Genomic DNA, 57,671 nt, shown 5'->3' on the forward strand with positions numbered 1-57,671 from the left:
GACGCGCTCAATTTGGAGCATATTACTCAAAGGGATTGGCAGAACCACCAGACCCAGATTATCCTTTTGTGCTAACTAATGGGCGACTTTACGGACATTGGCACACCCAGACACGCACCGGTCGCATTGAAAAAATTTGCAAAATGCACCCCGAACCGTTTATCGAAATTCATCCCCGTGATGCGGCAAAGTTAGGTATTGTAGATAATCAATCTGTACAAGTGCGATCGCGTCGGGGTAAAGCTCAGTTTCCTGCGAAAGTGACAAAAGCGATCGCACCAGGTACAGTTTTTGTCCCTATGCACTGGGGTTCACTGTGGGCTGATAATGCCGAAGCTAACGCCCTTACCCATCCCGAATCTTGCCCAGATTCGCTGCAACCAGAATTAAAAGCCTGTGCTGTGCAGCTGATACCAATTTTTGTAGAAGTTACGGTCAAAGATTATCAATTCCAGTCATCACAATGGTAAGCTGCAAAGTGTATTTATAAAGAGGTAATTAACAATCAATCACTAATAGGTAATTTAGTCAATAATAAATAACTAATAGTGATTATAAATTTTTATGGCTCTCTACTCTTGACTCATAGCAACTACTATATATAAAGAGGCTAGATTTCTAGTAAGCAGAGGTTTTACTAGCATCGAGTTAAGCTATGGGAAAGAATAAAAATCAGATAGTAAACTTAAAAATCATCTTTTTTTTAATCCTCTAGATTTATCTATAGGATTTTATTTTATTTAAAAATCGGGTGCAGCAAATGAAAAAGTTAATGAGGCAAATTCTCGGAGCTACCAAAGATGAGAACTTCATGCACATCATTGAAAACATCGAGGTGCTAGTTTCTAAAGTTCTATCTATTTTTATGGTAGTTGTAATTTTGGTTGCGATCGGAGACTTAGCACTTTTTATTTTCAAAGAGTTATTGTCAGCTCCTTACGCTAAGTTTAACACAACATTATATAAGATTTTTGGGCTATTTTTAAATATTTTAATCGCTTTAGAAATCTTAGAAAATATCACAGCTTATTTGCGAAAGCACGTCTTTCAGGTTGAATTAGTTATTGTAACTTCTTTAATTGCTGTTGCCAGAAAAATTATCATTCTTGATTTAGAAAAAGTTTCAGGTATTGATATAATTGGTTTAGGAATTGCTATTCTTGCCCTCTCAATTAGTTACTTGATAATTCGTCTCAGTAATGACAGAAATACTCGTTAACAATAGAGCTTAATTAAGATGTTTTCGGGTATAATATTTAGTGGAGATATAGTTTAATCTGAATCTACCCAAAAATAATAGAGTATACAGGATAATTAAGAACAACCGAATACTCAATTTTAGATAAATTATTAGTGTGCGATCACTACTTAAGTCTTATTTTTAATTACCAATTTGTGTAACTGAATTTAAAAAACTATTTATCGTATAAAATCGTTAATTTTAAATAATCGAAGTTTGAATACTTGACTATGACAAATTTTTTTCAATTTGAAGCAGACTTTGTTGATTCCCTGCGTTGTATCCCCATGCAGGTACGCTGCAATTTAGATACTTGTGGCATTAAGCTAAAATTATCTGATTGGAATCAAATGACTACAGCCGAGCGTCAAGCTTTAGTCGATTTACCTTGCACAACAGAAACGGAAATTCAGTCTTACCGCGAACATATCCAACAACTAATTTTACAACGCACGGGTATACCAGCTACAGAATTACCCATCGAGCTACATCCTGCATGGCTAGACTCTAGCACTGTACCACCTAGCCTCCAGGAAAAAGCTCAAGAAATAGGTGTAACCCTGACACCGCAACATTGGGCAGCTTTAACGCCCTTACAGCGTTTTGCCTTAATTAAACTCAGTCGCCCAGGACATGAAAGCAAAAACTTTCCCATAGCGATCGCAGAATTTAATCTGCTTTAATTACAGAATAAAAGTGTTCAGTGCATTACACTTTGTTAACTTGCCATCATGAAATGATACATTATCGCAGAGTTAGTTGTGTAATGTGTCAAAAATTTGTGCGTCTGCTCACGCCTAATAGACTCAACTCTAAATTAATATTTATTTTATAAACACCTGATAAATATTGATTCTAGACTATTGACTATTAACTAATAGGTGGGAGTAGAAAATATGGCTGCAAAGAAACTTTTGATGCTGGTTGGAGACTATGTAGAAGACTATGAAGTGATGGTTCCTTTCCAGGCATTACAAATGGTGGGGCATACCGTCCATGCAGCTTGCCCAGACAAAAAAGCTGGTGACAAGGTGCGGACAGCAGTTCATGACTTTGAAGGGGATCAAACTTATAGTGAAAAACCCGGTCACAATTTCACATTAAATGCTACTTTCGCGGAAGTAGACGCTGCAACCTATGATGGCTTAATCATTCCCGGAGGACGGGCACCAGAATATATCCGCCTGAATCAGCAGGTGCTAGAAATCACCCGTCACTTTGCCCAAACGAAAAAACCGATTGCTGCCATCTGCCACGGTTTACAGTTATTAGCAACTGCTGATGTACTGCAAGGGAAGAGATGCACTGGTTATCCTGCTTGTAGTCCAGATGTCAAAAGTGCTGGAGGGATTTATGTTGATATCCCTGTTGATGAGGCAATAGTTGATGGTAATTTGGTAACGGCACCAGCTTGGCCTGCTCACCCCCGTTGGCTGGCAGAATTCCTGATAGTACTTGGAACTAAGATTGAACACCCAGAAATGGCTACAGTTATTTGAGCCAATACACCGAAAATTTTTTGGGGCGATATTCAGGGCAGTTTCTTTATCTATTCCCTGCTTCCAATAGACTGTGGCAAAAACAGCTGACCTTTAAGGTGAGACTCCTACGGACGCTCGATTACTCGCTACCGCCAGTTACTCATGGGAAAACTCTCTTCTTTACAAGACGCTTTGCGTTCGCGGAGCGTTCCGTAAATTCTGCGGCATAGCTCCGCTTAGGGCGCAGCCTCTCGTAGAGAAGGAAAAGCGCTAGCCCTGTCCCTTTGGAAGAAGACCATACTAGCTCGCAACAGACCACCAGAAATTATATATTTTCTAAATGAAACTAAATGCAGTAAAAACTACTGTTTTTTGATAAATTGCTTTGGATGAAATTTACCGCTAGGATGTCAAAAGCAGACAAGCCATATAGTCTGATTCATCCGCATGACAAGCCCATTTAGGACAAACTCTCAGTACATGGAATACTTATTAACATTAGATGAAACAATTTGAAATTTCCCTTCTAGAATTTTAAATTTCTTAGCAGTAAGTGAAGCTATAGTGGATTTAGCAATGCTGCTGTTAATGTGGCTAAGGTTAGTCCTGCTGCCAAATTATATGAAGAAGAATTAGTTTAGAAACGCACACTAACTCGATGACAGGCAAAAACGCAAGACATAATGCATTTCTGCGGCTAGTGTCTGGTAATGGGGCAGCTTCTGGATCAGAATCTCGCTACTCGCTGCCCCCCAGCAAAGAGATGGTAATTGGACGCGACCCCAGCTGCCAAGTTGTCTTGGATGCCATGATGTACCGGATGGTATCTCGTCGTCATGCAGTGGTTCGTCCCCTCTCTTTATCGCCAGATAGCAAATTCAGCTGGGTGCTTTGTGATTTAAATAGTGCTAATGGTACTTATTTGAATGGACAACGCTTGTATGAATGTCAGGAATTGCACCCAGGCGATCGCATTTCTCTAGGTGCTGATGGCCCGCAATACGTTTTTGAGTACGAATTTACTTACCAAGCTCCGGCCACAACAGTTAACCAAGTTACACCATTACCTTCGGCAACAAATTACCACGGCCACACGCAATTAAAGCAGCCAGATTCTGTTAGCTTCACTCAGCTTTTCCCCATTATTTCTACTGGTAAAGATTTAACTCGGAAAGCTTACCTCGTACCGGGAATACTGACCGTAATCTTTGTAGTGTTAATGTTTGCTACAGTCGGTCAGCCCCAAGCTAATCAAATTATCGTTGCAACTTATATCGCCTTCGCTGCCTACTATTTTGTTTACCAACTTTGCGGTAAACAAAAGCCTTGGTGGGTGCTAATGGCTGCGGCATTGAGTACAACGTTGATTTTACTCAGTCCACTGTTGGATCTATTTATTTTCGTGTTTCGCGGTATTCTTCCGGGAAACTTGCCCTCACCCCAAGAATCTACCACCTTCACAGAGTTACTGGTACGGATGTTTTTTGGTGCTGGGTTGATGGAGGAATTACTTAAAGCATTACCTGTGTTAGGGGCATTTGCCATTGGTAGAATGTTATCTTCGCCTTGGCGGGAAAGGATCGGCGTTTGGGAACCCCTAGATGGTATTCTCCTGGGAACGGCTTCTGCTGTGGGTTTCACTCTATTGGAAACTCTTGGACAATATGTGCCCGATATCGCACAACAGGTAGGTATAGGTGCTGCTGGTCAACTAGCGGGTTTACAACTTCTAATTCCGAGAATTTTAGGCTCTGTAGCGGGACACATGGCTTATAGTGGCTACCTGGGCTATTTTATCGGGTTGGCTGTTCTCAAGCCCAGTAGAAGTTGGCAAATTCTTTCTATTGGTTATCTTAGTGCTGCTGCGCTCCATGCTCTGTGGAATGCTACAGGATCTATTAATGCTTTGCTGTTGGTAGTTGTTGGGGTGTTATCTTACGCCTTTTTGATGGCGGCAATTCTGAAGGCACGGGCGCTATCACCTACGCGATCGCAAAATTTCGCTACCCGATTTCTAGGCCCAAAATAAGAGATGAAAAAACTGGAATCAGGGAGCAGAGGAGCAAGGGAATAATTTGAATATTTATATCTTTGGATAGATGGCCTAGTTAGAAAATAAGCGTACTGTAAATTTACCCTGGGGTAACTATGCCTAAAAAATAAAAATCATTTAACTTCTTGCAAAAGTCTTGATTTTTGACTCTTTTTTTGCGCCTCTGCATAATGTAAATCAACATCTTTGCAAGAGATGACGCTGAACGTATAGCGATTACAAAACGTGGGCTATGCGAACACAGCGCATGATGAAAATTTTGGCTTTCTCTACTTTTTCTATTGCCCGTTACCGATCAACTGTCACTGATTCCCGATTTTATAGCTCAGACTGAGACTGGTTGAGTTGAGTAAAAGCATAAGAAGCGATCGCTAAAGTGACCTTTGCTTTCTCTACTTCTGATAAAGCTGTCCACTCGCTATTGTTGAGATTACTTATGGCAGATGCCGAGTTTTTCGATTCGCTACTTCGCATAGCGTAAGCAAAAGGACGAGCTAAAACTAAAAGATCCTCAGTTCCCCAAGTTGGTAACACTGTCTGAACGCACTCAACTAGTTGTTCACCTATTGATTGCTGGGCAGCAAAAATCTCAGCAGCTTTCTGGGCAATGGTATTGAGCAATGTTTGGGGGACACAGGCGGCAAAAGTACTACGTAGTGTTTCTTGAAGATTCACCACTAGTGCCTGTTGGGGATTGTCATTATAGCTTGACGTAAGGGAGATATTAGACCAAAGTGTATCCAGATTGCTATAAAAATCTTGCGATCGCGTTGTCAGTTCTTCCTCAAGTAAATCTTGCATTCCGAACTGTTGTTCTAATTCCTGAAAATAAGCTTCTGATTCTTCATCAGCTGGATTCCAGGGATAGGTAGCATCTTCTGGTTCTAGTAGCGCTTCTAATAAATCTAAATCTACTTGAGATGGCAAAGAAGAGAAGGTGTCTGAGCCATTAATTTTTTTAGCCATTTTTTATTTTCTCCCGATTATTTGGTGGTATTGACAACTACAATTCCTTACAAGAGATTTCCGCAAAAACAGTTGATTTTTTCTCTGGAAAAAATAGATTTTAAAAGCTGATGTTAAACATGAAACTCTATTTCTGCAATAGCTATACTAGGAGTCTTCAATAATAAACTCCCAGGTTTCGCCTCTAGCACTTCCAAACTTTAACTGCATTCCCGATTTCAGGGGTACTTCCTCTCGGAGGATTTGTTGCCATCCATTAGGGCCTAAAAACCAGGTTGTACCGTATGTGGAAAAATCTTGCAAATAATAAGTTCGCACCAATGTAGCATCAGTAAGAGTATTACGGCAGAAGATTTCGGCGTGGCGTTTGGATACAGATGGTTCGGCAATGACAATATCATTATCTTTCGTGCGGCCAATGCGGGTGACTCCATAACGCAACAACCAGGTTTTACCTTTTGGAGTGAGCGATCGCAACGAAGCAGTCGGAAGCGGTGAACCGATATCAGGAATGGCTGTGTCTGGTAGTTCGGTAATACCTTCATCTAGATTCTTAATGAGTTCACCATTAAAATCTGGATGCAGGTAGAGAACAGGCAAAGTCCAAGCTGGTTGATTAAATTTATACAGTGTTAATAACTCTTGCCTAGCCAGTGATACGGCTTCATCTATGGGTTTGTGTGATCGCAAAGCTTCGGTAAACGCTTGAATAAAACTGTGGCTTTCGTGATCGGCGATTTCATCGCGCATCCCCAAAACAGCAGGCACTCCATGACGAATTAGTACTTCGGCTAAACTACTGGCAGGTATGGCTTGATGATTAATAGCAGCTGGTTGTGCGCCCCAACAGGCGTTGAAAAGTGCTAGTTTCACACCTGTACGGGTCAATACTTGCGCCAATTCTATCCCATTCAAGGGCATATCTGGTCGCAAAAACAGTAATCCTCCATCTGCTCCTGGCAAACCATGTCCAGCGTAAAAGAAAACGTTGTATGCTTTGGTTTCTAATTCTTGAATCAACTCTTGTGGAGTTGGTTGTATAAGTTTATTTACTATACAAGGTGCATATCTTTGAGAATTACCACCCACAGGTGTATCTACAAGACTTTGCTGTAAAATTGCTGCTTCTTGTTCTAGTTGCAGCTTTTCATCATGACCTAAAACCAGCAAAATACTTAAAGCCTGGTCAGTTCGCAAATACGGTAATGGGTCAACTTCACTACTGGTACGACTAAATAGCAAATCTTGGGAGAGAGACATTGCCGATTGACCAGGCTCACGCTGCATAATTTCCCAAGGGAGAGCGATGAGATCCGGGTCACGAATTTCTAGCCGAAAGCGCAAACGTGTATGCTGACCCATAGCAATCCCGCGACTGCGTTCTAGACTACCGAGAATTTGCCCGTCAAATACCCAGCGCCATAAATTCATTCCCAAGTATTGCATCAGACGACTGGTGTAAGGCCCAGTGGTTTGACCAGAAGGGGGCGAAATCCAATCGATGGAGAATTGGTTCGACTTTTGAGATGTTGAGTTTGGGGAAATATCTAGCCGACTATGGCCAGCAAACATCTGCTGCCATTCTTGCCAGACTTGATTGAGTTCAACAGGCCATACACAGTCACGTAAAACGTAGCCACTGGGATAGGGAGCCTTGACCACCCAAATGGCGAAGTTGTCAGTGCCAGTGTTTAAGAGACGGGCGATCGCCAAATTCAGGGATGGCATGGATTCATAAAACTCAAAGCTAAAAACAATGGAAGGAGGCAGGAGGTAGGATAGCGCCGGCGGCAAGCGAGTCCACGAACATCAGGTAGTTTTTCTCCAAGAAGAACTGCCCTCTGCGGCTCGACTGAGCGATCGCCGAACGTCCTCCTGCCTTTCTTGATAATTTAAAATAACAATTCTTCAAGGTGAAAACTTTCTATTTTTTGACCTTGTAAGTTTTTTACTTTGATTGTTACTTGTTATTATTCCAGGTTTTTACCAGTTTATCGAGTATTTGATTAAGTTGGACTGGTGTCAGCTGATGGAGTAGCTGGCGGTTGCGTAACTGTTGGACAGGGATTTGGTACATCTGATTGTAAAACAGATACACCAAAGCTTTTTAGTTGGGATAAGTCCAGCAATACTGTTTCAGCTAAAGGTTTCAAATTGGGTGGAATTGAGGAAGTTACTGCTGGTTTATTAGTATTAGCTGGTGTTGGCGTGTTTTTGCTTGGGCAGACTCGCATAGAAACCGAAAGATTTCCAGAAGCAGGTTTGGGATTTGGATTTGTGTTGATAACTTGTAAAAAAGCTCCAGGGGGAAGCGATGGTTTATTTCTCAAGGGGATTTCCTTGTTGGTTTGAATTACCCAGCCAGGAGAAAGGTTATCAAGCGATCGCTCTGCGGGTGTTGCTTGGGTGGTAGGCTTTTGAGTTGGTGTGGGATTGGGAAGAAATGGTAATAAGCCTGATGGCGATCGCAATTCCTTCACGAACAATCCTAAAGAGCCTGCTATTAGCACAAATATTAAAGGAACAATCCACTGTAGCGGTAATTGGCGATTTTTAGCAGGCTCAGTGTCGGGAATCACCTGAGTTTTGTGGTTTGGGCTACCTAAAAGGGTTGCATCTGTTGCCCTGGATGCAAAATCAACAGTTTTGGCAGAATAACTCTCTGGAATGAAGGCTTTGATGGTAATTTCTGGTTCCCAATATTGGACTTGATAATGCACTAAAGCGATGGTGACATTATCGTGTCCGTTTTTAGTATTAGCGATTTCGATTAATCTATCGGCAACATTAGCGATATTTGCTTCCCCAACTAGAATCGGCAAAATTTCTGTTTCCCAGTATTCCTCCACCCGATCAAAATCACTCAAACCATCGGATGTGAGCAGAAAAATCGCATCTTCGTCGAGCATAAACCGTGCCGAGGTGGGATGCAATGAAGTGCTGGGCCCCATACCCAAAGCCTGGACGAGAGAACCGGCAGAACTTTGTTGTACAGCGTCGCGGTAAATGGCATAGCCTAGCCGCACCTCGCGGGAAGCGACATCATCATCAAGAGTGACTTGATAACAACCCTGACGGGTAATCCAGTAAGCACGACTATCACCTACATGGGTAATGTACATTTCGTGTGCAACAGGCAATGCCATGACTAAAGTCGTGCCCATGCGCTGCCGCCCTTGGCGATTTTCACTGTCATTGCGCTGACTAATTTTGTCATTGGCAATTGCCACTGCTTTTTCTAGGTCATTCAGCAGTAGTGAGGGGTCTATGTGGTCGTAGGGAACTTTTGTTAATTGCTGTACCTGCTGCTGGATCGTTTCAATGGCTAAATTTGAGGCGACATTGCCACCTTCGTGACCACCGATGCCATCACAGACGATTGCTAAAGCTGTTGGCTGGGGTGGTTTGCTGATCAGAGTTCCACTGGGAGGGCTACAGGCATCTTCGTTGCGTTGGCGACTTGGGCCAGTGTCAGTTTTGGTGATAATTTTGATCGTGGGCGTTTGCGATCGCCCTAATTGTGCGAGTCCCTGATCTAAAACTGTAATCAATTGGTCAGTTGAGTTAATCTCTCCCTGAATTAAAGAAAGGCTAACCTGCTCAACAAATTCAGTTATGGCTGGTTTGGCTTCATGTACCAACTGCTGCCAAAATTCACCTAACTGCGGCAATTCTGGTGATATTTCGCTGTCGAAACGCAAATCCAACAACCGGACTAACGATCCTTCTACCCGTAATACAGATGAGTCAAGCAAGCTAGAAGCGACACCTTCACTTGCCAGAGGTTGCCACAGATGAGCTATTTGCCATAACCAATTGAGTTGGCGCATCGATGTTGCATCACGCCAAGCGGTGGTTAACTCGCTGCCCAAATCCACTTGGATTGTGTCATCTACTAATAGTGGCGGTTTAAATAGTGGCGGTTTTTCTAAGAGTAATATTTCTCTTTCGTGGGAAGATCCGTCAGCTATAAAAATCACTCCATATACCTGTGGTACGTGTAAGCGATAGGGAATGAGTCTCAGGTAAGCTCTTAGAGGCTGTAAATTCTCTAACTCAGGTGTTAGCGCTAAGAAACCAGGTTTCGTGTCTAAAAGAATAAATTTATCAACGACTAAATAGCGATCGGCTAATATTTCTCCAGGGCTACCCACACTTGGGCCATCTACCACAGCCCAGAGATAATTTTTGGGTAAGGGCGTGGAACATCGCTGGCAAAACTTGTGAGTCAGGGGGTTGGCAGCCTGACAATTTTCATTTGGACAGTAGAGCGTTGCCGCGTCATTTTCCATAGTTTTCGCACCGATCAGCGATTGGCAATTTCTTTAACAGCATTATTAGGGACAATCTAGACCGCTCATCTTTCTTAAAATTGACATACCCAGACTTTAGATGATGATTTTAGCTGGCGATATCAGCAGGTGCTAATACTTAACTTATCTAAAAAACACGCTTCTAAGTCAACCCTCCAGCCTCATCATAGCTTCTATTGCTCTGTGACTCTCAATCGCCAAAGCAACTAGCTCCAACCCTGTTAACAAAGCATAACCCAAGCATAACTGCGCCCCAAGCTTTTGCTGAATTATCGCATCATCAAGAGGCAGTGAATGTTGGCATTTATTTAGTTTATAAGTAGGATAGCAACAATTAACTTTAATTAAGAATTAAGAATAGCAAATATAATTTTGGCAAAAGTACCAGATGAATTTCCCCTTCCTACGTCGGGAAGGGGTATTTTGCTGATGAGTTGCTTGAATTGTCAGAAGGGTTCAGCCAGACTCCTAGCAACTTTTTAGCTTACTTGTTTGTCGTCAATTGCAACTTGGGGGACTCCCATGCTGTAGTTGGTAACGCGCGCAGACAGATTGTAGCTGATTTCGCCGCCTTGCAGGAGCGATCGCAGATAATGCTCTAAGTCTGACCCCACACGGCGCAAATTATAGTCCGTGAGGTCTGCGCCACTGGATGCTTCTACTAGTTCATCAAATTTTCGATAAACTTTTTGCAGCGCGTCTTCATTCCAGTTAAATTCGTTATCTGGGTCAATATCTAACGTTAAGACCTGTTGACTTGGAACTAGGTCGCCATCCCGGTCAATTTCGCCTGCAAAAATGCGGACATGACGGGTTGTGGACTTGAGCAGCATCGGGTTATCCATAAAAGGGTGTAAGATTTGGGTGGATTACACTGAAATTATTGTAAACGCTATATTCAAGCTTGAATGCTCTCAATTTACAAGCTTTGAACGCAGTTTCAAAAGGGTATATTGAATGGGCATAAGTAAAAATATCACCTGTACTGATTAACTTACTACTTCTGTTATGAGTTCAAGACACATTTAGCAGCGAGTACTGACAGTAGTCCAATTATTTTTCTGTAAAAATTACTGGGGAAAGTATTTTCATTTAGGGTATACAAACAAGTCAAAGTGGTGTGTGAATCTTAACTACTGCTAGGATTTTCTTACTCATAAAGCCTAAAAGCCAGTAAGGTGAAGCATTCACAAGGAATAATTTGATCTGTGTACATTTTTTATGGAGAACAAAAGTTTTTATCTTAATAATTCTGCTCACGAATTTCTTCGGAATTTTCTATTGCAAAAAACGTACATCAAGTAATTTCACTGAATAGTGCTACATCGACCTCTGGCTGTAATAAGTTCAAAAAAATTAAGCGATTTTACTTACGTATAAACACCAAAATTAAAGTAACAAGTCCAACTGTTATTGACGTTCACATAAAGTTGATGTAAAAAGCTTTAAAAAGGTTGAACAACTTCTTACAGAAACTTTATTGTGTAGAATCTTAAAAACTGAATAATAGTTATGGCTTACCATAAGCTACATCTGGCACAGGAACATCAAAATCTAGACAGTGAAAATTTAGCTTGTAAATAAAACACAGGAGAGTGAAATGGATTACAAAAGTGATTGATGAAGAAAAATTCTTAATTCAAGCACTTTGGATTCAAAAGAGATATAAAGAATTTTTGCTGGACATCTACCTCCTTACCCTCATGACAACCAAGTAAAGGAATCTCAATAGTTATGAACTCCAAAGCATTACCACGCCAGATAAATAATCTCGAAGTAGGTGTTTATGAGTGCGAAATCCATCTCAAATTCCGGTTGATTGAGGAAAAGAGTCTATTGAGCGATCGCGAGCAACTCTTACAAGTGCTACTTGATGCTTTAACCGAAGGTTCTGATGACTTTCTAGAGACGCTACAAGCGTCCGTTAAAGCGCAGGAAGTGTCTGAGTTTAAAGCTTCACCTCAAATGCGACGTCAGCTTATGCGCTTGCGTAATGCTGCTGAAAATCCACAACCTTAAAGGTGTAATTTTAAGTAGTGAGAAGCATGAATTGGTTATCAAATCAAATGTTGATCCTATAGCCGCGTTGCAATAAAAACTAAGCAGTAAGTAGAATTCATCAAATATTGTGATTTCTACTTTGTGAAAGTCTTATTTAGCAGCACAAAGTCCCAGGAACAGTTTCCTCTATTAAAAAACTTTGTAGCAAAGGGTACTGGTAGAATCTGAGAGTCAACTCAACCGGGTGCATTTTACCGAGTTTTTATCAAAAAATTGCAGGAAGAAAAAACCTGTGTCTTTACAGATGGGGAATTGGACAACAGGCGCAAATCCAATGAAAACCTAAAAGACCAAAGTAAACATAAATAACCTTACTTTTAGCTTTTTACTTTAGCTAAGTGCCTGATTTGCCAAAATACTTATGTTTTATCCATTACCAGTATTAGGTTATGGTTTGTCAGCCAGTTACCTATTACTAATTACCCAGAGGCAGAGGGCAGGGGGCAGGGAGCAGGGGAGCAGAGGGGAATGAGGGGGATGGAGAAAACAATATAATCAATGCCCAATGCCCCATGCCCAATGCCCCATGCCTATTTAGCCAGACCGTGTTCTAGAGCAAAACGAACTAACTCTGTACGGCTATTAGTGCCAGTTTTACTAAACAAACGGCTGACGTACTTTTCGACATTGCGGACACTGGTTTCCAAACGACGGGCGATTTCTTTATTCATCAACCCTTCAGCGACCAAGTTTAAAACACTTTGTTCTCTGGGAGTCAAATCAATTTTAAAAGGGGCTGGCGATTGGGAAATGGCATTTCTTTGAGTTAGCAATGCTTTGATTTGGGCAATTTGATTGGCTAGTTCGGCAAGATCGGGGGTTTCACCGTCATCTCCAGTAGTTGCGGCCTTAGCAGCGCGGCGGGCTAGCAAATTTTCGACTATAGCGACTAACTCATCAGGATCGAAGGGTTTGGGTAAATAGGCATCAACACCAGCATGATAGCCTTGGATGCGATCGCCAGTCATACCCTTAGCAGTTAAAAATACTACCGGCAGTGCTTGGAAGCGGGGATCTTCTCGCAGTTGCTTGAGGAACTGATAGCCATCCACTTGGGGCATCATGACATCCGATATCACTAAGTCAGGTGTATTCATCTGCATCCATTCCCAACCTTCAAGGGCGTTACTGGCGACTTGAACGCTGAAACCGCTCTCTTGCAAATAGTCTTTCACGGCTTCCCGTATACCTGGTTCATCATCCACCAGTAACAATTGTGCTGACATTTAAGATTTCCTTGAGTTTTCCTTTTTCCAATTTAGCGAAAGTTGACAGTCATTGAACATTCTGAATTTATCTCTACAGCCCCTAAAACTTCTAAAGTTGACATCTTGGCCTCGTTCAACCCTTTAACCTTTGTAATCATCCTCCCTTCATAAGGACGGGCTGACTGCAAAGTTTAGGGACTTCCAAATAAAAAAATACAATTATTGATTGTGGGGTGGGCAACATGAGCGCCCAGTTAATGTGGCGCTCATGTTGCCCACCCCACAAGATTGGATAATTTGTGGAAAAACTATTTGCCAAAAAGCCAGGGTTTTTGCCGGATAAAGAAAGCCGAGTTTTTAATTTTGGATAAAGTCGAGCGAAGAAAGCAGGAACGACTGCGTGAGACATATTTATATTTTTGATGAGCAACATTACAAAATCCTATATGCAGTTTTCTGCAAAATAGCAGGTACTATTATGCAATCGCACCATACAAATTAGGCATGTATATGTGCATAAATTGTGAATGCATTACCTAGTCATTTCCCTTAATCTGAGTATTAAAGAAATGGTTCATAAATCGAAAAACACAAAAATCATAAATTTATTAACCGTTGCTAATAAAAATTTTGTAATCTTTATTAACTCAGATGAAGAGGTTGCTCATGTTTTCTAAACTAGTTCGCAATACAGTTTTAGTAACAACTTTAGCGTTCCCAATAGTACCATTAGCCAGTCAAAATGCTCTTGCAAACGACATCCGTGATTTCTTGGTTTACAACAACAATGAGTTAGAAATTACTCAACTATATGTATCCTCAGCAAAATCTAGATATTGGGGTAATAATATTCTCAATTCAGATATTGTTAACGGTTCATTTGACATGATTACATTTGGCAATAGCAGCAATCAATGTATCTATGATGTTAAAGCCATTTATAGCGATGGCACTTATGATCTCATGCGTCAAGCTAATCTTTGCAGCACCTATGGAATAACTTTTTACGGTCATGGAGGCGACTATCAAGAATATTAGGAATTTTCCAATGGTATTTTGATGATTGCACTTTTATGCAATCATCAAGAAATCTATTATGGTATTTTAATTAAATAATAATATTCTCTTCCACGCTGAGGTCTGGGAACACAATTATAGAGGAACTACTAGTATCATGTCTGCTTGATTACTTATTAAACAGAAGTCGGATATAGCACTAGACACTATCTTTTACACATTATATAAACAATGGGTTCCTACCTTCGATTTCAAAAGCTTTTTTTTATATTATTTTCCTGCATAAACATCACTCCAATCGCAGTATTTGCCCAATCGACACCCCCATCTGGAATCACAATTCCTCCCGATATTCCAGGGAAAGTGGAAGAAACCATTCCTCAACCATCATCGTCACCAAGTATTCCTCCCACACCACCTGCACCAACTGTTCCTATACTCCCATCACCCCAGCAGGAAAATCAACCCAATACCACTTTTCCTAGCGGCGAAAGTTTCTTTGTCAAAGAAATCAAAATTACAGGCTATTCTGTTTTAAAAGATGAAATTATCGCGTTAAAACAGCCCTTAGAAAATACAAACATCACATTTGAGCAATTATTGCAACTGCGATCGCAAATCACCAAACTCTATGTTGATAATGGCTATATCAGCAGTGGTGCATTTATTCCCAACAATCAAGATATCGCTAGCGGTGTTGTGCAAATCCAAGTTGTGGAAGGCGAACTTGAAGAAATTTCCATTTTAGGGTTACAAAGATTGCAAACTGCATACGTGCGTTCGCGGATTGCACGGCTGGCAGGTAAGCCTTTAAACCAAAAACGTCTCGAAGAAGCGCTGCAATTATTACAACTCGACCCCGTAATTGAACGAGTCAATGCCGAGTTAACCGCAGGTAGCACCCCAGGTAGCAATATTTTACAGGTGACAATTACCGAATCCCCACCATTCCATGCTGGGGTGAACTTTGCAAATAATCAATCACCTAGCGTTGGTTCAGAACAAGGGAGTGTTTTTATTGCTCACGATAATTTATTAGGGTTTGGAGATAAATTCAGCGCTGAATATGCTGGTAGTGAAGGGTTAGATATTTACAATATCAATTATTCTATTCCCTTTAACGCCCTAGATGGAACTATTGGTGTCCGCTATAGTAACAGTGCTAGCCGGATTATTGAAAGCGAATTTCGTGACTTAGATATCCGCAGCGAAGCCGAAACCCTTTCTTTTAATATCCGTCAACCGCTAACCCACACGCCAAACAACGAATTTGCTCTCTCGTTGGCATTCGATTTACGGCGCAGTCAAACCTACATACTCAATGATATTCCCTTCTCCTTTACTGAAGGGCCCGAAGATGGGAAATCAAGAGTTACGGTAATTCGTTTTTCGCAAGATTGGTTACAACGTAATGCTAACAGTGTCTTAGCAGCGCGATCGCAATTTAGTTTTGGCATCGATGCTTTTGATCCAACTATCAACGATAGTGGTACTGATGGGCGTTTTTTCTCCTGGTTAGGACAATTTCAATGGGTGCAACGGCTATCTCCCCGCATTTTGATGTTGGCCAAAGTTAACACTCAACTTACTCCTGATTCCTTACTTTCGCTAGAAAAAATTAGTATTGGCGGAGTAGATACAGTGCGCGGCTATAGTCAAAATCAAATTGTTGCTGACAATGGGGTAGTTGGAGGTGTGGAAGTTCGGATTCCCCTAGCATCGAATGTGGAAACATTACAGCTAATACCATTTTTTGATATCGGTACAGCATGGAATAATCGCGGTATTAATGCCGATCCACAAACCATTGCTAGCCTGGGTTTAGGCTTGAACTGGCAACCTTTAAATGGTTTGGTATTGCGTGCAGACTATGGTATACCATTTATGGGCACAAGCGATCGCGGTACTTCACTGCAAGATAATGGGTTTAATTTTTCAGTCCGCTATCAACCATTTTGAACCACATCTAGAGAAAAAGCGATCGCACTATAAATCAAGCTATTCTTCTGCTTCAAAAATAACACCTTCATACAGTGGTGCGATCGCTAACTCAAATTCGATGCTGGATAGGGTAATCATATCTCCCTCAATGTAGGGATAATAAAACCACATTTTGCCCTCTCCCCGAGAGTAGCGTTCGACGGAAATTTTTTCCGAATCTATCAATAAATATTCTTGTAAAGAGGGAATTTTCAGGTAATTGGTGAATTTTTCGCCCCTATCTTTCCCGCTTGTACTGAGGGAGAGGACTTCGGCAATAATTTTCGGGTTTTGAATAAATTTGCGGGCATTCAGGTCTTGAGGGTCGCAACTAACAATAACATCAGGATAATAATAAGGACTTTGAGGAGTAACTTGTACTTTCACATCCGACACATTCACTCGACAACCTCTAGCACGTAAATGTGGGCGTAAAGCTGTATAAAAGTTAAGTGCAATATCATTGTGGGGAATTGTACCACCTGTCATTGCAAAAACTTCGCCGTTGACATATTCGTAACGAAGTTCTTGCTGGAGTTCCCATGCAAAATATTCCTCGATGGTCATTTTTGGTGGTTGCTGGGGGATGGCTCCCATAGTCAGATTTTTCCAGTTTGTTTTGATTTTAGCGAATCAACACTAATTAGAACATTCTCGACTCAATAGCAACTGTCCATTATTCAGCCGATATAATCCTTGTGGTTCAATAATTGCATCGCCTTTCTTCCAAGGACGGGATGTAGTTTCAACACCTCTCACCTCGCCAGTTGTATAGTTAGAAACCAAAACCCCAGGACGATTAGGAGTCAAAGCACCAGAACCCGTGATGGTAAAAGAGTTTTCTTGCCGTTTAGTGCCGCGAGAAATGCAACTATTGGCGATGAGTGCATTAGTATCGATAACTGGAGGTAATTCGGTAAAGCTGTTTTGGATGGAACTGGTATCGGGTGCATTAATGTTGATTACACCTGAAACACCTTGTTCCGAACTGGCGGTAATATCACTTTTTTCAGTTGGCTTTGGACGCGACTCGATACCAAAGACACCTTGCGAGTTAATTTTGACGTTTCCACCTGTTCCTGTGAAGGCGTTGGCTGTGATGTCGCTGTTTTCTTTGGGGATGGCGATGATAAATCTTGAATTGATATCGATGTTACCACCATCGCCACCTGATTGGGCTGTACCTGCGGTGGTCGAAATTTGGCTACCGTTACGCAATAGTAAAAGATCGTCCACAGTTAAATTGATATTTCCACCATCACCAGAATTAGTTATTGCTCCAATAAATGCTTTGTTATCAAGTGCTGTGGAACTAGAATTAATATTAATATCTCCGCCTTTACCTTGCCCAAAGCTGCTTGAACTGATTCCCCCGCGATTTAAAAATAAAGAATCTGTTGCCAGTTTAATATTACCTCCATTGCCTACAGCTGTTGCATTAACTGTACTAAAAACACCGCTAGAAAAACCTGTGGTGCTAATACCGTCAATCAAAATGCGATCGCGTGCATCAATGGTGATATCACCTGCATTACCTTTAGAAGAAGTACTAGCATTAACTATTCCACCATTGGTTAAAGACAAAGAACCCGCTTTCAGGTTAATATTGCCTCCCCTACCTTCAGCTTCACCTTCTAAGGTAGTAAAAACACCGCTTAAACTTCCATTCCTACCGACACCATCAATCCCAATAGCATCGCCAGCATTAACTATAATGTCACCTGCATTGCCTTTACCGAAACTGTTAGCAGCAAGTAGTCCACCATTACTTAGCGTTAAAGAGTTGGTTGTAATTTGGATATCCCCACCTTTACCAACACCTCCAGCAGACAAAAAACTCAAAACGCCAGTCAGGTTATTGCCAGTAGTACCATCGATAATGACAGCATCGCGGGTATCGATAAAGATATTACCACCATCACCTTGACCACTACTAAAAGCGGCAAGTGAAGCACCATTTTTTATAAATAACTCCCTCCCTTTGATGTCAATATTCCCAGCGTTACCCGTGCTATTGCTTCCCGCCACAGTGCCTACGGAAGTAGACAAACCATTTTCTCCACCATCAAAAGTTACTGTATTGCCGGCATTGATGGTGATATTGCCTCCATTTCCCTGTCTCAATGTGCTTCCAGAAATGTTTGCACCGTTGGTGACAGAAACTGTATCGCGGGCGTTGATGGTAATATTGCCTCCATTTCCCTGTCCACCAGTTAATGCAGAAATGCTTGCACCATTGGTGATGGAAAGTGACCCTGTTGTAATTTCGATGTCACCAGCTTTTCCTTCACCATTCACCAAAGAACTGAATAAACCACTAATTATATCCCTTTTGCCACTACTAAAAGTTACACCCTTTAAGACACCATCAATTATGACGGTATCACGAGCATTAATAATAATATTGCCACCATTACCTTTTCCTTCATTAAGAGGAGAAAATATGTTACCGCCATTTGTTAAAAATAATGATCCTGTTTCAATTTGAATATTTCCAGCGTTACCATTGAATGCTTCTGTATTTGCACCACTAGGGAAACCATTACCGGCAATTCCATCAAAAGTAATAGTATTGCCAACATCAAGAAAGATATTACCTCCATTTCCTTGCCCGCCGTTGATAGCATCTATTCGTCCGCCATCTTTAAATAGTAAATTATCCGCAGTGATGCGAATATCACCACCATTACCTGTCGCGTTTTTAACACCTTCAGTTGATACTAGACTGCCAACTTTTTCCCTACCTCCAAAACCTGAAACTGTGACATTATCACGGGCATTGATAGTGATATTTGCTGCATTCCCTACTCCAGCAGTAGTGCCAGATATTTTGGCACCATTAGTAACAGAAAGTGATCCTGTGGTAACTTGAATGTTTCCTGCTTTTCCGACACCTCCAATCAGTAAGTCGCTTTGCAAACCACTGGATTTATCGTAATCCAAGTTATTAAGTTCAAACTTACCCGCGTCGATGAAAACGCCGTCTAGCTTGACATTATCAGAGGCTTCAATGGTAATATTTCCGGCATTACCTTGTCCTAATACACTTGTTGATACTTGACCGCCGTTAGTTAACGAAAGTGAACCTGTTTTCAGGTAAATATTTCCTCCGTTACCTACCCCCCCATTAAACACCCGACTACTAACATTATTAAATACCTCACTACTAACATTACTATTACTATCGAAGACTATATTATCAAGGGCATTAATGCTGATATTCCCAGCGTTTCCTTTGCCAAAGATACTACTAGCAATAAACGCTCCATTAGTAGCTTTTAGCGTACCTGTCGTGATTTCAATATTACCTGCATTACCTTCAACAGTGGATTGCATATTATTAATAATACGGCTAAAAATGTTACCGTTATTACCATCTAACGAAATATTATTACGAGCATTAATGATGATATTACCAGAATTACCTTTTCCGCTAGTGATACTTCGAATTTCCGAACCATCGTTTATTTCCAAGGATCTGGTATTAATAGTAACGTTCCCACCATTACCTATTGCACCCTTATTTACCAGGGAAAAAATTCCTGTACTTTCGCCTGATCTTGAGTTACGAAAACTGATATCACCTTGAGCATTGATATTGACATTTCCTCCATTGCCTTGTCCGTAGAGATTAGCATTTATTTGTCCAGTATTGCTTAACGTCAATGTCCCAGTTGTAATATTGATATCGCCAGCATTACCAAATGCTCTTGCTTGCACTACATTAGCGATCGCACTTTCATTTATTAATGTTGTATCTCCTGTCGCATTAATAGTAATATCTCCACCTTTACTATCTCGAGTACCTAAACCTATATCTATTCCTGCTCTGAGTATACTTTGCCCTGCTAAATTTACATTTCGAGCCTGAATTGTGATATTCCCGCCACCCGCACCGCGAACATTGACTTCTGCGCCATTAGTCAACGAAACATCGGCGCGTTCCACATTCTCAGGTATAACTAAACCCAGATTATTACCCGCAATATTCAATCCCACATTTCCCGGTGCAGCCAAACCTGCTAACTCAACATTTCCGCCATAAGCCTGAATTCCACCACCATCAATATTGATATTTCCACCAACAAGCAGCAAACTTTTACCATCAGCAACTTGCAAACCACTAAGATATCCACCGATGGGATTAATCGCTACAGGTGTTTGAGATTGATTAATAATTCCCCCATAAGCTTTGATTTGATTAAACAGCAATACTGAAGGATTAATAGTCAACAACGGCACTGCTTGTGGATTTGTAGCACTAAAAACACCTTGACTGCCAAAGTGAATCCCGTTCGCAGTCGTCCCCACAAACGAACCTTGCACGTCTAAACTGGCATTTTTGCCAAACACAATCCCATTGGGATTTATCAAAAATAAATTGGCATTAGAACCAACTATACTACCGTTAATAATCTGGAAAGTACCCAGCTGACCCAAAATCTCAGAAGGGTTATTACCTGTCACCCGTGCCAAAATATTCTGAATATTTGCGTTAGGGCTGAAAAAATATGCTCCCCGTCCCTCGCTGATATTAAATTCTTGAAAGCTGTGAAAAAGATTGATTTGGCGAGTTGCACCACCAGTAATTTCTTCTATGGGTTGTCCCAGAAAGTTGCCTATAACTTGAGAGGACTCAGCCCCAAGTGTGTTATCAGGCACGATATTGCTTTGCTGTGCCTGGGTTTTGCTAGTGAGAAGACTTATACTCAAGCAGCCCAGCAACGCTGCCAATCCGAACTGCAAACACCTGTTTAATCCGTAGTTGCTCGTCATCGGGTGCTATTTATATAGATTACTTGAGTATCTAATAGAACTGCACCTTTGGATCATTAACAACGTTAATTATGCACTTTTCTGCATTATCCAGGTATTAAAACTGCACACAAACAAGCAGAAAAATTGGATGTGTAGCATGAAGATGTCGGATATTGTGTAACTCATCGGCAACAGTAAAACTACTGAACGCTAATTAGTCCCTTGCTTTTTAGGCTAAGTAATTACACAACTTAAAGTTTTTACAAGTTAATTGCATATTTTAGCCTGAATTATCAATTCATTAGTCACAACTTTCAGAAATATGGATACGCTTCGCTTAAGTAAAAACACTGGTAGTAAAACTGCATTTCCTTTTGTACACAATTCTGATGATGCTGTGCTTGTAGGCGATCGCTATCTCACTATCGAAGAAGTAATTAGTGTAGCCCGTTATGGGGCACAGGTACGTTTAACTGACAACCTCAAAAGTTTAGCCAGTGTCCAAGCATCATGTGATTTTATTCATCATGCGGTTGAATCTGGCGACCCGATTTATGGGGTGACAACTGGTTTTGGTGGTATGGCCAACGTGGTGATTTCTCCTGAATCTGCGGCTTTGCTGCAAAATAATTTGATGTGGTATCACAAGGTGGGTGCAGGAAAAAAATTACCTCTGGCTGATGTCCGTGCTGCGATGCTTCTCCGTGCAAACTCCCACATTACCGGTGCATCGGGGATTCGCTTGGAACTTATCAAGCGGATGCTAGTGTTTTTAAATGCTGGTGTTACACCCCATGTCTGCGAATTTGGCTCAATCGGTGCGAGTGGTGATTTAACGCCTTTAGCATATATCACTGGAGCATTGATTGGTTTAAATTCTAACTACACCGTAGATTTTAACGGTGAAGAAATGGATGCACCAACAGCACTGAAAAAGCTTGGTTTAGAGCCATTGCAATTACTTCCAAAAGAAGGGTTAGCAATGATGAATGGGACTTCGGTAATGACTGGAATTGCAGCTAATTGTGTACAACAGACGAAAGTTTTATTAGCCTTAAGTGTAGCTACCCATGCTTTAGTAATTCAAGGTTTATCAGGTACTAATCAATCGTTTCATCCATTTATTCACAAACTCAAACCTCATTCTGGGCAAGTTTGGACTGCTTCGCAAATGCTAGATTTATTATTAGGTTCACATTTAATTCGTGATGAGTTAGATGGTTCCCATAATTATCGAGATGAGCATCCAATTCAAGACCGTTATTCTTTGCGTTGTTTAGCGCAGTATATGGGCCCAATTGTGGATGGGATTGAGGAAATTGCTAAACAGGTTGAGGTAGAAATCAACTCTGTGACTGACAATCCGTTGATTGATGTTGAGAATCAAGCGAGTTATCATGGCGGCAATTTTTTAGGGCAATATATTGGCGTAGGAATGGATCGACTGCGTTATTATATTGGGATGTTGGCGAAACATTTAGATGTGCAAATTGCTTATTTAGTCGCACCAGAGTTTAATAATGGGCTTTCTCCGTCGTTAGTTGGCAATCAACAGCGCCGTGTAAATATGGGTTTGAAGGGGTTACAAATTACTGGCAATTCGATTATGCCCCTATTAAATTTCTATGGAAATTCTATTGCTGATAGATATCCTACCCATGCGGAACAATACAACCAGAATATTAATAGTCAAGGGTTTGCTTCGGCGAATTTAGCGCGAACCAGTGTAGAAGTTTTTCAGCAATATATGGCTGTGGCTTTGATGTTTGGGGTGCAATCGGTGGATTTGCGTACACACACGATCGCAGGACATTATGATGCGCGTGCAACTTTGTCTCCCGCAACTAGAGATTTATATATGGCGGTGCGGAATGTGGTGGGGCGATCGCCATCTAAGGAGCGTCCTTATGTGTGGGATGACAATGAACAAGCTCTGGATTTACATATAAGTAAGATTGCGGTTGATATTGCGGCTGGTGGAGAAATTGTGACTGCTGTTAGTCGGATTTTATCTAGTTTGAAGAAATAAAGAGAAACGAACCGCAAAGGGCGCAGAGGGCGCAAAGGAAGAAAGTTTAAGAGAGATTTTGCATTTTCTGAGTATCAAATTCACCATTCCCTAGCTATGAATATCGCACATCATGTAGAGCGCGGTCATCGGCTATATCCCAACAAGACCGCCATAGTTTTCGAAGATAAGTCTTATACCTACAGGCAACTTGACCGTTTAGTGAATTGTACAGCCAATGCTTTGCGTGGATTGGGCATTGTAAAAGGCGATCGCGTGGCGTTGTATTTACCCAATATACCGGAGTTTGCGATCGCTTATTTGGGGATTTTGAAAATTGGTGCGATCGTAGTTTCACTAAATGTCATGCTGAAGTCTGCCGAGGTTAGTTACATTCTCAATGATTGCGCTGCTAAAGCTATTGTCACCACAGAATCAGGTCGTTTGCAATTAACAGAGGCTGATTTACCCCATTTACAACATATTCTCATTGCTGAAGGTGTAGTTAATAACGACATAGATTTTGCAGATTTGATTTCAAACGCTTCTCCCATCACCCGCGCTATGGAGATGGAATGGAACTCTCCAGCTAGTATTGTCTATACTTCTGGTACTACAGGCTTCCCCAAAGGTGCAACACTTTCCCACGGTAATATCATTTCTAATATCTCTGCACACAATCGTTGTTGCGAGATGAGTCGAACTGATAGATTGCTACTGTATGTACCACTGTTTCATTGCTTTGGTCAAAATGCGATTTTCAATGCTGGTCTAAATGTTTGTGCAACTATCATTTTGCAAAGGAGATTTGATTTAGATCAAGTCTTAGAAAGCATTGAAAAATATCAAGCCACTATGTTTTTTGGTGTACCGACTGTATTTATTCGATTACTGAATCAAGACACCTCTAAATATAACTTTGACAGCCTGCGTTATTACTTTAGCGCTGCCGCCCCAATGCCTGTAGAAATTGCCAAATCTTGGCAAGACAAGTATAAAAAGGTGATTCATGAAGGATATGGTTTAACCGAAGCTTCACCCTGCGCTAGCTATAACCACAATTTAAAATATAAGTTTGGTTCCATTGGTGTCCCAATTACAAATGTCAAAATGCGAATTGTGGATGCTAACGGTTTTCAAGTATCAGCAGGAGAATTGGGTGAAATAGTAATCAAAGGTTCCAATGTGATGCTTGGTTATTGGAATCGTCCTCAAGAAACTCAAAAAGTAATTAAAAATGGTTGGTTGCACAGTGGTGATATTGGTCGTATGGATGAAGAAGGCTTCTTCTACATCGCCGATCGATTAAAAGATATGATTAACGTCTGTGGATTCAAGGTATATCCAACAGAAGTAGAAAATGCCATTTATAAACATCAGGCTGTTGCTGAAGTTGCTATCTATGGACTTCCCGATCCCATAAAAGGCGAGATAGTCAAAGCCAACATTGTAGTTAAAAATGGTCACAAAATTACAGAAAAAGAAATTCTAGAATTTTGCTCTCAACAAATAGCAACTTACAAGATTCCCCAAACAATTAAATTTGTGAATTCACTGCCAAAAAATCCTACAGGCAAGGTGATAAAGCGATTTTTACGTGATGAAGAATTTACCAGTACATCCAATAAATTTCTAAGTTTTCCCACACAGTTAAGATAAATCTAGCAATTCTCAATTATTCATTGAAACCTCTCCTGATTCTTCTCTCTGCGTCGCGCCAGTTGCTGCAAGTCAGGAACCCGCTCAATGCACTGGGTTATCTGTGCAATTGCTACTTTACCTAAAACTCCAATTAACTCATCAAACATATCCAAAAATCATGAATACAACTACGTCTATGACAATTCAAAAACCCAAAACTGACGAACTACTATTATGGAATCTTATTTTTGCAGATACAGGTCGTCAAGTACTGCTAGTTGCTTATGATATTAAACTGTTCCCTCTCCTGTCTCAAAAACCACGTACTTTAGCAGAAATTTGTGATGAACTAAAAATTTTCCAACCTCCAGCCGAAGCTGTATTAGCAGTTCTTATATCTATCGAATTAGTAGAATTAGAAAATAGTTATTATTCACTTACTCCTCTTGCCAAAGACTATTTGGTCGAAAGTAGCCCCACATATTTCGGTGCTTTATTAGAAATGATGATCTTTGACGAACGCAAGCATATATCCTCATTTGATACTTTAAAAAAGTCTTTATTTACTAATAATATTCCTGGTAAAAAGGTGATGGAATCTTTGAGTAAAAATCATGATTTTATGCGTGCCATCACCTTTGGTAATAATGTTAAATTTATCCGTAGCTTTATCTCTAGTATGCATGGGCCAAGTATGGCGGCTGCATTAATTTGGCCAGAACTCATTGATTTATCTGAATATAAATTGTTTATTGATATTGGTGGAGGTTCGGCGGCTCATTCAATTGGTGCAACGTCAAAATGGCCGAATTTGCAAGCCGTTGTTCTCGAACTACCTACAGTATGCGAAATAGCTCAGGAATTTATCACGCATTATGGCTTGCAGAATCGGATTGTAACACAAGAATTTGATATGTGGAGTGATCCTTTTCCCGTAGGCGATCTTCATTTTTATAGTGCTGTTTATCATCATTGGCAACAAGATAAATGCCAAATTCTCACAAAAAAAAGCTTTAATAGCTTATTGAGTGGAGGGCGGATTATCCTCCATGAAATGCTATTTAACGAACAAAAAACAGGCCCTTTCCCAGTAGCAGTTAAAAACCTAAATATATCTTTAAAGCTGGGAGGTCAACAATATTCAGGTCAGGAATTATCAATGATGTTGGAACAAGCAGGTTTTATTGACATTGAAATTAAACCAGCTTCAAGTTACTGGAGCATCATTACTGGTCGTAAACCCTAATTCTTGCTCAAGAAAGACTACTTAACTTATACGCATCAAATTTACTTGTATGAACACAAAAACAGTTACAAATACATCTGGATCTTCCATTTTCTCACCACCTACAAACAGCAAACTGACCCAATTAACATCAACCGAACTCACCGTTGGAGAAACTGTAGTCAAGATGTTAGAAGATATGGGAGTCGAATCTGCATTCGGTGTTTCTGGTGGTGGAATTGGGCCACTGTGGGCATCCCTCAACCGCAGCAAAATTCAAGTTTTACACTTTCGCCACGAATCGGGAGCAGCCTTTGCAGCTTGTGAAGCCCACTTTGCTAGCGATCGCCCTGTGGTTGTGTTCGTCACCACTGGCCCCGGTATTACCAACGCCCTCACCGGATTGCTGGCTGCCAGAGGCGAAGGTGCAAAGGTAATTCTATTATCTGCAACCACCGCATCTGGAAATCGCGGACGCTGGGCTTGTCAAGAAACCAGCGCTCATACGTTGCCGATTTCAGGTATATTTACCCCAGGTGTATTATTCAATTACGCCACCATCGTCGAAACTGGTGAGGAAATCCCGGAAATTTCCCGCAGACTGGCGCAAGGATTATCCCAACCAGGCGGTTTTGTCGCCCATATCAGTATTCCTACCCCAATTCAAACCAAACCATGCACAGCGCGATCGCAATTCGGATTTACTCGTGGGGTGTCAGTTACCAGCGAAGAAGCGATCGCTGAATCGGTGCGGTTGCTTTCTCAAGAACCCTTTGCCATTTGGGTAGGTTTTGGTGCTAGGGAAGCCGCCGCCGAAGTTCGCCAATTAGCAGAATGCACCGGGGCTGCGGTGATGTGTTCGCCTCGCGCTAAGGGCATTTTTCCCGAAAATCATCCCCAGTTTATCGGCGTTACCGGATTCAGTGGTCATGCTTCTGTCCTCACATATATGCAGTCACAGCCACCCCATCGCATCCTAGTTTTAGGAACTCGTTTAGGTGAACCGACTTCTTTCTGGAATCCCTTGATGATTCCTACTGGTGGCTTCATCCATGTAGATATAGATCCAGAAGTACCGGGAGTAGCCTATCCATCTGTACCAACTTTCGCAATTCAATCGGAAGTAAAGCCTTACCTCAAATCTCTACTAGCATATTTTCCCCAACGTCGAGGGAATTCCCCAATATTGCCCAATCCAGAGTTACAACCGCCTTCTCCTCATATAGATGGTTTAGTCAGACCAGAAGTTTTGATGGATGCAATTCAAAAAATCATCGTTGAGGATAGCGATGCTGTGATCCTAGCTGAGGCTGGTAATTCCTTCGCTTGGGCGACTAACAGACTGCGCTTTACCCAACCAGGACGCTACCGCATTAGTACTGGCGTGGGAGCGATGGGTCATGCTGTGACTGGAGTCGTGGGGGCGACTTGGGGAAGAAATGGTAAAGCGATCGCCATTGTGGGAGATGGCGCGATGTTGATGAATAGCGAAGTTAGCACCGCCGTTAAATTCGACATTCCCGCCGTTTGGATTGTACTGAATGACGGACGCTACAATATGTGTGCCCAAGGCATGAATTTACAAGGATTTCAAGGCGTAGATACGGAAATACCGAGTACCAATTTTGTCAAACTTGCCCAATCAATGGGTGCAGACGGTATCCGCGTTTCCACAGAATTGGAATTGGAAACAGCGTTAACAAGAGCTTTGGCTGCTACTGTTCCCTTCGTTGTTGACATTAACTTAGACCCCAAACAACCTGCTCCCATTGGCGGTAGAATTCGCAGCCTCATTCAACAAGGAGCAATCGAATCTAAAGGAGAACAATCATGATTTTACAACCAGTTGGCATTCGAGCGATCGCCCTGAATTTTCCTCGCACCATCCGCACCAACGATTATTACAGAAATAATTTTCCCCAGATGGTGGCGGAAGCTGAACAAAAAACCTTGGCTAGGTTGTTTGTCACAGATAATTCTACAGATATCTGGTCACAGGAAGTAGCCCCTTATATGTCCGATCCCTTTCGCGGTACTGTTGAACGGCGAGTAGTCAGCCCAGATGAAACCTCTTTATCTCTAGAATATCAAGCAGCGATTAATGTTCTGCAAGCAGCAAAACTACAGCCCGAAGATATCGACTTGATGCTTGTAACTTCGTTGTTTCCCGAACAAGTCACACCAGGAAATGCAGCCTTTCTCGCCGGTAAATTAGGATTATCCAGCGCAGCCTGGAATATAGAATCAACCTGCACATCTGTATTAGTTTCCCTACAAACAGCCTGTTCTCTAGTCCGAACGGGAGAATATCGCAATGTATTAGTGGTTGTTTCCTCTACATATTCCCGTTATACCGATGAGAATGATACCCTCGCCTTCTTGTCAGGCGATGCAGCTGGAGCATTTATTGTGGGTGAACTCCAACCCAATCAAGGAATTTTGGGAACTAAAATTGCCAATACCGCCGCCACTTGTGGAGCCTTTTATAACGAATTCACCACCGATGAACAGGGGAACATCAGAATGTTCATTCGGGGAGGTAAGGGTGCAAGTAAGATGTTTAACGAGACAACCGTGAAATTTATTCGTCTATGTTGTCATGGAGCGATCGCAGCTGCTGATGTCAGCTTAGATCAAATTGACTTTTTTGCTTTCAACACACCCAGCGCTTGGTATTCGCAGGTTTGCACCCGTGCATTAGGGATTAATCCAGAACGGACTATTAACCTGAATCCTTTCTACGCCAATATCGGCCCTACCTTCCCCGTAGCCAATCTCTACCACGCCGCCCAAGCAGGTAAAATCCGTGAAAACGATTTAGTTCTTGTTTATACAATGGGTTCTTCATCCAATGCAGGTGCTAGCGTCATGCGTTGGGGCGATGTTGCTTTAGGAACTCCACCCGCTCCCCCCTTGAGCCTTTCCCTACACAATCAGAAAATTCTCATTTCTAGTGCTTTATCTCATTAATTTTGATTTCTCTTCTTTCCTTCTTCCTTAGCGCTCTTCTCTGACGAGACGCTGCGCGAATGCGTCCTTTGCGGTTCGTTCCCTTACCTATCAAATTTGCGAGGTTTTTATGAAATTCTGGAAAAAAATATCGATTGTATCTGTGATTGCGATCGCAGTCTTCCTATTCCAAGGAACAATCAGCACATCTACCGCTCAGGCTGCTACATACAAATTCACTTTCACTGGTGAAGAAGCCAACGGTTACTTTATTTATGATACTGCTGCCAAAGGTGAAACAAAATCGCCCTACATGACTCAATATTACGGTGGAGGGCGCGATTATAAAGTCGATTTAGGAGACAAAGGATTATTTCAAGGCACAGTTAGTAATGCCATTGTTTTTTTGCCCAGAGAAGAAGATAAAGTCTTAGCAAAAATTCGAGCGCAACACGATAAACAATATGGTAAAGATGACGAGCATAATGTTTTATTGCCTGCCGATCTCTTCCTTTTACAAGTACGTAACTTTGAACGACAGCCAAAGTCCAGTTATTCCCTAGTTAGCTATTTTAAGTATCCTCAAGAAACGTTCAATGGATCTACAAGACTACCAATAGAGGTTCCTCTAAAGGCTGAAATAGAAGTATTTTCCAAAGTAGATTTTCCCAAAACATTAGGTAAAGCTTTGGTTAAAGCACCCGTACAAACCAAGATAGAAAAGATATCTGATTAAGATGTAGAGACGTTGTATGGCAACGTCTTTACAAGCCGATAACTATTACTTGTAAAAAAGAGGAAAAATAATGAACTTTTGGAAGAAACTAATAATTACATCCATCTTAACTTTCGCAGTTTTTTTCACTCAGGGAATAATTGATCATCTCCCAGCCCATGCAGCCCTACATAAATTTAGTTTTAATGGCGAGCAAGCCGACGGCTACTTTATCTTTGATGACTCAATTCGAGGAGGCGCACCAATTCGTCCAGATATGTTGAGCGAGTACGACGGTTCTGTCGTCGAATATGCGGTAAATATTGGCGATGAAATATCAGAACAAGGTTCTCAAAGTCCTGAAAGAGCAACCCATGATGAAGCTCGAACTATTGTAACTTTACTCCGTCCTGAATTAGTCAAAGCTTCTCCCAATCTTCCGAAAGATTCTCCACAAGATGATGAGTTTATCCTTTTTGTACCCAAAGTTGCTCGTCAATCAAAGTATGCGCTATCAATTCGTTTTCGCTATCCTGCAAACACCTTTCAAAATTCTGTAGCTCAACCAAAAAATGTTCCTAATCAGGCATTAATGTCTGTTCACCCATACTGGAATTTTCCTATAACTATGGGGAAAGTCAAATTTGAACAACCTGTTAATACCTCAATTGAAAATATTTTTTAATTGCCAAAAAATCAATATGATGGTGTTGGTGCAAGCAATTAGTAATTTTGCAACTCTCAACTTAGGTGTTTTTTCTCGGCAGAAAATGTTAATATACAACGCAGCTTAGATTTTTATACTTCTATTTACAGACAAGAAATTGGTATAATTAGCCGTTTAATTGCTCAATCTGCCCCGATTGTAGATATTATGCTGCCTACAAAAGCACGACGAGATGCGATCGCACGATTAGCAATTACCAGCAACAGATTAGCTCACTCACTACATTAAATACGTAAAATTATATATGAAGCAAAAACCAGATGTGCCTATTGAGGCACTAAAGCGAATTTTGAAAATGTTGCTAAAATACCCAGTAATGGTATTAGCTGCGATCGCTAGTTTATTAATGACGATAGTTGCTAATATCGCTGCACCTCAAATTATTCGCTGGGGAATTGATGCTGGTATTGCCAAAAATAACTTACAAGTGATTTTGACTTGTGGGGGATTGATGGTTTTGGTGGCTTTGATTCGGGGATTGTTTAATTTTGGACAAAGTTTTTTTTCAGAGATAGTATCTCAAAGTATCGCTTATGACATCAGGAATAAATTTTTTAGTCAAACCCAGCATTTAGATTTAAGCTACTACGATCGCACGCCCAGATCACAACTACTCACACGTATTAATAATGACATCGAACAAATTCGTGTTTTTATTGGTGCAACCTTGCTGCAAATTTTCGGTGCTGCGATCGTATTATTCAGTAGTGCGACAATTTTGCTACTCATGAATTGGAAGTTGGCACTTATAGCATTAGCAATTATCCCGACTTCCTTCATGTTATTAGGCGGATTTTTTCAAAAAAATACTTCCTTGTTTACTCAAGCACAGAGGCAGCTAGATTATTTAAACTCAATTTTAAAAGAAAATTTACTCGGTGTGCGTGCAGTCAAAGCTTTTGTGCGTCAAGAAACAGAAATAAAACGCTATGCCGTTGCTAATGAAGATTTTCGCTCAACAAGTATCAAAACAATTTATGCACTGCGAGATACATTTCCAATAATTTTTTTAGCGAGCAATTTACTTGCAGTTGCTATTTTTGGATACGGGGGTTTAGAGGTAATTAGCCACAGCTTTTCTATTGGGGAGCTGGTTGCTTTTAACTCCTATTTGGTATTTATCATCCAACCAATTTTTCAAACGACTTTTGCATTTCAATCTGTTGCTCAAGCATCAGCATCAGCCACTAGAGTTTATCAGGTGATAGATGCAGAAATTGCCATTAAGGAATCTCCCAATGCAGTCTTTTTGCAAAAATGCGAAGGAAAAATTTCTTTTGAAAATGTTGATTTTCGTTACCCAGAAGTAAATGAGAATACCTTAAATAGTATTTCATTTGAAATCCAACCAGGACAAACAGTGGCAATTTTAGGTACGACGGGAGCAGGTAAAAGTACACTTGCTAAATTGATTCCACGTTTTTATGATGCAACAAGTGGAATAGTAAAGGTTGATGGTTATGATGTCCGCTCTTTAAATTTAGTCAGTTTACGTTCTCACATTGGTTTGATTTCTCAAGAAGCAAGTTTATTTTCTGGAACCATCCGTGAAAATATCGCTTATGGAATACCAGATGCACCTCTTTCAAAGGTAATTGAAGCAGCTAAGTTTGCTCAAATTCACGATTTTATTATTAGCCTCCCTGATGGTTACGATACTGTTATCGGCGAACGAGGAATTGGTTTATCGGGAGGGCAGAAGCAAAGAATTACTATTGCTCGGATATTGCTAAATGATTATAAAATTCTGATTGTAGATGATAGTCTTTCTGCTGTTGATGCCAAGACAGGAGCATTAATTCAAGAAGCCTTCAAAGTTCTGATGGAACAGCGTCAATTTACTATAATTTTTCTCACTCAACGGATTAATAATATGGTAAATAATGCTGACCAAATTTTCATAATTGATCGAGGTAAATTAGTTAAAACATCTTCCGGTACAGAGCTAATTGAAAATGCCATCTTAAAAAACTAGTTATTTATAGAAATGCTAATTTTTGGCTCTCTAGAAAATTATTTATATCTCAAATCGACCTTGCTAGACTCTCTAAGATAAAATTGCCATCCATGAACAGAAAAATTAATATTTTTGAATCGGTATCACAAGTAAATGCACCAGTACCTGTTATCCGCCGCTTCAGTCAATATTTTCGTCCATATATCAAAGAAATTCCCATCATCCTGGGAATAATTATTATTAGCTCTATTACCCAAACAATAGCACCTTTGCTTACTGGTTGGTCGGTAGATAACTTGATACTTAAAGGCAATTGGTTAGGACTGTTATGGATGCTAGTTGTATTAACAATAGTATACCTTACGGGGTTTTTATCTAATCGGACTTTGATTGTTAAAGTTGGTGTAATTATGCAGCATTTACTTGCACAATTGCGCCAAGATATCATGAACAAATTACAAACATTACCCCTTAGCTTTTATGATAAAAGTAAAGTGGGTGATTTAATGAGTCGCCTGCTGAGTGATGTTAATACTTTAAATCAAGTATTCAGCCCTATGCTACCGCAAGTTATTGGAAGCTTTTTTGGCTTATTAGCAAGTGCAATATTTATGCTTTCCATAAACTTGCAATTGGGTTTAATTACTAACCTGATTGTGCCAATTATGTTATTAACAACGACGTTTTTTGCCAGATTAGCGAGGGCAAGGTTTCGCATTACTAGACAAACAATTTCTCAACTTTCAATTAAACTAGAAGAAAATATTAGCAATATTCAAGAAGTTCAAGCATTTAACCGGGCAGAAATCAACATTCAAGAGTTTAAAAAACTTAACGCAGATAACCGAAATGCTAATATCCAAGCAACAGCAATTACTGCTGCTTTCCTACCAACAATAGACTTATTTAATACACTTACTTGGGGGATTGTATTAGCTTATGGTGGCTTTCTCGTTTATAAAAATATCATGACTGTGGGAGCTGTTACCGCATTTTTGTTTTACGTCCAGCAATTTTTTCAACCCATCCAACTTATCACTAACTTCTATACTCAAGCACAATCTGGATTAGCCGGATTAGAAAGAATTTTTCTACTTTTGGATGAGCCAGTCGAACTTGAAGATACCACAGATGCGATCGCCTCCGGCGGGCGGAATGCCATCACAATGCCACCAATTCAGGGTAAAGTTCAATTTGAATCTGTCAATTTTGAGTATAAACCTGGTCAAAAAGTTTTAGAAAATGTAACTTTTGACGCTGAACCAGGACAAGCGATCGCATTAGTCGGAGCTACTGGTGCAGGGAAAACTACTATAATTAGCCTACTCTCACGCTTCTATTATGTGTCAAGCGGTGCTATAAAAATTGACGATATAGATATCCGAAAAGTTACACAAGCAAGCCTACGTCGTCAAATTGGTGTTGTCTCGCAAGATACCATGATTTTTAGCTGTAGCGTTGCCGAAAATATTGCCTTTGGCAATCCCCAAGCAACAACGGCAGAAATTGAAGCGGCTGCAAAGATTGCAAATATTCATGACTTTATCTTGACCTTACCCCAAGGCTATGAAACGCAATTAGGAGAACGGGGGATAAATCTCAGCAAAGGACAACAACAGTTAATCAGCATCGCCCGCGCAGTTTTGGTAAACCCGCGCATCTTGATTTTGGACGAAGCAACTAGTAACATTGATAGCCAAACAGAGAACTTAGTTCAACAAGCGATCGCTAATTTACTTCAAGGTCGCACTAGCTTTATCATCGCTCATCGTCTGGCTACAGTCACTAACGCAGACAAGGTATTAGTCATCGAGCAAGGACAAATCATCGAACAAGGTACACATACACAATTGATGGAGCAAAGGGGAGTATATGCAAACCTTTATTCTCTACAACTAGTAAATAATATCAAAACTAGCTTGAAAATAGGTTCTAGAAACTAGAATAGAGGGTTATTAAGCTGCGTAGCAGCTTAATACCATTCCACGAAATGTTCTGATACAAATAATTTGTCTCTAATTCTTTCCCCCTTCCCCCTTCCCCCTTCCCCTCATCTCCCCAACCCCCCCTGGTGTTCACAATGAAAACCTTTATGCTCCCAAGCCTGCATATCTACTTCGGCAAGCTTTGTCACATTTGAGCATTGCGGTTGAATAATTTGACTTAAAATTGCCCACAATAGGCTACGCGTTAAATCTAATCCAGTTTTGCCCCAAGATTCACTATTGCCAGGAATACCCGACTCCTCAACAATTTCAGGCTCTACCCAAATACCATGAGCGCCCAAGAGAATCTGTGCCATCCATTTAGCTCTGGGTAAGTGACTTGGCGAAGTAATCAACATGACTTTATGCACTCCCCAACGCCGGAGAATTGGAATACCATAATAAAAATTTTCAAAGGTAGAATTCGCACACTTTTCTAACCAAACATTTTGTAACTCTACTAATTGCGGCTGAAAAATTAACCATATACAGGGGTCTGGGGAACCATGAGAAATTAAAATTGGGGTTTGCGGGTATTGTTTTGCTAGTTGGGCCACATAAGTTTCTCGACGAATACTGCCACCAAGCACTAAGAAGGCATCTACTGGCTGTGAAGAAGCAAAAACTAAGGTTATAGTAGTAAAAATCAGCCAAGTGCCTAAGACAAAGTACAATACACCAGTTAGTTTTTGTAACAATTGCCACAGATTAAAAAAATTTTTTTTAATAGAAATTAACGATTTGATGGTAAATTTACGTTTCATGACTTCGGTAAGAAAACCTGATTTAATAGCTGTCTAACAAGGCTGCAATTAAGCGATCAAAGTGCTATCTTATAAAAGTAATGAATCAGTACAAACATGACGCTAATCAAAGTGTCACATCATCAGTATAGCCTTCCGGAGACGGCTAACAAACTGAGAAAGGGTTGTTAATAATGCAGTATTTTCGGCATCATTACAACGATAAAAATGATGAAGAAAGCATAGCTTAGTTTGGGGTATAAAAACTTAAAAATTTCTGGAAAGCCTGATTGCTAAACTGTCAACAACACAATTATTCCAGTTAATATACATGAACCAATCTGCGAAAAGTTACTCACCGCTCCAAGTAGCCTTGATTGGTGGAGCGATCGCTACGACTGCTACGATGTCTGTATTCGGCTCCGCTTGGACTCGTGGTGTCCGTGCCGCCTTAGCTCTACAAGACAGCCCGAAAATGATAGTTGACCAAGTTTGGCAACTGGTAAATCATGAATATGTTGATGGTAAATTTAATCAACAAGACTGGCAAGCAACTAGACAAACCCTGTTGAGCAAAGACTATTCTTCCCGGGAAGAAGCTTATGCTGCCATCCGCGAAGCTTTACAAAAGTTGGGAGATCCTTACACTCGATTCATGGACCCCAAACAGTTTGAAGCCCTAACTAGCCAAACATCTGGGGAAGTCTCTGGTATTGGCGTTCGGATGGAAGTAAACGAAAAAACTCAGCGCCTCACTGTCGTCGAAGCCATAGAAAATTCTCCAGCACTGAAAGCTGGGATCAAAGGAGGCGATGAAATTTTGGCAATTGACGGCAAATCCACTCTCAAAATGAAAGTGGATGACGCTTCCAAGTTAATTCGTGGCAAAGCAGGTACTCCCATCAAACTACGGCTGGGACGAGCAGGGCAAAATGCCTTTGAGTTGAAACTGACAAGAGCAAGTATTGAAGTACCAACAGTACGTTATACCCTCAGACAAGAAGGAAATCGCCGCGTTGGTTATATCCGGTTGCGGGAATTTAGCGCCCACGCCGCAGAGCAAATGCAACGAGCCATCCGCGATTTGAACACTAAGAAAGTTGATTCTTATGTCTTAGATTTGCGGGGAAATCCTGGCGGGTTGTTACAAGCGAGCATTGAAATTGCTCGGATGTGGTACAATGACGGCGGAATTGTCAAAACAGTAGACCGTGTGGGCGGCACTGAAGAAACTAAAGCTAATCGCACTGCTTTAACAAATCGTCCCTTGGCAGTATTAGTGGATGGTAATTCAGCTAGTGCTAGTGAAATTCTCACAGGGGCACTCAAGGATAATAAGCGGGCAGTAGTCGTAGGTGGTCAAACCTTTGGTAAGGCCCTAGTGCAGTCAGTTCATGAACTTGCAGATGGTTCCGGCTTGGCTGTCACCATTGCCCATTACTACACTCCGGCGGGAACAGATATTAACCATAAAGGGATTGCCCCAGATGTCAAGCTAGACTTGACAGAGGCACAAGAGCGGCAGTTAGCTTCTAATCCAGATTTAATCGGAACTAAGAGCGATCCGCAATATGCCAGAGCGATCGCCATTTTATCAAATAACAACTTCGCCCAGCCGCCAGCAAATCAGCCTACTCGACCCATGAGCCGCGCCGATAACCTGAAATTTTAGATTGATGCAAATGATTTCTTCGCAGGTGTTTATATAGTAGTATTCCCAAATCCAGATTTTTGGAGTTACGAAAACTGCTTAACATACCGTTCTAGGATTTTGGTTTGGGAATACTAGTTAGTAATCCCATCTCTCAAATCTCAGATTTATGAATCATCAGCCAGTTGATGCAACCACCGCCACCACCCCTTTACCAATGGTGTCGGTGGTTGTTCCTATTTATAACGGTGAGGCGGATTTACCAGAGTTAATCAATTGTCTCTTGTCTCAAACTTACCCAAAAGACCGAGTAGAGTACTTATTGGTAGACAATAACAGTAGCGATCGCACTCTCAACATCCTCAAAACATCTGCCGAAAACTGCCCAATTACAATTCGCCCCTTGAGCGAAAACCAAATTCAAAGCTCTTATGCTGCTCGTAATACTGGGATTCGCGCTGCTGTGAGCGAAATTATAGTTTTTACCGATGCAGATTGTCGCCCACAACCTCAATGGTTAGACGCATTAATTCAGCCTTTTGTCAACAAAGAAGTGGTAATTGTCGCTGGTGAAATTTTGCCGCTACCAGGTAAAACTCTACTAGAACAACACGCAGACCGTGAAGAAACTTTGTCGCAAAAGCATACCCTTAACCATGCCTTTCGTCCTTATGGACAAACCGCTAATTTGGCGATACGACGCATTGCCTTAGAAAAAGCGGGTTTATTTCGTCCCTATCTTACCACTGGTGGCGATGCCGATATTTGCTGGCGGATTTTGGGGGAAAACATCGGACGTTTGGAATTTGCCCCAAATGCGATCGTTCAGCACCGCCACCGCGCCACACTTAAAGAACTGCAAAGTCAATGGCGGCGCTATGGACGCTCAAATCGCTATCTGCACGAACTACACGGCGTAGATTTGATGCGAGAAATTACACTTAAAGAATGTGGCTATCGTTTGGCACGTTGGTTATTGAAGGAAGTACCACGGGATATTAAAAAGGCGTTGGCGCAGCCCGCCGCAGGCATTGCGGGTCAAGCCACACTTGTAGATTTATTAAATACTCCCATTGGTTTGTTCACAGCGAGGGCGCGTACTGCTGGGCAACGAGAGTCCAAATTACCTGAAAATGCCAAGATAATTGATCGGCTATAAAAATACTAAGGAGTTTGCCAGGATAACTGCAATTTTTTCCATATCACCATCTCTATAGAAATTCGCTTTGATTTTTGTTCGCACAGGGTGGTCTAACTTTCTTTTGTCACTCCGGGAAGAGTAAAATCAGAAAGAAGGCTCATTGATTTGTACCTAACTTCGCAAAAATCAATATAGTATGAGATTACTGGCGAATTTAGAGTGAGTCTAAACCATCAGATCCAATCCATCTTAATTTATTTCATTTCTGTGTATTTCAACCCACTTGAGCTACCAACCCGCAATTGATTGCAGGGCAGGAAAATAAATATTGCAAAATCAAGGCGTTGTTGATGGGATGTTTCACTGATAAACAAATGCTTCTCTCAGCCCAATAGTATTGGTTGAACCCTAGAAATTTATTAAGTTATCGAACTACCGAATCTATCTTAAGAAGTATATTAAAAAATACGGAAAGCAAATATGCTATTGTAGATAGACTTTTACCTTTAATAAATTGTATTTAAAAGCATGTTTAAAAAGTTTCAAAAAATATAACTTTGTCGTTCTGATTTGGCTTGGCTGCGAAGAAAAATCAAGATTTTATCCACAACTGAGACACCTTTCTGTGATAACTGTGGCAGTAAAAGACCTTTTTAAAACATCCTCTAATGAGCAATATGAACGTGGATGTATTTAGCCAACAGATAGAGAAATTGCACTCACAGATACAGGAACTATTGCAATACAATACAACTAAGCTAAACTTAAAACAGCAGATTATAACAGAGGCTTTCGAGGAACTTAACACCGCAATAGAAGACTTATTGACAGCTTCAGAAGAATTAAAGGTAACACGAACGGAAGTAGAGAAAGAACGTCAGCTTTACCAAGATTTGTTTGAGTTCGCCCCAGATGGTTACTTGGTAACTAATATGGTAGGCACAATTGAAGAGGCTAACCATGCAGCAGCAACCTTATTGAGTGTCCAGAAAAAGTATTTAGTAGGTAAACCATTAATTCTATTTATTGCTCAACAAGACCGTCAGTCCTTTCGCTCTCAGATGAACAATTTTCAAGAGCGACTGGATTGGGAACTTAACCTAAAACCACGGGGTGGAAAGCCTTTCCCCGCCATGATTAAAGTATCTGCGGTGTACAAATTACAAGGGAAGCAGGTTGGCTGGCGTTGGCTGCTGTGCAACATCAGTGAACGCAAAAAAACTGAAGAGATGTTGCACCGAGCTTACGATGAGTTAGAAATACGGGTGGTAGAACGGACAGCAGAACTGGTAAAAGCAAATGAAAAATTGCTAAATGAAATTAAAGAGCGGAAACGAGCTGAGTCACAATTACTCCACCTTGCGTTTCACGATACACTGACGGGTCTGGCAAACCGCGCTGCATTTATGAACCGCCTAAGCCATGCGATAAATTATTCAAAACGGCATTCAGATTATTTATTTGCTGTGCTATTTATCGACCTAGATCGATTTAAGGTGATCAATGACAGCCTTGGACATCTAAATGGAGATCAATTACTGCTTGCTACTGCAAGTAGGCTACAAATATGTGTACGCTCTATAGATACAGCTGCACGGCTTGGGGGAGACGAATTTACAATTCTGCTTGAGGGAATCCAAGATGTTTCAGATGTCATCACGGTAGCTGAACGGATTCAACAAGAATTGGCATCACCCTTTGAGCTTGAAGGACAAGAAGTGTTCATAACAGCAAGTATTGGTATTGCCTTGAGTTCAACAGTAAGCTATGAACATCCAGAAGAAGTATTGAGAGATGCAGATACAGCAATGTACCAAGCTAAGATGCAAGGTAGAGCGCGTTATAAACTCTTCAACTCAGATATGTATGCTAATGCTCTGGCGAAATTGCAGTTAGAAACTGATTTACGCCGAGCAATAGAACGCTTAGAGTTTCGAGTTTATTATCAACCGATTGTTTCGCTCACCAATGGCTCTATTTTGGGTTTTGAGGCTCTGTTGCGCTGGCAGCATCCAGAGCGTGGTTTGCTTAATCCAGCAGATTTTATTTCCCTGGCAGAAGAAACTGGACTAATTTTCTACATTGGCAAATGGGTGTTGCATGAAGCCTGCCGCCAAATGCAAGCTTGGCGGATGTGCCATGATTCCAACTTGCTAGAAAAAATAAGTGTCAATCTCTCACTCAAAGAATTTTCCCAGCCAGATTTGATTGAGCAGATTGGGCAAATTTTACACTCAACTGGTCTTGATGCTGACACGCTAACACTAGAAATTACTGAAAACGTAATTGTGGCGAATGACGACAAGGTAACTGCTACATTTTTGCAACTTCGAGAGATGGGTATTCAGTTATCAATTGATGACTTTGGTACAGGGTATTTCTCATTAAGTCGTCTTTATAACTTTCCAATTAGTGTGTTGAAGATTGACCGTTCTTTCATCAGCTTGATGAGCGCAAATAAAAAGAATTTAGAAATTATTGAAATAATTGTCACATTAGCGCATAAGTTGGGCGTGGATGTTCTAGCCGAAGGAGTAGAGACAAAAGAGCAACTAGCATTTTTAAGAAAGTTGAAATGTGAATATGGTCAGGGACATTTTTTCTCAGTTCCATTAAATAGTTCATCAGCAGAGGCATTAATAATGGCAAATCCTCACTGGTAAAGGTTATTAAAGAACATAAAATTGATTGGCTTTTTGGGTGAATTATTCTACACTCCAAAAAATAGCTTACAGATGAATTAAATTAAGTTTGAATAATAATTTACTAAGAATAGTAGATTAGCTTGAGCAATAGTAAAATCTGTAAAAGCCTTGATAATATTGGGTTTATTCGTACTATAGGTTTATTTTTAGCCTTAACTGACCGTGAATAACACAGTCTAAATCTTCTTGCTGTTTTAGATAAATTGCAGAAAACTGCACACTTTTAAAAAATTCAGTTTTTTCTACTAATTTCTGGTAATTTAAACAATAAAAGCTAAATAAACATTTTATCTATGTGGAAAAATATGAAAGCTAAAAGTAAATATCTTAAAATATTATTCTCTGCGCGTTGGTGGATGCAGATGTTGCTGAAGGTTGGAAACCTCTGCAAGAGGCTAATTTATTTCTCTACTCAGCGGCACCAAAAACTAAATCGGCATCATAGATTTATTCAAGTATTATTTTTGACAACTTTACTAACATATCTTTTGTTTGGACAAGTCGTATCTGCACAAACTCCAAATGTGACTGTATTAGTTGAAGAGGGAATTAAAGACTATGATACCGGAAATTTTCACAATGCGGTAAAACACTGGGAAGATGCATTAAATCAGTATAAAAATAATCCAGCAGCTACGGCAGTTATAAATGAAAATTTGGCGCGTGCTTACCAACAAATAGGAGAAAATAAAGCAGCGATCGCATCCTTATCAGCAGCAATTCGTGACTATGGTGCTGTAGCAAATATCCAGCAAGTGGGACGCATGAAGTCAGAACTAGCCCAAGTTTACAGCAATTTGGGACAACCCCGCAAAGCGATCGCACTTTTATGTGGTCAACTAGCCGATAAAAGTCAAAAAATAGAATGCACTCTAGATAGTGCTACACAAATCGCCACCAAATACAACGACAAAATCGGTCAAGTTGCAGCATTGGGCCTTCTCGGTGAAGCATATCGCTTAATCGGCAATTATGACCAAGCAATTAAATATTTGCACGTAGCACAACAAGTTTATCCAGCTTATGACTTTTTGGTGTTAAATAGTTTGGGTAATGCTTACAAAAGTCGCGCTCAATTGCGAGAGTTACAAGCAGATTCTGCAAATAAAGCTGGTATTTATAGTAAAGAAAATGAATTTACTCAACAGTCTATAGAAGACTATAACCAAGCTCATCAATATTTTCAGAAAAGTGCAAAACTTGCCAGCGACCAAAAACAAACTTTAGCAGAGATGCGAGGATTGTTAAATTTAATTCAGTTGGGTTCCCAGACCAATAAGAACAAAGTTATTAACGATCAGGAGTTTAACCAAACCGTTAACGATGCTTTGAAGGTTCTTGAACTCTTACCCGATTCAGCGACAAAAGTCTATGGGGCAATTGATTTAGCATACTTGCAATCAGATGCTAAAGGAACTTCACCTTTTACTTACTGTCCAAATAAATTTATTTTACCCAATGCAGATGTATTAAGCTTGCTACAAAAGTCAGTAGCAGCAAGTCAAAAATTACAAGATAATCGTCTACTTTCTTATTCTAACGGCGCTTTGGGTCATTTCTGGGAGTGCCAACCAAAGCAAGAACCAGAAGCATTAAAATATACTCAAACTGCAATAGTAGCAGCAGATAATAAGTTGAGTGCCAAAGATAGCTTGTATTTGTGGGAGTGGCAAGCGGGACGAATTTTAGATCGACAAAATCGAAAAGAAGAAGCGATCGCATCCTATCAACGAGCATTTGATACTCTCGAAGATATCCGCAGCGATATTTTAACCGCTGAACGAGATGTGCAGTTTGACTTCCGCGATGTTGTGCGACCATTGTACCGTACCTTGGCACAGTCACGGCTCGATTTGCTAGGAGTTGGTGCGATGTCTACGACGGGCTACGCCTACGCCGATGAACGACGTGCTAAGGAATTATCAGAAGTAGTTAAAACCATCGATGCTTTGAAACTAGCAGAATTACAGAATTATTTTGGTAATGATTGTATTTTAAGTGCCTTGAATCCCAAACAGGTGGGAGAACTCCTCAAGGATAATAGTGTAGCCTTTAAGAATACTGGGTTTTTGAGTTCCATAATTTTAGAAGGCAAAACTGGGATGTTATTGCAATTACCCAATCAGTCCACTAAATTTAAGTGGATTGAAGACCCCAATCAACAAGGTAAAATAGTTAGCAGCAACATCCTACAGCAAAAAATTGCCGAGTTTCGCACAGGATTAGTTAAAGGACAAGAAGAATTTAACTACGATACAACAACTGCGGCACAGCTTTATGATTGGATAATTCGCCCCTTTGCTGAGGATATCAAGCCGGAGAAAGTCAAAACCTTGGTGTTTATTCAGGATGGATTTTTGCGTAGCGTTCCAATGGCAGCACTTTACGACAGCCAACAACAGAAATATTTAGTCGAAACTTATGCAATTGCCACAACCCCCAGTTTACGACTTACCACACCCAAAGCCCGCGATCGTAGTACACAAAAAGCATTAATTTTGGGTTTAACTGAAAAAGCCACAATTGACGGGAAGACTTTTGATCAACTTCTTGCTGTTCCCAATGAAGTTAGCGCAGTTAAAAGTATATTTCCTAATCATACCGCCCTCATTGATGAAAACTTTTCCCCTGAAAATTTTGACAAAACACTTGATAAAACCACATATCCTATTGTCCACATAGCTAGCCACGCCCAATTTGGGATCATTCCTGAAGACACCTTCATTGTCACAGGCAAAAACCAAAAACTTACCATCAGCCAATTAGAAAACTCACTGCGAAACCTCACCAGCAAATCGGATAGCGTCGAATTACTCACATTGACTGCATGTGAAACCGCAGTTGGCGACGATCGGGCCACATTAGGATTAGCTGGAGTTGCATTGCAAGTTGGGGTTAAAAGTGCGATCGCATCTTTGTGGAGTGTCAGCGATCAATCAACATCCGAACTAGTCAAAACATTTTATAGCAACTATCGCAACGCTGGCATGAGTATTGCAGAAGCATTGCAACAAGCTCAAATTAGAATGATTCATGCTAAGAAATTATCATCTGAGGGGATGAATCCCAGCTATGACAATCCTGCGTATTGGGCACCAATGATTGCGATCGGTAATTGGCTTTGAAAGCCAAAATCACCAACTCCTTTGAGGATAAAGTTGGCGAATAAAGGATGCACTGCAACGATTCTAGATTTATTGCCGAATACTTGGAAAGTGAAACAAGAAGCGATCGCAAGTTTAGGAGAACCACATTTATGAAACAATCTCAAACTCTAACTGATGACTCTTAAAAAAATCATGAGTGAAATGATCCACCACATTTGTATCAGCTAATTCCAAATTATAAAAATCCACAGCTTCATGGTCAAAATGGGGGCCAGCGTGCCAAGTACCCTCATGTAGCTTGATAAAACAATTCCCCGGAATGCGAAAAGCAGCAATCTCTTCTAATACTGGTTCATTCAAATCATTATGAGGAGGACAAACAGCAATTAACCAATCCTTCCCTTCCAAAGAACCCAGACATTGAGTGCATTGTACATGGCGAGTAATTTTGTGAAACTTTCGCCCTCTCTTCTCCAACCGCATGATATAAAATCGTGGAATCCCATTTTGCAGGTTTAACTGGGCATCTTCCACATCGTAACCTTTGCCATCAAGACTAGGAAAAATTACTTGTCCATAACGCCGAAAGTTTTCAGAACTTACCCATTGCGCTTGCAATTGTTGCACTGTCTTTGATGTGCCCATATCAAATTTTTGATAGAGATTACTTAGGTTTATTCTCCCCCAAAATGACCAAATTTTATTGCTCTAAATTTTGGAGAAATAACCTTAGCTAGCTAAATAACTACGTACTTGTTCCTTTTGTCGTCGGAGAAGACTGAGAGCTTTTTGCTCAATCTGACGTACCCGTTCTCGACTAATACCCATGCGATCGCCAATCTGTGCTAAAGAAAGTTCATAGCCATCAGTCAGACCAAATCGCAGGGTTAATATTTCTCGCTGTTGCGGAGACAACTTTGCCAACAAGTCTTGTAAGTCTTGGTGGAGAGATTCTTCAACAGCATAGTCTTCAGGAGAAGGGCCGTCATCTTCTAGGATATCCTGCAATTCTGTATCTTGTTGTTCACCAACTCGTGCCTCTAGTGAGAAAGGTTGACGAGCCAAGTATAAACACTCTCTAACTTGGCTAGGTGTCAAAGATAACGCATTAGCAATTTCAGCAGTAGTGGGAACGCGACCTAGCTGTTGAGATAATTCTCGCTGTACCCGTTTAATTTTGTTCAGTTTCTCAAAGACATGGATCGGTAAGCGAATTGTCCGTCCTTGTTGAGCGATCGCTCGCGTAATTCCTTGACGAATCCACCAGTAAGCGTAGGTAGAAAACTTATAGCCAAGAGCAGGATCAAATTTATCCACCCCTCGCTCTAAACCCAAAGTACCTTCTTGAATTAGATCCATAAATTCCAGATTGCGGTGCTGGTATTTCTTAGCCACTGCTACCACTAACCGGAGATTAGCCTGAATCATTTTCTGCTTGGCTTGGTGGCCCTGACTTAACTGTAGCTCTAGCACCTCAGTACCTAACTCCACTCGATCTGCCCATTCTTGCAGTGTGGGTTCGTGGTCTAATTTCACAGCTAATTCTTCTTTAGCAGCTAGTAAATTCATCATCAGCTGCACTTGTTGGGCAAAAATAACCTCTTGTTCGCGAGTCAACAAATCTACACGCCCGATCTCTTGCAGATAACTACGCACAATATCATCTGTAGCTCGAGGTTTTTTATCTGCGGCTAAACTTTTTTTCTTCGTTTTTTGAACTTCGGTAGGTGGAGATGTTAAGTTGCTCATGGTTATTTGCTCCTCTGTAACCTCATCAATTTAGTGGTATCAAGTCTATATATTCAGACCCACAACCATTTCACACTGCTAATCAATCAATTGGCAATACTGATGAATTCTGGTCTATGATACATTACAAGTCAATTGTTGGAGATAATAAACCCAAAATCAACCCACCCCATAATACTAACATTATCACCAGTCACAAATCAATTACCCTAAAGTATTATCACCATATCCTTTGAAAAAATCCCACTATATTTTATTCTGAAAAATTGCATATTTTCAAACACAATTATGTCTACTTAAATTATCCAACGGAGTTAACGAAAAAATGAAACCTTGAACGAGCAACGATTTCATCGCCACAAGATAAATCACTAACAGTAAATACCAACATAATTTTGAATTATTAAATCACAAAGGTTTTAAAATTCTCATAGTCTGGATATACATCTATGTAATTCCCATTAAGTGAAAATAATTAAATATAAAATATTCTTTTTTTAGTTCTATTTTTTATTAGATAATAAAACCATCTCAAGCCAAGTACATAGCAGCCGATTTTGAAATATAAACGAATGTACTTCTCCTGCTCAAAAACAGCTTCCTTTAGGAGTCCGGTTCAATACTTATAATTAGGGATTTAGGATGACGAAGACGCAGGTATTTGTGACAATTGTACTTGTGTCATACTGCACGCAGACATCTGCATTGAATGCGGTATCATCAACTTGATTGCTCTTGGAAACATTTTTGGGAATAATAGTAGTAACAGTGGTAACACTAGCACCAAGGATAGTACTTGGCAAGACAGTAGCACCTGCGATCGCTACTAATATCTTATGGAAACGAAAAGATTTACGTTTAGAGGTGGATAGTTGATTCTTGCATAACATATTTACAACAAGATTCTCCACTTATCCAATCAGTCGGAAATCATCGAAGACTCTTAAGAAGCAAACATCTGGAAGCTTTCTCACCTCTTTGACACAATTACATATTCGTGCATCAAGACAAATGATTGACTTGTCGCAAAGATTTTCAGGAAAATAATACTAGGTTGCAATTTGAACCGAACTCTTCAAGCATCACTTAGTAGATATTGGTTAATAAAAGTATTGACTTCATTGGCGCATAACCCGACATAGACTGTCTTACCTGCCTTCCTGAGAATGTCTAATCCTTGACCATTATTGCGGGGATCTGGATCAACTATAGATACATATATTTCATGTATACGACAATCTTCTGCGATCGCTAAAGCACATGCAGGTGTGCGTCCATGAAAAGAACAAGGTTCAAGGGTTACATACATTTTCAAAAACTTGAAAGCTTTGCCTTGAATCTGTTTAAGTCCGTCAGCCTCAGCATGGTGTTTTCCTAGTGCTTGCGTGTACCCTTGAGCTACTATCTCTTGGGCATCTACGATTACACAACCTACTGGTGGGTTTGGCAAACATTCCGGCAAAGCTTTTTTGCTTTGAGCTAAAGCAGCCAACATAAATATATCATCCATGTTTGAGCGTAAATTATTTAGATAAATTACACTACCAAAAATTAGTTATGTCTGGCTAAAAAAATTCCTATATCAAAATTTAGTCACTGTCACACTAATACCAGAATCGAGTTTAGGAACCTTAAAATACTCAATTGGTTCAGTAGTTTGAGAACTTTGGGTATTTGTTGGCTTCTGACATTCCTTAAAGAAAGCATCTGGATTATTGATGAACTCAAGCGGACTCATCTTTTGGCATCCTCGCTCCTGCACTAGCGAAACTGATTCAGCAGTTTGTTTGGGATTATTGGTCTGTCCCGTAAAATTACTCCATGTAGTGGTAATCGTCGCTGGTTCCGTCAATAAAACTCCAGCCTGATTGCGATCGTGAAACGGTTCCTCTGGAGCATCAGCATCAACTGTTACAATGGGAATATTCTCTTGGTTAGCATAGACACTCTGAGGTAGGAAGAGTGTGCTAATTACAACCACTAAGGTGATAAAAGAGGATTTCATAATTCAATCTCTTAATGTTCAGTCTAATAATTACAATTCGCTAGACACAAACACCCAAAAATAGCAGTCTAGTTTGAGTACTTCAGATTAACACAGGTACTATGGAGTATGGCTAAACTTCATTAAAAATATAGTGGAGTCTAAGTGTACATAGACTTTTATCCAGAAGGGGGTAGTTAAGCATCCTCCCTCTAAGACATCTGAATTTGACACTACCCTGTTATCTATTTTTCGTTGTAACTGTACTAATTAATATTTCGTTACCCGTATCACTAGCCGTTTATCTCTATAGCGTGTTACCATACAGTTACACTAATAAGACAAAATCCAAACTGTTAGATAAATCTTAGAAGGCGTATTTTGCATCCATAGCAGAATATAACCAAGGTAATTGCAAGTTTACAGTTAAACCTAAAATATTGGGATATAAACCCAAGGATGGGAACTGTGTTGTAATTTTCACACCTCAAGCCACATAAAAAAAGCTTCACCAGTCTGGGCAAATTGAACATAAGTACGAGTTATTACAACTTCAATACTCAACTCACATAATCTGAGTATTGCCAGTCCTGGATAATTACCAAACTTAGTGTTATTCAGAGTAAGAATTAATTGTTGCTGAAAGCTTTTTAAAAGCTTACGTAAATATCCATACAATCTTTCCAATTGTCTCTTTTCACTACGAAAAGCCTACCTCTGAAATCCTTACATCGCTTGTAGTCTGGGAAAATTGTATATTCCTTACCCTTAAGGTATTAATTATTCTCATCTTTTTAAAATTAGCGAATGTGCAGGGAATATACTGGCGTATTATATAAATTTTTTGTAAAGTTCTTCAATTAAGTGTTCTTACATAATATGATATTGAATGTTAGATTACTAATCAATAATTAGATCAGTATCAACACAAAAGTGAGTTAACAAAAAAAAAGAACACTAGCTAAATAAATTACGAAGAAAATTAGGAATTATCCTGTTGTTTTTCTCAGGATACTATAACTACCTGTAAGTTAAAATCGCTACTTATTAAGCTATCTAATATATATGCAGCGAACAGGTTGTGCGTAGTTTAGTCAGAGTATATTCCGTAAGACAGTATATCCGACAATACTTTGGTTTTAAAACAATTGAACATCAACAAAATCATCAATATGATACAGCGAACATTAGCAAAACGAAGTAATCTATAGTAATAGTGCGCTAAAATAACGAGAAAAATCTACTACAAATACAAATAGTCATTATTTTAAAACTTTTTTATTATGACGATGGAATCTTTACCACAGTTTGAAGAAGTAAATATTCAGAAATACTTAGAAGTTATTCAACGGCGTTGGCTACCTCTAGTCGGAATTTTTAGCATAGCTATTACCTTTGGATGCTTGTATGCCTTTTCACTAAAACCCTCATACAAGGCAGAAGGAAGTTTGATGATTAAAACAAATCGCTCTTCCTCACTCACAGGTTTACCGGACGACATAGGACGCTTGGAAGCTTTGAATATAAACGACAATCCCCTGGAAACCCAGGTGAGAGTTATTGGCTCAAATCCAGTTATTGACAGAACAATTAATACCCTCAACCTCAAAGATAAGAAAGGCAAAATGCTGTCGATTCGCGACTTAGCGACCCAACTAAAAATAGAAGGAATTAAAGGTACTGATGTTGTACAAATTTCTTATAAAAACAACGATCCTGAACTGGCTGCCAAAATCGTCAATGAAGTTATCAAAAGTTATATCGATTTAAATATTCAGGCTAATCAGGATGAAGCAAAGACAGCCAAAGGGGTTCTTGTAACAGAAGTACCCAAAGCTGAAGAAGTCGTCAGGAGAGCTGAATCAAAACTGCGGGTATTTAAAGAACAAAATAAAGTTGTTGTCCTGCAACAAGAAGCAACCGCAGCAGTCGACACAATTTCCAAGCTAGGAAATCAAATTTCTCAAGCTCAAGCTCAACTAGATGATGTCAAAGGTCGTTTACAACAGTTAGGCAGTGAAGCTCAGTTAGATTCACGGCAAGGTGTAATCGCATCTGACTTGAGTCAAGCACCTGGGGTTCAAAAAGTGCTTATCCAACTCCAAGAAACGGAAAGTCAACTAGCAATAGAGCGGACTCGTTTTTCACCTGAACACCCAACAATTACTAGCTTAGAAGAAAAAGTCGTAGCTCTTAAGAACTTGTTGAAAGAGCGGACAGGACAAGTCGCTGGGACAGCCCAGATAACAGAGGGAAGTTTACAGCTTGGGCAACTGCGCCAAAGCTTAATTGCAGATATTACTCGCGCTCAAGCAGAACGCGTTGGTCTAGAAAGACAAATTGCCACCCTCTTGCGACAGCAAGATGCTTACATCAAACGAGCAAATAATTTGCCAAGACTAGAACAGACTCAACGAGAGCTAGAACGGAAACTGCAAGCAGCTCAAACGACTTACGAAACCCTCTTAAAGAAACGCCAAGAAATTGATATTGCACAGAACCAAAAGATTCCTAATGCTCGTGTCATTTCTCTAGCTTTAGTCCCCGATAAAGCAGAAGGGCCTCGCAAAATCCTGTTTATTGTTGGTGGAGGAGCAGTTGGTCTTTTCTTGGGTATCATTGTCGCCTTTAGTTTAGACTTGATAGACCGCTCAGTGAAGACAGTTAAAGAGGCTAAAGAAGTCTTGAGATACACTGTTTTAGGAGTAATTCCTACACAGAGCAAAAATCCTAAAACTCATTCTTCCATAGCAGGAATTGATAGACCTATTCCCAAAATTATTGGCAGAGATATTCCTTATTTCCCTCTTGGTAACGCCTACCAAATACTCCAAGTAAACTTGAAGTTCCTCTGTTCTGATAAACCGCTCAAAAGCGTTGTAATCACCAGTTCTGTTGGTAAAGAAGGAAAGTCTGATGTATCTGCAAATTTAGCTGTGACAATGGCTCAAGCGGGTCGTCGAGTTTTACTAGTGGATGCAGATATGCGTAACCCCATACAGCATCATGTTTGGGGTCTAAACAATACAGTTGGACTAAGTAATGTCATTGTTGGTCAAGTTCCTTTAGATGCAGTTGTTCAAGAAGTGATGCCTAATCTAGAAGTTCTTACTTCTGGAGTTTTGCCTCCCAATCCAGTAGCACTGCTAGATTCCCAACGGATGGCAACATTGATAAGTAACTTTAGTAAAGATTACGATTTAGTTATTTTTGATACACCACCTCTTTCAGGAATAGCAGATGCTGCTGTTTTAAGCACCCTCACTGACGGTATCCTATTAGTCGTCCGCCCTGGAGTAGTTGATTTGAACAGTGCCAATGCAGCTAAAGAATTTTTAAATCAGTCAGGTCAGAAGGTGTTAGGGATAGTCATTAATGGTGTGAATATTAAAAATGAGTCTAATAATTATTTGCCTGAAAGCAAAAAACGGCAAATTAAAGAAGATTTAGTATCTAGCAGTTTAACCAAATTTACCAAAGAGCATTAATCGTATAAATGTCACTGCAAGTATCTTAATTGATTTTTTTTGCATTTTGGAAGCATTTCTATATGGATAAACACAAAATCAAAACATCTTGTTTAATTAATAACTACAATTATGCTGAATTTGTTTCAGACGCAATTGATAGTGCTTTAAATCAAACGGTTAAATTTGATGAGATTATTGTTGTTGATGACGCATCAACAGATAATTCTGCAGAAGTCCTTACTAGATTTACTAAAATAGACAATGTTAAATGTATCTTCAAAGAAAAAAATCAAGGACAATTATCATCCTTTAACGAAGGTTTTTTAGCTGCGACTGGAGAGATTATATTTTTTTTAGATGCCGATGATATTTATGAACCTCAATATTTAGAAACTGCCCTAAATTTTTATAAGAGACGTAGTGAATGTGACTTCCTATTTTGTGCATATAAAAAATTTGGGGCAGAAGAAGGGACATTTCAAGCTGATGCAGTTGATTTAGATTTGGGTTATTCAGTAATCCGAACTTTATACAATGGTGAATGGATTGGCTCCATAACTTCAACATTATCAATCCGTCGAGAAATAATTAGAAAATTTTTACCTATTCCAAAGACAGAAGATTGGCGTGTAAGGGCTGATGACTGCCTGGTATGGGGAGCCTCTTTGGTAGGGGCTAAAAAGTTTTATATGTCTAATCCTTTAGTGATGTATAGAATACATCAGAATAATCAGTATCATAATAAGAGCTTTTTAGATATAGACAAAAACTATGAATATAAAAGATTTTGGAAACGCAATTCTTTATTTAATTACATCATTCAAAAAAATAATTTTAGCCTACCATTATTATTGGCTTTCACCTCTCTTGATGAGCTAAAAACAATACCATGCCCAAACTTTCAAGATTTTATTTCATATTTGAAAATAGTATTTTTGTTTGAGCCTAATTTTTATTGGAAAATTAAGGGCATGATTTTGTTATTTAACTATTTTTTGAAAATTTTGATGGGTGGGAAATTAAAAAATAGTAGGTAATTAATGATTATGTAAAATACTAATCTAACTCAATCTATTTAGTGAATTTAGCAAGCTAGTAAAAATTTGCATATTGTTATAGAGAGTATCACATGGTTAAACAAAGTAATGCTAAGTAAATTAAGACTTAAAAGCTTATCACAATTAAAATCTCGTTCTGGGTTACGTGCAATTATTGCTAATACAGGTTGGTTGTTTGCTGACCGCATTCTCCGTATGGGTGCAAGCTTGGTGGTAGGAGTATGGGTAGCACGCTATTTAGGGGTACAGCAGTATGGTCTATTTAACTATGTTTTAGCCTTTGTTAGCTTATTTAGTCCGATTTTTACTCTTGGACTAGACGATGTAGTAGTTCGCCATATTGTCCGTCAATCATCAAACAAAGAAGAAATTTTAGGAACCACTTTTTGGCTAAAGTTGCTCGGTGGAATTGCCTCTGTTTTATTGGCGGTTGGCAGTATGTTCTTCTTAGGTGAGCATGAAACACTGAAGATATGGCTAGTTGCAATTTTAGGAATGGTAGGGATTTTTAGGGCGGCTGATACTATTGAACTGTGGTTTCAATCACAGGTGCAGTCAAAATACAGTGTAATCGCTAAGAATATAGCTTTTCTGCTAAATACTCTCATCAAAATAGCACTAATTTCAACAAAAGCACCATTGTTAGCTTTTGCCTGGGTAACATTAGCAGAATTTGCAATGAGTGCAATTGGCTTGCTGATTGTTTACCAAGCCAGAGGCACCTCAGTGTTGTTATGGCGTTGGAACTTTACTGCTGCTAAAACTCTTTTAAAAGAGAGTTTACCTCTAATTTTTTCGGGGTTCGCCATCATGATTTTTATGAGAATCGATCAGGTAATGCTAGGTCAAATGATTGGAGATAAGGAAGTTGGAATTTATTCTGCTGCGGTTCGTGTTTCTGAAATTTGGTATTTTATTCCAGCGGCTATTGTCTCTTCTGTTGCTCCCTCAATTTACGCAGCCAAGGAAAAATCAGAAAGTCTTTATTATCAGCGAATAGGACAATTACTCCGTCTCCTCACATATATATCTTTTGCAATTGCTCTGCCAATGACATTTCTATCTGAAAAAATAATCATGGTGATGTTTGGAAGTGGGTATGCAGAAGCAGGTCCAATATTAGCAGTTCATATTTGGACTTCTTTGTTTGTATTTATGGGTCTTGCAACATCACCGTGGTTTATTGCTGAAAGTTTGAATCATGTTTCTTTAGGTAAAACTTTATTTGGAGCAATATTGAATATTATTCTTAATTTATTGTTTATCCCTAAATATGCAGGATTTGGTGCTGCGATCGCAACAATAATATCTCAAGCTTCTGCTGCTTTTCTATGCAATGCATTTGATAAAAGAACACAAAAAATATTTAAAATTCAGATGAAATCGCTACTTCCTTTTTATAAATTTTGATTATTATTTATCTTTCACCTTTGTATATCAATTAACATTAGTCAAATTAATCAAATATGCAAACACCAGTAACTTTTATTATTTTCAATCGTTCACAAAAAACAGAGAAAGTTTTTGAAGCTATTCGCCAAGCAAAGCCAAAAAAGCTTTTTGTCATTGCAGATGGCCCCCGCAGTAACCGGGAAGGTGAGGCAGAAAAGTGTGAAGAAACTAGGGCAATTATTGAGAGAGTTGATTGGGAATGTGAAGTTATTAAGAATTATGCTGATATCAACTTAGGTTGTGCGAAACGAGTATCTAGTGGTTTAGATTGGGTATTTAATAATGTTGAAGAAACAATTATTTTAGAAGATGATTGTATCCCTCACCAGACTTTTTTCAGATTTAGTGAAGAACTACTGGAAAAATATAGATATGATACTAGAATCGGCACCATATCTGCCCAAAATGTTCAATTTGGACGAAAACGCACAAATTACAGTTACTATTTTTCTCGTTATAACCACTGCTGGGGTTGGGCAAGTTGGAGACGTGCTTGGCAACATTATGATTTGACTATGAAACTCTGGAAAGAGGTGCAAGCAGAAAACCTTTTACATGACATTCTTATAGATACAAAAGCAGTAAATTATTGGCGACGAATATTTCAGTCTATTTATAACAATCCTACAGGTATAACTTGGGATTATCAATGGACATTTGCTTGCTGGATGCAGGGTAGCTTAAGCATTATTCCCAATGTCAATTTAATTTCTAATGTTGGTGTTGGTGCAGACGCAACTCATTTCAATTCCAAGCAAGAATTTTCTTTCATTAATATGTCAATGGAAGCAATAGAGTTTCCCTTAAAGCATCCACCGTTTATTGTGAGGAATATAGAGGCAGATATTTTTACGCAGAAAACAGTCTATAAAGCAACTGCATTAGATATTTTCAAAGAAGAATTGAAGAAAAAATTAAATTACTCAACAGTCAAAAAATAGTAACCCATCTAGTAAATTAATAGACAGATGAAATGTCAGAAATTAAGGTAAAACTAACAGAAAAAATACTAACTGTCTTACTATTACTCATTACTGTAGGGGCATTGACCATACACCCTGCACAAGAAATTTCTATATCTACCCTTGGAGGCGATAAGCTAGATACTATATTCAATATAGTTTCATATTTAATTCTGTTTTATTTCCTACTTTTATACTGGAAAGGTTTTCTTTATGTAACTACTAAAAGTCCATTACAGTTTCTTTTGATAACAATAGTTATATTTTCTCTTTTGTGGTCAGGAGACTTAAGTTCTAGTCTTACTTATATGAGAGGTTTAATCCGACTATATTTTCTGGCAATCTATTTGGCAATGCGTTATTCTCTCCGCGAACAAATGAGACTAATCGCTTGGGCGCTTGGTGTATCTGCATTATTATCTATGATATTTTCTGCATTCATACCAGGTTATATTCATCAATCACCTGAATTAGTAGGTATGTGGAGCGGAATTTATGGTCATAAAAATGAATTAGGATATATGATGGCTTGGAGTACAGGAGTTTTTTTGCACCTTGCTCTTAGTAGCCATCGATATAGTTGGTTGATGTGGGGAATATGTGGGATATCTATATGTCTAATTATCCTTTCACGTTCTACAACATCTTTGACGATTATATTAACAATGATATTACTTTTACCTGTCTATAAATCATTTCAAAAAACTAATTATAAATTACAAGTTATTCTAATTACTTCGACTTTAATGTTACTCATTATCGGTTTAATGTTACTTATCAATAATGCCGATACCGTAGTTGGTACTTCTGGCAAAGACCTTACCTTTAATGGACGTTCTGATCTCTGGGAGCTAGTGATGTCCAAGATTTGGGAAAGACCCTGGCTAGGTTATGGATTTTCTGGATTTTGGACTAGTACTTCTGCATCTAATCTAAGAGCTACTTATGATTGGGCAAGTAATGCTCACAATGGTTTTTTAGAACTATTGTTAGAATTAGGATTTTTAGGTTTTTTGACTTTTGCCGCAGGCTTTTTCCGGTTCTTTGTAATGGCATTAACTCGAATTATTTCTGTTGCTAAAAAGCCGGAAGATTATTGGCCAATGCAGATGCTAATTATCATTGTAATAGTAAATTTTTCAGAAGCAAGATTATTAACTCCCAGTTGGAATTGGTTAATGTATGTAACTACGTCGCTATCTTTGACTCTTGAATATGAACGAAATAATAAAAATATTTTAGTTAGTAATTACGAAGTTAAAAAAAATGAAAGTTTTACATCTTAGTACTCACGATATTGGTGGAGGTGCTGCAAGGGCTGCCTATCGTTTGCACACAGGTTTGCAAGATATAGGACTACAGTCACAAATGCTAGTTCAGGAAAAATCTAGTAATGATAAAACAGTAATTGCCCCTAAAATTAGACTCTTTCAAGGCATTGCCAAAGCCAAATTGACATTTGAAAGCCTACCATTAAAGCTTTATACTCAAAAGAAAAATACTCCATTTTTTATTCAATGGTTGCCAGATAGAGTTATTCCTAAAGTTGCTCAGATTAATCCAGATATAATCAATTTGCATTGGATTAGCGGAGCTTTTATGCAAATAGAAACGTTCTCTAAGCTAAAGCGTCCTCTAGTTTGGACTCTTCATGATATGTGGGGGTTTACTGGAGGGTGTCACGTTATTGGAGAATGCGATCGCTACAAAGTCTCCTGTGGAGCTTGCCCTCAACTCAACAGTATTAATGAGTGGGATTTATCCCGTTGGGTATGGCGGCGCAAAGTAAAAGCTTGGAAAAATATTAATTTAACTCTGGTTTCCCCAAGTTCTTGGTTAGCAGAGTGTGCTCGTTCCAGTTCTTTGTTCCAGAATTTGCGAATCGAGGTGATTCCTCACGGATTGGATACTCAAAAATATCGACCTATTAATCGACATTTTGCACGAGAAACACTGAAGTTACCTCAAGATAAGAAGCTGATTCTCTTTGGAGCTATAGAAGCAACAAGCGATCGAAATAAAGGATTTCATTTGTTGCAGCCAGCTCTACAAGAATTGAGTAAGGCTGGATGGAAGGACAACTTTGAAGTGGTTATTTTTGGGGCATCTCAACCGGAAAACCCACCGGATTTAGGCTTTAAAACATACTATTTAGGGCATTTATATGATGATCTATCTTTAGCAACTGTTTACTCGGCAGCTGATGTGATGCTTGTGCCATCTCTGCAAGAATCTTTTGGACAGACAGCTTCTGAATCACTTGCTTGTGGTACTCCAGTTGTTGCATTTAATTCTACTGGCTTAAAAGATATTGTCGATCATCAGCAAAATGGCTATTTAGCTAACCCTTATGAAGTTGACGATTTCGCCAAAGGAATTGCCTGGATACTTGAGAATGAGCAGAGGTTAGAAAAACTGTCATTCTATGCTCGCAAGAAAGCAGAACAAGAATTCACCCTAGAACTTCAAGCACGTCGTTATTCAGCTTTATTTGAGGAAATATTGATGGTAGCCAAGAAATCTCCATTTAGTAACTAATTTAGTAAATAAATAAATACTTCATAATATGTCAATACCTATAGCTTTTATAATTTGTACAGAACCTGGGCGCTTAGAAGCTCAGTCGTTAATGCTTGCAGAAAGTATTCGTAAGTTCTGTGGAGAATTGAAAGACACACCTATATATAGTTTTCATCCTAGAGTAGGTGAACCAATATCAAAGCAAACCCAAAAAGCATTTGAAGCGTTGCAGGTAAATCATCAACAAGTTCCTATCAATCAAGAATTCCATGAATATTATTTAGCAAATAAGCCCCTGGCGTGCGCCTATGCAGAACAAAATATTGATGCAGAAATATTAGTTTTTCTAGACAGTGACAAATGCTTCTTTTCTGCACCAAAAGAATTTTTATTACCTGTTAATTGCAACGTTCGTTTACGTCCTGAGTATGGTCAAGGAATTGGTTCTACAGGTTTTCGAGACTCTCAAGAATGGTACTGGCAAAAATTATATGAAGTGCTGGGGGTAAAACGTGAGGTATTTGTTGAAACACCAATTGGTAAAAAAAGGATTAGAGCTTACTGGAATTCTGGTTTGGTCGTTGTGAGAAGGAGTGCGGGTATATTTACAGCTTGGAAAGAGAATTTTGAAAAAGTAATGCGCCTTGATATCACTCCTCCCCAAGGTATTTATTTTGTTGAGCAGTCTGTTTTGTCTGTAACTTTATGTGCCTTGGAAGAAAATGTCGAGCATCTTCCTGCTAATTATAGTTATCCATTACCTTTACATAACCGTTTATCAACAGAATTACAAATTAAACATTGGAATGATATTATATCAATTCATTATTTCAACTTATTCTTCT

At 39.7% G+C, this 57,671-nt stretch carries 43 protein-coding genes (2 of these 43 running past the window's edge); 28 read left to right on the top strand and 15 right to left on the bottom strand.

The features are described 5' to 3' along the window. The 5 genes from H6G86_RS08490 to H6G86_RS08510 form a co-directional block, all read left to right on the top strand. On the top strand, positions 1-470 hold the 3' portion of the coding sequence (locus tag H6G86_RS08490) for a molybdopterin oxidoreductase family protein (RefSeq protein WP_190933935.1). 1,816 nt of this gene lie to the left of the window's left edge; 470 of the gene's 2,286 nt are visible here — the last part of the coding sequence; its start codon lies beyond the left edge, outside the window; its stop codon occupies positions 468-470. A 290-nt stretch (positions 471-760) separates the two neighbouring features. Further along, the gene (locus H6G86_RS08495) at positions 761-1,219 is read left to right on the top strand and encodes a phosphate-starvation-inducible PsiE family protein (RefSeq protein WP_190933936.1); all 459 of its coding nucleotides are present in this window, start codon (positions 761-763) and stop codon (positions 1,217-1,219) included. Between the two features lie 251 nt (positions 1,220-1,470). Continuing rightward, entirely contained in the window at positions 1,471-1,923 is a 453-nt protein-coding gene (locus H6G86_RS08500) for a nitrate reductase associated protein (RefSeq protein ID WP_190933937.1), read from the top strand. Positions 1,924-2,136: 213 nt separating this feature from the next. Continuing rightward, positions 2,137-2,739: a DJ-1/PfpI family protein gene (locus H6G86_RS08505; protein ID WP_190933938.1), complete on the top strand. Its 603-nt coding sequence runs from the start codon at positions 2,137-2,139 to the stop codon at positions 2,737-2,739. Between the two features lie 640 nt (positions 2,740-3,379). Then, positions 3,380-4,750: a PrsW family glutamic-type intramembrane protease gene (locus H6G86_RS08510; RefSeq protein WP_190933939.1), complete on the top strand. Its 1,371-nt coding sequence runs from the start codon at positions 3,380-3,382 to the stop codon at positions 4,748-4,750. Positions 4,751-5,092: 342 nt separating this feature from the next. Here the strand turns inward: H6G86_RS08510 and H6G86_RS08515 are convergent, their stop codons facing one another. From H6G86_RS08515 to H6G86_RS08530, 4 genes are all read right to left on the bottom strand, one after another. Beyond that, positions 5,093-5,740: a hypothetical protein gene (locus tag H6G86_RS08515; RefSeq protein WP_190933940.1), complete on the bottom strand. Its 648-nt coding sequence runs from the start codon at positions 5,738-5,740 to the stop codon at positions 5,093-5,095. Between the two features lie 147 nt (positions 5,741-5,887). Then, positions 5,888-7,468 (bottom strand): CHAT domain-containing protein, encoded by a 1,581-nt coding sequence (locus tag H6G86_RS08520; protein WP_190933941.1) that lies wholly within the window; start codon positions 7,466-7,468, stop codon positions 5,888-5,890. Between the two features lie 278 nt (positions 7,469-7,746). Further along, positions 7,747-10,032 carry a protein phosphatase 2C domain-containing protein gene (locus tag H6G86_RS08525; protein ID WP_190933942.1) on the bottom strand — a complete coding sequence of 762 codons (2,286 nt, stop codon included), beginning with the start codon at positions 10,030-10,032 and terminating at the stop codon, positions 7,747-7,749. 500 nt (positions 10,033-10,532) lie between these two features. Next, positions 10,533-10,898 (bottom strand): NAD(P)H-quinone oxidoreductase subunit M, encoded by a 366-nt coding sequence (locus H6G86_RS08530; RefSeq protein ID WP_114081065.1) that lies wholly within the window; start codon positions 10,896-10,898, stop codon positions 10,533-10,535. Between the two features lie 889 nt (positions 10,899-11,787). Here H6G86_RS08530 and H6G86_RS08535 point away from each other — a divergent pair. Next, positions 11,788-12,072 carry an Npun_R1517 family heterocyst differentiation transcriptional regulator gene (locus H6G86_RS08535; protein WP_190933943.1) on the top strand — a complete coding sequence of 95 codons (285 nt, stop codon included), beginning with the start codon at positions 11,788-11,790 and terminating at the stop codon, positions 12,070-12,072. A gap of 572 nt (positions 12,073-12,644) precedes the next feature. On the opposite strand, the gene H6G86_RS08540 is transcribed toward H6G86_RS08535, so the two are convergent. Further along, on the bottom strand, positions 12,645-13,340 hold the full coding sequence (locus H6G86_RS08540) for a response regulator transcription factor (protein ID WP_190933944.1): 696 nt from the start codon (positions 13,338-13,340) through the stop codon (positions 12,645-12,647). Positions 13,341-13,988: 648 nt separating this feature from the next. Between H6G86_RS08540 and H6G86_RS08545 the strand changes: the two genes are divergently transcribed. Both H6G86_RS08545 and H6G86_RS08550 read left to right on the top strand, forming a co-directional pair. After that, the gene (locus tag H6G86_RS08545) at positions 13,989-14,360 is read left to right on the top strand and encodes a hypothetical protein (RefSeq protein ID WP_190933945.1); all 372 of its coding nucleotides are present in this window, start codon (positions 13,989-13,991) and stop codon (positions 14,358-14,360) included. 210 nt (positions 14,361-14,570) lie between these two features. Next, complete coding sequence (locus tag H6G86_RS08550) at positions 14,571-16,298, top strand: ShlB/FhaC/HecB family hemolysin secretion/activation protein (protein WP_190933946.1); 1,728 nt, start codon at positions 14,571-14,573, stop codon at positions 16,296-16,298. 39 nt (positions 16,299-16,337) lie between these two features. Here the strand turns inward: H6G86_RS08550 and H6G86_RS08555 are convergent, their stop codons facing one another. Together H6G86_RS08555 and H6G86_RS08560 are read right to left on the bottom strand one after the other, a co-directional pair. Next, positions 16,338-16,916, bottom strand: coding sequence for a Uma2 family endonuclease (locus H6G86_RS08555; RefSeq protein ID WP_190933947.1), 579 nt, complete (start codon positions 16,914-16,916; stop codon positions 16,338-16,340). 42 nt (positions 16,917-16,958) lie between these two features. Next, the gene (locus H6G86_RS08560) at positions 16,959-21,095 is read right to left on the bottom strand and encodes a beta strand repeat-containing protein (RefSeq protein WP_190933948.1); all 4,137 of its coding nucleotides are present in this window, start codon (positions 21,093-21,095) and stop codon (positions 16,959-16,961) included. Between the two features lie 304 nt (positions 21,096-21,399). Here H6G86_RS08560 and H6G86_RS08565 point away from each other — a divergent pair, with 304 nt between their 5' ends. Next, positions 21,400-23,106, top strand: coding sequence for an HAL/PAL/TAL family ammonia-lyase (locus tag H6G86_RS08565; protein ID WP_190933949.1), 1,707 nt, complete (start codon positions 21,400-21,402; stop codon positions 23,104-23,106). Between the two features lie 96 nt (positions 23,107-23,202). Then, a complete protein-coding gene (locus H6G86_RS08570; protein WP_190933950.1) occupies positions 23,203-24,744 on the top strand; it encodes a class I adenylate-forming enzyme family protein in 1,542 nt (513 codons plus the stop codon). 20 nt (positions 24,745-24,764) lie between these two features. On the opposite strand, the gene H6G86_RS39465 is transcribed toward H6G86_RS08570, so the two are convergent. Further along, positions 24,765-24,893, bottom strand: coding sequence for a hypothetical protein (locus H6G86_RS39465; protein ID WP_277883562.1), 129 nt, complete (start codon positions 24,891-24,893; stop codon positions 24,765-24,767). A gap of 29 nt (positions 24,894-24,922) precedes the next feature. Between H6G86_RS39465 and H6G86_RS08575 the strand changes: the two genes are divergently transcribed. The 7 genes from H6G86_RS08575 to H6G86_RS08605 all read left to right on the top strand — a co-directional run bounded on the left by H6G86_RS08575 (position 24,923) and on the right by H6G86_RS08605 (position 34,242). Then, the gene (locus tag H6G86_RS08575; protein ID WP_190933951.1) at positions 24,923-25,972 is read left to right on the top strand and encodes a methyltransferase; all 1,050 of its coding nucleotides are present in this window, start codon (positions 24,923-24,925) and stop codon (positions 25,970-25,972) included. 49 nt (positions 25,973-26,021) lie between these two features. Beyond that, positions 26,022-27,785: a thiamine pyrophosphate-dependent enzyme gene (locus H6G86_RS08580; protein WP_190933952.1), complete on the top strand. Its 1,764-nt coding sequence runs from the start codon at positions 26,022-26,024 to the stop codon at positions 27,783-27,785. After that, positions 27,782-28,921 carry a 3-oxoacyl-ACP synthase III family protein gene (locus H6G86_RS08585; protein WP_190933953.1) on the top strand — a complete coding sequence of 380 codons (1,140 nt, stop codon included), beginning with the start codon at positions 27,782-27,784 and terminating at the stop codon, positions 28,919-28,921. The genes H6G86_RS08580 and H6G86_RS08585 overlap by 4 nt, the downstream gene beginning before the upstream one ends. A 109-nt stretch (positions 28,922-29,030) precedes the next feature. Further along, entirely contained in the window at positions 29,031-29,636 is a 606-nt protein-coding gene (locus H6G86_RS08590) for a hypothetical protein (protein WP_190933954.1), read from the top strand. Positions 29,637-29,706: 70 nt separating this feature from the next. Then, on the top strand, positions 29,707-30,300 hold the full coding sequence (locus H6G86_RS08595; RefSeq protein WP_190933955.1) for a hypothetical protein: 594 nt from the start codon (positions 29,707-29,709) through the stop codon (positions 30,298-30,300). A gap of 286 nt (positions 30,301-30,586) precedes the next feature. Then, complete coding sequence (locus H6G86_RS08600) at positions 30,587-32,317, top strand: ABC transporter ATP-binding protein (protein WP_190933956.1); 1,731 nt, start codon at positions 30,587-30,589, stop codon at positions 32,315-32,317. 92 nt (positions 32,318-32,409) lie between these two features. After that, positions 32,410-34,242: an ABC transporter ATP-binding protein gene (locus H6G86_RS08605; RefSeq protein WP_190933957.1), complete on the top strand. Its 1,833-nt coding sequence runs from the start codon at positions 32,410-32,412 to the stop codon at positions 34,240-34,242. Between the two features lie 107 nt (positions 34,243-34,349). Here H6G86_RS08605 and H6G86_RS08610 read toward each other — a convergent pair whose 3' ends face one another. Further along, positions 34,350-35,048, bottom strand: a complete 699-nt coding sequence (locus H6G86_RS08610) for a YdcF family protein (RefSeq protein WP_190933958.1) — start codon at positions 35,046-35,048, stop codon at positions 34,350-34,352. Positions 35,049-35,358: 310 nt separating this feature from the next. Between H6G86_RS08610 and ctpB the strand changes: the two genes are divergently transcribed. The 4 genes from ctpB (at position 35,359) to H6G86_RS08630 (ending at position 43,649) form a co-directional block, all read left to right on the top strand. After that, entirely contained in the window at positions 35,359-36,699 is a 1,341-nt protein-coding gene (gene ctpB / locus H6G86_RS08615; protein ID WP_190933959.1) for a carboxyl-terminal processing protease CtpB, read from the top strand. Positions 36,700-36,847: 148 nt separating this feature from the next. Next, positions 36,848-37,837 (top strand): glycosyltransferase family 2 protein, encoded by a 990-nt coding sequence (locus tag H6G86_RS08620; RefSeq protein ID WP_190933960.1) that lies wholly within the window; start codon positions 36,848-36,850, stop codon positions 37,835-37,837. A gap of 650 nt (positions 37,838-38,487) precedes the next feature. Beyond that, complete coding sequence (locus H6G86_RS08625) at positions 38,488-40,482, top strand: putative bifunctional diguanylate cyclase/phosphodiesterase (protein WP_242064740.1); 1,995 nt, start codon at positions 38,488-38,490, stop codon at positions 40,480-40,482. A gap of 506 nt (positions 40,483-40,988) precedes the next feature. Further along, positions 40,989-43,649, top strand: a complete 2,661-nt coding sequence (locus H6G86_RS08630; RefSeq protein ID WP_242064741.1) for a CHAT domain-containing tetratricopeptide repeat protein — start codon at positions 40,989-40,991, stop codon at positions 43,647-43,649. 129 nt (positions 43,650-43,778) lie between these two features. Here the strand turns inward: H6G86_RS08630 and H6G86_RS08635 are convergent, their stop codons facing one another. The 6 genes from H6G86_RS08635 to H6G86_RS38380 form a co-directional block, all read right to left on the bottom strand. Continuing rightward, positions 43,779-44,276 carry an ureidoglycolate lyase gene (locus H6G86_RS08635; RefSeq protein WP_190933962.1) on the bottom strand — a complete coding sequence of 166 codons (498 nt, stop codon included), beginning with the start codon at positions 44,274-44,276 and terminating at the stop codon, positions 43,779-43,781. An 84-nt stretch (positions 44,277-44,360) separates the two neighbouring features. Further along, a complete protein-coding gene (locus tag H6G86_RS08640) occupies positions 44,361-45,380 on the bottom strand; it encodes an RNA polymerase sigma factor, RpoD/SigA family (protein ID WP_199338202.1) in 1,020 nt (339 codons plus the stop codon). 629 nt (positions 45,381-46,009) lie between these two features. Beyond that, positions 46,010-46,270: a DUF3172 domain-containing protein gene (locus H6G86_RS08645; protein WP_190933963.1), complete on the bottom strand. Its 261-nt coding sequence runs from the start codon at positions 46,268-46,270 to the stop codon at positions 46,010-46,012. A 185-nt stretch (positions 46,271-46,455) separates the two neighbouring features. Beyond that, entirely contained in the window at positions 46,456-46,890 is a 435-nt protein-coding gene (locus H6G86_RS08650) for a bifunctional diaminohydroxyphosphoribosylaminopyrimidine deaminase/5-amino-6-(5-phosphoribosylamino)uracil reductase RibD (RefSeq protein WP_190933964.1), read from the bottom strand. Between the two features lie 72 nt (positions 46,891-46,962). Further along, on the bottom strand, positions 46,963-47,385 hold the full coding sequence (locus H6G86_RS08655) for a hypothetical protein (RefSeq protein WP_163930847.1): 423 nt from the start codon (positions 47,383-47,385) through the stop codon (positions 46,963-46,965). A 459-nt stretch (positions 47,386-47,844) separates the two neighbouring features. Further along, positions 47,845-48,051 (bottom strand): hypothetical protein, encoded by a 207-nt coding sequence (locus H6G86_RS38380; RefSeq protein WP_206758430.1) that lies wholly within the window; start codon positions 48,049-48,051, stop codon positions 47,845-47,847. A gap of 596 nt (positions 48,052-48,647) precedes the next feature. Between H6G86_RS38380 and H6G86_RS08660 the strand changes: the two genes are divergently transcribed. The 7 genes from H6G86_RS08660 to H6G86_RS08690 all read left to right on the top strand — a co-directional run. Continuing rightward, a complete protein-coding gene (locus tag H6G86_RS08660) occupies positions 48,648-50,852 on the top strand; it encodes a GumC family protein (RefSeq protein WP_190933965.1) in 2,205 nt (734 codons plus the stop codon). Between the two features lie 62 nt (positions 50,853-50,914). Next, positions 50,915-51,871, top strand: coding sequence for a glycosyltransferase family 2 protein (locus H6G86_RS08665; protein WP_190933966.1), 957 nt, complete (start codon positions 50,915-50,917; stop codon positions 51,869-51,871). Between the two features lie 108 nt (positions 51,872-51,979). Continuing rightward, on the top strand, positions 51,980-53,302 hold the full coding sequence (locus H6G86_RS08670; protein ID WP_190933967.1) for a flippase: 1,323 nt from the start codon (positions 51,980-51,982) through the stop codon (positions 53,300-53,302). Positions 53,303-53,358: 56 nt separating this feature from the next. Next, on the top strand, positions 53,359-54,285 hold the full coding sequence (locus tag H6G86_RS08675; RefSeq protein WP_190933968.1) for a glycosyltransferase family 2 protein: 927 nt from the start codon (positions 53,359-53,361) through the stop codon (positions 54,283-54,285). Positions 54,286-54,317: 32 nt separating this feature from the next. Next, positions 54,318-55,592 carry an O-antigen ligase family protein gene (locus H6G86_RS08680; RefSeq protein ID WP_190933969.1) on the top strand — a complete coding sequence of 425 codons (1,275 nt, stop codon included), beginning with the start codon at positions 54,318-54,320 and terminating at the stop codon, positions 55,590-55,592. Next, positions 55,573-56,844 (top strand): glycosyltransferase family 4 protein, encoded by a 1,272-nt coding sequence (locus tag H6G86_RS08685; RefSeq protein ID WP_190933970.1) that lies wholly within the window; start codon positions 55,573-55,575, stop codon positions 56,842-56,844. Before H6G86_RS08680 ends, H6G86_RS08685 begins: the two co-directional genes overlap by 20 nt. A gap of 28 nt (positions 56,845-56,872) precedes the next feature. Beyond that, a protein-coding gene (locus tag H6G86_RS08690) for a GT-B fold glycosyltransferase domain-containing protein (RefSeq protein WP_190933971.1) crosses the window boundary here: on the top strand, positions 56,873-57,671 show its 5' portion. Its footprint extends 218 nt past the window's final position; only the first 799 of its 1,017 coding nucleotides appear in the window; the start codon lies at positions 56,873-56,875; its stop codon lies off the right edge, out of view.

Origin of the sequence: Nostoc sp. FACHB-133 (assembly GCF_014698055.1) — a bacterium.
Classification (GTDB): Bacteria; Cyanobacteriota; Cyanobacteriia; order Cyanobacteriales; family Nostocaceae; genus Nostoc.

What these genes read in the sequence shown, in the direction of transcription:
- H6G86_RS08495 (WP_190933936.1), top strand. Translation starts at nt 761, where the DNA reads ATGAAAAAGTTAATGAGGCAAATTCTCGGAGCTACCAAAGATGAGAAC.
- H6G86_RS08500 (WP_190933937.1), top strand. Translation starts at nt 1,471, where the DNA reads ATGACAAATTTTTTTCAATTTGAAGCAGACTTTGTTGATTCCCTGCGT.
- H6G86_RS08505 (WP_190933938.1), top strand. Translation starts at nt 2,137, where the DNA reads ATGGCTGCAAAGAAACTTTTGATGCTGGTTGGAGACTATGTAGAAGAC.
- H6G86_RS08510 (WP_190933939.1), top strand. Translation starts at nt 3,380, where the DNA reads ATGACAGGCAAAAACGCAAGACATAATGCATTTCTGCGGCTAGTGTCT.
- H6G86_RS08515 (WP_190933940.1), bottom strand. Translation starts at nt 5,740, where the DNA reads ATGGCTAAAAAAATTAATGGCTCAGACACCTTCTCTTCTTTGCCATCT.
- H6G86_RS08520 (WP_190933941.1), bottom strand. Translation starts at nt 7,468, where the DNA reads ATGCCATCCCTGAATTTGGCGATCGCCCGTCTCTTAAACACTGGCACT.
- H6G86_RS08525 (WP_190933942.1), bottom strand. Translation starts at nt 10,032, where the DNA reads ATGGAAAATGACGCGGCAACGCTCTACTGTCCAAATGAAAATTGTCAG.
- H6G86_RS08530 (WP_114081065.1), bottom strand. Translation starts at nt 10,898, where the DNA reads ATGGATAACCCGATGCTGCTCAAGTCCACAACCCGTCATGTCCGCATT.
- H6G86_RS08535 (WP_190933943.1), top strand. Translation starts at nt 11,788, where the DNA reads ATGAACTCCAAAGCATTACCACGCCAGATAAATAATCTCGAAGTAGGT.
- H6G86_RS08540 (WP_190933944.1), bottom strand. Translation starts at nt 13,340, where the DNA reads ATGTCAGCACAATTGTTACTGGTGGATGATGAACCAGGTATACGGGAA.
- H6G86_RS08545 (WP_190933945.1), top strand. Translation starts at nt 13,989, where the DNA reads ATGTTTTCTAAACTAGTTCGCAATACAGTTTTAGTAACAACTTTAGCG.
- H6G86_RS08550 (WP_190933946.1), top strand. Translation starts at nt 14,571, where the DNA reads ATGGGTTCCTACCTTCGATTTCAAAAGCTTTTTTTTATATTATTTTCC.
- H6G86_RS08555 (WP_190933947.1), bottom strand. Translation starts at nt 16,916, where the DNA reads ATGGGAGCCATCCCCCAGCAACCACCAAAAATGACCATCGAGGAATAT.
- H6G86_RS08560 (WP_190933948.1), bottom strand. Translation starts at nt 21,095, where the DNA reads ATGACGAGCAACTACGGATTAAACAGGTGTTTGCAGTTCGGATTGGCA.
- H6G86_RS08565 (WP_190933949.1), top strand. Translation starts at nt 21,400, where the DNA reads ATGGATACGCTTCGCTTAAGTAAAAACACTGGTAGTAAAACTGCATTT.
- H6G86_RS08570 (WP_190933950.1), top strand. Translation starts at nt 23,203, where the DNA reads ATGAATATCGCACATCATGTAGAGCGCGGTCATCGGCTATATCCCAAC.
- H6G86_RS39465 (WP_277883562.1), bottom strand. Translation starts at nt 24,893, where the DNA reads ATGTTTGATGAGTTAATTGGAGTTTTAGGTAAAGTAGCAATTGCACAG.
- H6G86_RS08575 (WP_190933951.1), top strand. Translation starts at nt 24,923, where the DNA reads ATGACAATTCAAAAACCCAAAACTGACGAACTACTATTATGGAATCTT.
- H6G86_RS08580 (WP_190933952.1), top strand. Translation starts at nt 26,022, where the DNA reads ATGAACACAAAAACAGTTACAAATACATCTGGATCTTCCATTTTCTCA.
- H6G86_RS08585 (WP_190933953.1), top strand. Translation starts at nt 27,782, where the DNA reads ATGATTTTACAACCAGTTGGCATTCGAGCGATCGCCCTGAATTTTCCT.
- H6G86_RS08590 (WP_190933954.1), top strand. Translation starts at nt 29,031, where the DNA reads ATGAAATTCTGGAAAAAAATATCGATTGTATCTGTGATTGCGATCGCA.
- H6G86_RS08595 (WP_190933955.1), top strand. Translation starts at nt 29,707, where the DNA reads ATGAACTTTTGGAAGAAACTAATAATTACATCCATCTTAACTTTCGCA.
- H6G86_RS08600 (WP_190933956.1), top strand. Translation starts at nt 30,587, where the DNA reads ATGAAGCAAAAACCAGATGTGCCTATTGAGGCACTAAAGCGAATTTTG.
- H6G86_RS08605 (WP_190933957.1), top strand. Translation starts at nt 32,410, where the DNA reads ATGAACAGAAAAATTAATATTTTTGAATCGGTATCACAAGTAAATGCA.
- H6G86_RS08610 (WP_190933958.1), bottom strand. Translation starts at nt 35,048, where the DNA reads ATGAAACGTAAATTTACCATCAAATCGTTAATTTCTATTAAAAAAAAT.
- ctpB (WP_190933959.1), top strand. Translation starts at nt 35,359, where the DNA reads ATGAACCAATCTGCGAAAAGTTACTCACCGCTCCAAGTAGCCTTGATT.
- H6G86_RS08620 (WP_190933960.1), top strand. Translation starts at nt 36,848, where the DNA reads ATGAATCATCAGCCAGTTGATGCAACCACCGCCACCACCCCTTTACCA.
- H6G86_RS08625 (WP_242064740.1), top strand. Translation starts at nt 38,488, where the DNA reads ATGAGCAATATGAACGTGGATGTATTTAGCCAACAGATAGAGAAATTG.
- H6G86_RS08635 (WP_190933962.1), bottom strand. Translation starts at nt 44,276, where the DNA reads ATGGGCACATCAAAGACAGTGCAACAATTGCAAGCGCAATGGGTAAGT.
- H6G86_RS08640 (WP_199338202.1), bottom strand. Translation starts at nt 45,380, where the DNA reads ATGAGCAACTTAACATCTCCACCTACCGAAGTTCAAAAAACGAAGAAA.
- H6G86_RS08645 (WP_190933963.1), bottom strand. Translation starts at nt 46,270, where the DNA reads ATGTTATGCAAGAATCAACTATCCACCTCTAAACGTAAATCTTTTCGT.
- H6G86_RS08650 (WP_190933964.1), bottom strand. Translation starts at nt 46,890, where the DNA reads ATGGATGATATATTTATGTTGGCTGCTTTAGCTCAAAGCAAAAAAGCT.
- H6G86_RS08655 (WP_163930847.1), bottom strand. Translation starts at nt 47,385, where the DNA reads ATGAAATCCTCTTTTATCACCTTAGTGGTTGTAATTAGCACACTCTTC.
- H6G86_RS08660 (WP_190933965.1), top strand. Translation starts at nt 48,648, where the DNA reads ATGACGATGGAATCTTTACCACAGTTTGAAGAAGTAAATATTCAGAAA.
- H6G86_RS08665 (WP_190933966.1), top strand. Translation starts at nt 50,915, where the DNA reads ATGGATAAACACAAAATCAAAACATCTTGTTTAATTAATAACTACAAT.
- H6G86_RS08670 (WP_190933967.1), top strand. Translation starts at nt 51,980, where the DNA reads ATGCTAAGTAAATTAAGACTTAAAAGCTTATCACAATTAAAATCTCGT.
- H6G86_RS08675 (WP_190933968.1), top strand. Translation starts at nt 53,359, where the DNA reads ATGCAAACACCAGTAACTTTTATTATTTTCAATCGTTCACAAAAAACA.
- H6G86_RS08680 (WP_190933969.1), top strand. Translation starts at nt 54,318, where the DNA reads ATGTCAGAAATTAAGGTAAAACTAACAGAAAAAATACTAACTGTCTTA.
- H6G86_RS08685 (WP_190933970.1), top strand. Translation starts at nt 55,573, where the DNA reads ATGAAAGTTTTACATCTTAGTACTCACGATATTGGTGGAGGTGCTGCA.